This window comes from Bradyrhizobium semiaridum (assembly GCF_020329505.1).
GTDB lineage: Bacteria > Pseudomonadota > Alphaproteobacteria > Rhizobiales > Xanthobacteraceae > Bradyrhizobium > Bradyrhizobium semiaridum.
This window is the reverse complement of the sequence record NZ_JAGKJJ010000002.1, coordinates 222746-279656: the sequence shown is the minus strand read 5'-3', so window position 1 is coordinate 279656 and position 56911 is coordinate 222746. Positions and strand designations below refer to the sequence as shown.

At 65.4% G+C, this 56911-nt stretch carries 51 protein-coding genes and 1 pseudogene (2 of these 52 cut by a window edge); 27 read left to right on the top strand and 25 right to left on the bottom strand.

Annotation, left to right across the window (positions count from 1 at the left end; all coding sequences use genetic code 11):
- Positions 1-596 carry the 3' end of an amidohydrolase family protein gene (locus J6500_RS03710; RefSeq protein WP_225711309.1) on the top strand. The gene continues 697 nt to the left of window position 1, outside the view, so 596 of the gene's 1293 nt are visible here — the last part of the coding sequence; its start codon lies beyond the left edge, outside the window; the stop codon is at positions 594-596.
- A 235-nt stretch (positions 597-831) separates the two neighbouring features.
- Complete coding sequence (locus J6500_RS03705) at positions 832-2046, top strand: mandelate racemase/muconate lactonizing enzyme family protein (RefSeq protein ID WP_225711308.1); 1215 nt, start codon at positions 832-834, stop codon at positions 2044-2046.
- Between the two features lie 206 nt (positions 2047-2252).
- Here J6500_RS03705 and J6500_RS03700 read toward each other — a convergent pair whose 3' ends face one another.
- The 12 genes from J6500_RS03700 to J6500_RS03645 form a co-directional block, all read right to left on the bottom strand.
- Positions 2253-3476: an ABC transporter substrate-binding protein gene (locus J6500_RS03700; RefSeq protein ID WP_225711307.1), complete on the bottom strand. Its 1224-nt coding sequence runs from the start codon at positions 3474-3476 to the stop codon at positions 2253-2255.
- 249 nt (positions 3477-3725) lie between these two features.
- Positions 3726-5765, bottom strand: a complete 2040-nt coding sequence (locus J6500_RS03695) for a hydantoinase/oxoprolinase family protein (protein WP_225711306.1) — start codon at positions 5763-5765, stop codon at positions 3726-3728.
- A 6-nt stretch (positions 5766-5771) separates the two neighbouring features.
- Positions 5772-7433: a hydantoinase B/oxoprolinase family protein gene (locus J6500_RS03690; RefSeq protein WP_225711305.1), complete on the bottom strand. Its 1662-nt coding sequence runs from the start codon at positions 7431-7433 to the stop codon at positions 5772-5774.
- A gap of 29 nt (positions 7434-7462) precedes the next feature.
- Positions 7463-8722: an MFS transporter gene (locus J6500_RS03685; protein ID WP_225711304.1), complete on the bottom strand. Its 1260-nt coding sequence runs from the start codon at positions 8720-8722 to the stop codon at positions 7463-7465.
- Between the two features lie 242 nt (positions 8723-8964).
- On the bottom strand, positions 8965-9810 hold the full coding sequence (locus J6500_RS03680; protein WP_225711303.1) for a CmcJ/NvfI family oxidoreductase: 846 nt from the start codon (positions 9808-9810) through the stop codon (positions 8965-8967).
- Between the two features lie 336 nt (positions 9811-10146).
- Positions 10147-11085 (bottom strand): ABC transporter substrate-binding protein, encoded by a 939-nt coding sequence (locus tag J6500_RS03675; RefSeq protein WP_225711302.1) that lies wholly within the window; start codon positions 11083-11085, stop codon positions 10147-10149.
- Positions 11082-12176 carry an LLM class flavin-dependent oxidoreductase gene (locus J6500_RS03670; protein WP_225711301.1) on the bottom strand — a complete coding sequence of 365 codons (1095 nt, stop codon included), beginning with the start codon at positions 12174-12176 and terminating at the stop codon, positions 11082-11084. The genes J6500_RS03675 and J6500_RS03670 overlap by 4 nt, the downstream gene beginning before the upstream one ends.
- Positions 12177-12209: 33 nt before the next feature.
- Positions 12210-13382: an acyl-CoA dehydrogenase family protein gene (locus J6500_RS03665; RefSeq protein WP_225711300.1), complete on the bottom strand. Its 1173-nt coding sequence runs from the start codon at positions 13380-13382 to the stop codon at positions 12210-12212.
- Positions 13376-14173 carry an ABC transporter ATP-binding protein gene (locus J6500_RS03660; RefSeq protein ID WP_225711299.1) on the bottom strand — a complete coding sequence of 266 codons (798 nt, stop codon included), beginning with the start codon at positions 14171-14173 and terminating at the stop codon, positions 13376-13378. The genes J6500_RS03665 and J6500_RS03660 overlap by 7 nt, the downstream gene beginning before the upstream one ends.
- On the bottom strand, positions 14167-15183 hold the full coding sequence (locus tag J6500_RS03655) for an ABC transporter permease (RefSeq protein ID WP_225711298.1): 1017 nt from the start codon (positions 15181-15183) through the stop codon (positions 14167-14169). The genes J6500_RS03660 and J6500_RS03655 overlap by 7 nt, the downstream gene beginning before the upstream one ends.
- On the bottom strand, positions 15161-16255 hold the full coding sequence (locus J6500_RS03650; RefSeq protein WP_225711297.1) for an ABC transporter substrate-binding protein: 1095 nt from the start codon (positions 16253-16255) through the stop codon (positions 15161-15163). Before J6500_RS03650 ends, J6500_RS03655 begins: the two co-directional genes overlap by 23 nt.
- Before the next feature lie 155 nt (positions 16256-16410).
- Positions 16411-16665, bottom strand: a complete 255-nt coding sequence (locus J6500_RS03645) for a hypothetical protein (RefSeq protein ID WP_225711296.1) — start codon at positions 16663-16665, stop codon at positions 16411-16413.
- A gap of 62 nt (positions 16666-16727) precedes the next feature.
- Here J6500_RS03645 and J6500_RS03640 point away from each other — a divergent pair, with 62 nt between their 5' ends.
- Positions 16728-17714, top strand: coding sequence for an ABC transporter substrate-binding protein (locus J6500_RS03640; RefSeq protein WP_225711295.1), 987 nt, complete (start codon positions 16728-16730; stop codon positions 17712-17714).
- Between the two features lie 485 nt (positions 17715-18199).
- Here J6500_RS03640 and J6500_RS03635 read toward each other — a convergent pair whose 3' ends face one another.
- Entirely contained in the window at positions 18200-19153 is a 954-nt protein-coding gene (locus tag J6500_RS03635; RefSeq protein WP_225711294.1) for a sulfonate ABC transporter substrate-binding protein, read from the bottom strand.
- A 164-nt stretch (positions 19154-19317) separates the two neighbouring features.
- Between J6500_RS03635 and J6500_RS03630 the strand changes: the two genes are divergently transcribed.
- Positions 19318-20097, top strand: coding sequence for an SDR family oxidoreductase (locus tag J6500_RS03630; RefSeq protein ID WP_283842879.1), 780 nt, complete (start codon positions 19318-19320; stop codon positions 20095-20097).
- Between the two features lie 286 nt (positions 20098-20383).
- Here J6500_RS03630 and J6500_RS03625 read toward each other — a convergent pair whose 3' ends face one another.
- Complete coding sequence (locus tag J6500_RS03625; RefSeq protein WP_139481669.1) at positions 20384-20683, bottom strand: HU family DNA-binding protein; 300 nt, start codon at positions 20681-20683, stop codon at positions 20384-20386.
- 453 nt (positions 20684-21136) lie between these two features.
- On the opposite strand from J6500_RS03625, the gene J6500_RS03620 reads away from it, so the two are divergent.
- From J6500_RS03620 to J6500_RS03605, 4 genes are all read left to right on the top strand, one after another.
- Positions 21137-22750, top strand: coding sequence for an ABC transporter substrate-binding protein (locus tag J6500_RS03620; RefSeq protein WP_225711293.1), 1614 nt, complete (start codon positions 21137-21139; stop codon positions 22748-22750).
- Positions 22751-22991: 241 nt separating this feature from the next.
- The gene (locus J6500_RS03615; RefSeq protein ID WP_225711292.1) at positions 22992-23969 is read left to right on the top strand and encodes an ABC transporter permease; all 978 of its coding nucleotides are present in this window, start codon (positions 22992-22994) and stop codon (positions 23967-23969) included.
- Between the two features lie 2 nt (positions 23970-23971).
- On the top strand, positions 23972-24802 hold the full coding sequence (locus J6500_RS03610; protein ID WP_225711291.1) for an ABC transporter permease: 831 nt from the start codon (positions 23972-23974) through the stop codon (positions 24800-24802).
- A complete protein-coding gene (locus tag J6500_RS03605; protein ID WP_225711290.1) occupies positions 24799-26433 on the top strand; it encodes an ABC transporter ATP-binding protein in 1635 nt (544 codons plus the stop codon). The genes J6500_RS03610 and J6500_RS03605 overlap by 4 nt, the downstream gene beginning before the upstream one ends.
- Positions 26434-26707: 274 nt before the next feature.
- On the opposite strand, the gene J6500_RS03600 is transcribed toward J6500_RS03605, so the two are convergent.
- Positions 26708-28069: an NAD(P)/FAD-dependent oxidoreductase gene (locus tag J6500_RS03600; RefSeq protein WP_225711503.1), complete on the bottom strand. Its 1362-nt coding sequence runs from the start codon at positions 28067-28069 to the stop codon at positions 26708-26710.
- Between the two features lie 73 nt (positions 28070-28142).
- Between J6500_RS03600 and J6500_RS03595 the strand changes: the two genes are divergently transcribed.
- From J6500_RS03595 to J6500_RS03580, 4 genes are all read left to right on the top strand, one after another.
- Positions 28143-28997: a VOC family protein gene (locus J6500_RS03595; protein ID WP_225711289.1), complete on the top strand. Its 855-nt coding sequence runs from the start codon at positions 28143-28145 to the stop codon at positions 28995-28997.
- 116 nt (positions 28998-29113) lie between these two features.
- Entirely contained in the window at positions 29114-30436 is a 1323-nt protein-coding gene (locus tag J6500_RS03590; RefSeq protein ID WP_225711288.1) for an ABC transporter substrate-binding protein, read from the top strand.
- A 2-nt stretch (positions 30437-30438) separates the two neighbouring features.
- Positions 30439-31371 (top strand): carbohydrate ABC transporter permease, encoded by a 933-nt coding sequence (locus J6500_RS03585; RefSeq protein WP_376707753.1) that lies wholly within the window; start codon positions 30439-30441, stop codon positions 31369-31371.
- Positions 31368-32192 (top strand): carbohydrate ABC transporter permease, encoded by an 825-nt coding sequence (locus J6500_RS03580; protein ID WP_225711286.1) that lies wholly within the window; start codon positions 31368-31370, stop codon positions 32190-32192. Before J6500_RS03585 ends, J6500_RS03580 begins: the two co-directional genes overlap by 4 nt.
- Positions 32193-32391: 199 nt before the next feature.
- Here the strand turns inward: J6500_RS03580 and J6500_RS03575 are convergent, their stop codons facing one another.
- Positions 32392-33066: a cysteine hydrolase family protein gene (locus tag J6500_RS03575; RefSeq protein ID WP_225711285.1), complete on the bottom strand. Its 675-nt coding sequence runs from the start codon at positions 33064-33066 to the stop codon at positions 32392-32394.
- 191 nt (positions 33067-33257) lie between these two features.
- Here J6500_RS03575 and J6500_RS03570 point away from each other — a divergent pair, with 191 nt between their 5' ends.
- Complete coding sequence (locus J6500_RS03570; RefSeq protein ID WP_225711284.1) at positions 33258-34271, top strand: formamidase; 1014 nt, start codon at positions 33258-33260, stop codon at positions 34269-34271.
- Positions 34272-34286: 15 nt separating this feature from the next.
- Here the strand turns inward: J6500_RS03570 and J6500_RS03565 are convergent, their stop codons facing one another.
- The 3 genes from J6500_RS03565 to J6500_RS03555 form a co-directional block, all read right to left on the bottom strand.
- Complete coding sequence (locus tag J6500_RS03565; protein WP_225711283.1) at positions 34287-35345, bottom strand: YeiH family protein; 1059 nt, start codon at positions 35343-35345, stop codon at positions 34287-34289.
- Between the two features lie 187 nt (positions 35346-35532).
- A complete protein-coding gene (locus tag J6500_RS03560) occupies positions 35533-35754 on the bottom strand; it encodes a hypothetical protein (RefSeq protein ID WP_225711282.1) in 222 nt (73 codons plus the stop codon).
- A gap of 180 nt (positions 35755-35934) precedes the next feature.
- On the bottom strand, positions 35935-37212 hold the full coding sequence (locus tag J6500_RS03555) for an allantoate amidohydrolase (RefSeq protein ID WP_376707752.1): 1278 nt from the start codon (positions 37210-37212) through the stop codon (positions 35935-35937).
- A gap of 348 nt (positions 37213-37560) precedes the next feature.
- On the opposite strand from J6500_RS03555, the gene J6500_RS03550 reads away from it, so the two are divergent.
- The 5 genes from J6500_RS03550 to J6500_RS03530 are packed head-to-tail and all read left to right on the top strand — an operon-like array spanning position 37561 to position 42930.
- Entirely contained in the window at positions 37561-38670 is a 1110-nt protein-coding gene (locus J6500_RS03550; RefSeq protein ID WP_225711281.1) for a BMP family ABC transporter substrate-binding protein, read from the top strand.
- Positions 38667-39773, top strand: a complete 1107-nt coding sequence (locus J6500_RS03545) for an ABC transporter permease (RefSeq protein WP_225711280.1) — start codon at positions 38667-38669, stop codon at positions 39771-39773. The genes J6500_RS03550 and J6500_RS03545 overlap by 4 nt, the downstream gene beginning before the upstream one ends.
- A 1-nt stretch (position 39774) precedes the next feature.
- The gene (locus J6500_RS03540; protein WP_225711279.1) at positions 39775-40701 is read left to right on the top strand and encodes an ABC transporter permease; all 927 of its coding nucleotides are present in this window, start codon (positions 39775-39777) and stop codon (positions 40699-40701) included.
- A 16-nt stretch (positions 40702-40717) separates the two neighbouring features.
- On the top strand, positions 40718-41401 hold the full coding sequence (gene biuH / locus J6500_RS03535) for a biuret amidohydrolase (protein WP_225711278.1): 684 nt from the start codon (positions 40718-40720) through the stop codon (positions 41399-41401).
- Positions 41398-42930 carry an ABC transporter ATP-binding protein gene (locus J6500_RS03530; RefSeq protein WP_225711277.1) on the top strand — a complete coding sequence of 511 codons (1533 nt, stop codon included), beginning with the start codon at positions 41398-41400 and terminating at the stop codon, positions 42928-42930. The genes biuH and J6500_RS03530 overlap by 4 nt, the downstream gene beginning before the upstream one ends.
- A 652-nt stretch (positions 42931-43582) precedes the next feature.
- Here the strand turns inward: J6500_RS03530 and J6500_RS03525 are convergent.
- Positions 43583-44110: a DUF6428 family protein gene (locus J6500_RS03525; protein ID WP_225711276.1), complete on the bottom strand. Its 528-nt coding sequence runs from the start codon at positions 44108-44110 to the stop codon at positions 43583-43585.
- Positions 44111-44159: 49 nt separating this feature from the next.
- On the opposite strand from J6500_RS03525, the gene J6500_RS03520 reads away from it, so the two are divergent.
- From J6500_RS03520 to J6500_RS03505, 4 genes are read left to right on the top strand one after another with little or no spacing between them, the layout of a single operon-like run.
- On the top strand, positions 44160-44519 hold the full coding sequence (locus J6500_RS03520) for an ArsR/SmtB family transcription factor (protein ID WP_225711275.1): 360 nt from the start codon (positions 44160-44162) through the stop codon (positions 44517-44519).
- Positions 44519-45205 carry an aquaporin gene (locus J6500_RS03515; protein ID WP_225711274.1) on the top strand — a complete coding sequence of 229 codons (687 nt, stop codon included), beginning with the start codon at positions 44519-44521 and terminating at the stop codon, positions 45203-45205. Before J6500_RS03520 ends, J6500_RS03515 begins: the two co-directional genes overlap by 1 nt.
- Entirely contained in the window at positions 45202-45627 is a 426-nt protein-coding gene (arsC, locus tag J6500_RS03510) for an arsenate reductase (glutaredoxin) (RefSeq protein WP_225711273.1), read from the top strand. The genes J6500_RS03515 and arsC overlap by 4 nt, the downstream gene beginning before the upstream one ends.
- The gene (locus tag J6500_RS03505) at positions 45624-46787 is read left to right on the top strand and encodes an MFS transporter (RefSeq protein ID WP_225711272.1); all 1164 of its coding nucleotides are present in this window, start codon (positions 45624-45626) and stop codon (positions 46785-46787) included. The genes arsC and J6500_RS03505 overlap by 4 nt, the downstream gene beginning before the upstream one ends.
- A gap of 1346 nt (positions 46788-48133) precedes the next feature.
- Here the strand turns inward: J6500_RS03505 and J6500_RS03500 are convergent.
- The 3 genes from J6500_RS03500 to J6500_RS03490 all read right to left on the bottom strand — a co-directional run bounded on the left by J6500_RS03500 (position 48134) and on the right by J6500_RS03490 (position 51043).
- A complete protein-coding gene (locus J6500_RS03500; protein WP_225711271.1) occupies positions 48134-49291 on the bottom strand; it encodes a mechanosensitive ion channel family protein in 1158 nt (385 codons plus the stop codon).
- A gap of 397 nt (positions 49292-49688) precedes the next feature.
- The gene (gene puuE / locus J6500_RS03495; RefSeq protein WP_225711270.1) at positions 49689-50627 is read right to left on the bottom strand and encodes an allantoinase PuuE; all 939 of its coding nucleotides are present in this window, start codon (positions 50625-50627) and stop codon (positions 49689-49691) included.
- A gap of 2 nt (positions 50628-50629) precedes the next feature.
- Positions 50630-51043: a DUF3830 family protein gene (locus tag J6500_RS03490; protein ID WP_044587353.1), complete on the bottom strand. Its 414-nt coding sequence runs from the start codon at positions 51041-51043 to the stop codon at positions 50630-50632.
- Between the two features lie 208 nt (positions 51044-51251).
- On the opposite strand from J6500_RS03490, the gene J6500_RS03485 reads away from it, so the two are divergent.
- Together J6500_RS03485 and J6500_RS03480 are read left to right on the top strand one after the other, a co-directional pair.
- Positions 51252-51986, top strand: coding sequence for an SDR family NAD(P)-dependent oxidoreductase (locus J6500_RS03485; RefSeq protein ID WP_225711269.1), 735 nt, complete (start codon positions 51252-51254; stop codon positions 51984-51986).
- A gap of 110 nt (positions 51987-52096) precedes the next feature.
- Entirely contained in the window at positions 52097-52297 is a 201-nt protein-coding gene (locus J6500_RS03480) for a hypothetical protein (RefSeq protein WP_225711268.1), read from the top strand.
- A gap of 20 nt (positions 52298-52317) precedes the next feature.
- Here the strand turns inward: J6500_RS03480 and J6500_RS03475 are convergent, their stop codons facing one another.
- The gene (locus J6500_RS03475; RefSeq protein ID WP_225711267.1) at positions 52318-53187 is read right to left on the bottom strand and encodes an aldose 1-epimerase family protein; all 870 of its coding nucleotides are present in this window, start codon (positions 53185-53187) and stop codon (positions 52318-52320) included.
- Between the two features lie 277 nt (positions 53188-53464).
- Between J6500_RS03475 and J6500_RS03470 the strand changes: the two genes are divergently transcribed.
- Complete coding sequence (locus J6500_RS03470; protein ID WP_225711266.1) at positions 53465-54358, top strand: CHAD domain-containing protein; 894 nt, start codon at positions 53465-53467, stop codon at positions 54356-54358.
- A gap of 229 nt (positions 54359-54587) precedes the next feature.
- Positions 54588-55021 (top strand): annotated as a pseudogene (locus J6500_RS03465) (SulP family inorganic anion transporter); the annotation flags it as partial.
- 61 nt (positions 55022-55082) lie between these two features.
- Here the strand turns inward: J6500_RS03465 and J6500_RS03460 are convergent.
- Positions 55083-56093 carry a LacI family DNA-binding transcriptional regulator gene (locus J6500_RS03460; RefSeq protein ID WP_225711265.1) on the bottom strand — a complete coding sequence of 337 codons (1011 nt, stop codon included), beginning with the start codon at positions 56091-56093 and terminating at the stop codon, positions 55083-55085.
- A 109-nt stretch (positions 56094-56202) separates the two neighbouring features.
- On the opposite strand from J6500_RS03460, the gene J6500_RS03455 reads away from it, so the two are divergent.
- Positions 56203-56911: the 5' portion of a phytanoyl-CoA dioxygenase family protein gene (locus J6500_RS03455; RefSeq protein WP_225711264.1), read on the top strand. 164 nt of this gene lie beyond the right edge of the window; the window shows 709 of its 873 coding nt (coding positions 1-709); its start codon is at positions 56203-56205; its stop codon lies off the right edge, out of view.

The window sequence follows — 56911 nt, the reverse complement described above, 5'->3', positions numbered from 1 at the left end:
GCAACTATCATGGCCGCGTCGCGATCGGGCATGCTTCGAAACTGTCCGCGCTGTCGCCGGAGCGGCTGAAGGCGGCCGCCGCGCGGCTCACTGCGGCCGGCGTCGCCGTCACCGTGCTGCCGGCGACCGATCTCTATCTGATGGGGCGCGACGCCACGCATAACGTCCCGCGCGGCCTGGCCGCCGCGCACCGGCTCGTCGCCGACGGTGTGCTCTGCTCGGTCGCGACCAACAATGTGCAGAACCCATTCACGCCGTTCGGCGACGCCTCGCTGCTGCGGATGGCGAACCTCTACGCCAACGCGGCGCACGCCGGGATCGGCGACTTCGATACCTGCCTCGATCTCGTCACCGACCTGCCGGCACGGCTGATGAACCTGCGCGACTACGGCATCGCGGTCGGCAATCCCGCCGATCTCGTCGTGCTCGACACCGACAGTGCCACCGGCGCGATCGCCGAACTTCCCGACGTCCTGCTGGGCTTCAAGCGCGGCCGCAAGACATTCGAACGGCAAAAGCCGGCGCTGTTCCGGCCAAGCACCCCATCCTCCCCGCCACCCACATGCCGTCGTCCTGGCGAAAGCCAGGACCCATAACCACCGAGCTTGATTGAGAGCGAGACGGTGGCCAGCGTCACGCAACAACAGATCGCTGAGTAATGGCTCCTGGCTATCGCCAGGACGACGGCTGAATATTTGGTGCCGCTCGCGAGTCACATTTCCTCAGACTGACGGTCGAGAATGCATTGTCGCCTTGCTCCTACGCGAATTGACGCCTCATCCGATCCGTTGTTGAACTGCCTCAACACCAACAACAACCCGGGCGGAAATCATGAGCAAAGCCACCACCGTCAAGACCGTCGAGACGCTCGCCTGCGATGCCGGCTGGCGGAATTATCATTTCGTCAAGTTGACGACCGAGGACGGGCTGGTCGGCTGGAGCGAATATGACGAAGGCTTCGGCGCGCCCGGTGTGACGGCGGCGATCGAGCGGCTCTCGGCGCGGGTGATCGGCAGGAATGCGTTTCAGCACGAGCGGATCTATGCCGAGCTGTTCGCCGCGACGCGCCCGGCTGCCGGCGGCGTGGTGGCGCTGGCGCTCGGCGCGATCGAGAACGCGCTGCTTGACGTGAAAGCCAAGGCGCTCGGCGTGCCCTGCTACGATCTGCTCGGCGGCAAGATCCGCGACAGGGTCCGGGTCTACTGGTCGCATTGCGCGACCTGGCGCATCAATCACCCCGACTGGTACAAGCCGGCTATTACGGACCTCGACGGCGTCAAGGCGATCGGCCGCGAGGTGCGCGAGAAGAAGTTTTCGGCGCTCAAGACCAACATCTTCCTCTATACCGACGGCAAACCGCAGGGCTGGCGCCCCGGCTTCGGCTCGCCGTTCCAGCCCGAGATCAATGTCGACCGCACTGTGCTGCGCAATCTCTGCATGCATCTGGAAGCGATCCGTGACGGCGCCGGGCCGGATGTCGATCTGCTGCTCGATCTCAACTTCAACGCCAAGACCGAGGGCTATTTGAAGATCCTGCGCGCCATCGAGAAGATGGACATGTTCTGGGTCGAGATCGACACGTTCAACCCGCAGGCGCTCGGCTATATCCGCCGCCAGAGCCCGCACCCGATCTCGTCCTGCGAGACGCTATTGGGCCTGCGCGAATTCCTGCCCTATTTCACCGAGCAGGCGATGGATGTCGCGATCATCGACACGCCGTGGAACGGGGCCTGGCAGTCGATGAAGATCGCGGCCGCCGCCGAGCATTTCGAGGTCAACGTCGCGCCGCATAATTTCTACGGGCACCTCTGCACCATGATGAACGCGCACTTCTGCGCCGCGGTGCCGAACCTGCGCATCATGGAGACCGACATCGACCGCCTGGCCTGGGACCATGAGCTGTTCACCCATGTGCCCGAGTTCGTCGACGGCCATCTCGTGATCCCGGATCGACCCGGTTGGGGCACTGAGCCGAACGAGGAAGGCCTGCGCGCCCATCCGCCGAAGAACAAGGGCGGGCTGCTGAATTACGGGCTGAAGAAGTAGCGGCTTAGGAACCACGCGCGTAGCTTCACATCCTCTCAAGGGTGACGGTGATGAACATTGTGGCGAGCGGCCTCCCCACAACGTCGACCTGGCGAAAGCCAGGATCCATAACCACCGAATTTGCTTGAGAGCGGATCATGGCCCAGCAACGCGCAACGACCAACAGTCGGGGTAATGGGTTCTGGCTTTTCGCCAGGACGACGAAATCAATTATCCTCCCTGACCGTCGCGAACGCGCTCTCGATCACATCGCCGATCGGCTGCCATGCGTTGCCGTCGAACTGCACGAGGCGCATCTGCTTGATCGGGCGGAAATCGTTCGGGCCGGTGTTGATCACGATCCCCGGCAGCGCGATCGGGCTCTGGTAGTTCTTCAGCGACGCCGCCTGCCGCATGATGTTTTCGCGCGAGAAATCGTCGCCGCACTGGCGCAGCACCTGCAGCAGCGTGTCGGCGGCGGCATAGCCGAACACGGCGTAGATGTCGTCCTTGTCGCCGTCGGGGAAGTACCTGTCCATGAAGGCGTCCCACGCCTTGATGTGCGGATCGTCCTTCCACGCGGCGTCCCCGGCGTCCTTCAGGAACGAGGTCGAGATCACGCCGAGCGAATTCTGCAGGCCGGCCGGTTGCAAGGCGCTCGCGATCGAGGCCGACGCGTTGTCAAGGATGAACACCGGATGCCACTCCATCCCGGCGACGACGCGGATCGCACGCGCGGCGATCGCCGGCGCGCCATCGAACACCAGGATCTCGGCGCCGCTTGCCTTGAGGATGCCGAGCTGGTTCTCGATCCTGGTCTCCGTCGCATCGAAGGCGAGATCGGCGACGATCATGCCCGCGGTGTCGCCGAGCCCTTCCTGCAATCCCCGGAACAGGTCGCGGCCGAACTGGTCGTTCTGCCAGAGCACCGCGATCTTGCGATTGGGATAGGCGGCCTGGATGTAGTTGGCGTAGATTCGTCCCTCGGCGCGGAAAGTCGGCTGCCAGCCCATGGTCCAGGGCCAGGCCTTGGGATGCGCCCACTCCTCGTCACCCGATGCGACGAACAGTTGCGGGACGTTCTTCTCGTTGAGATATTTGCGCACCGCCAGATTGCCCGGCGTGCCGAACGAACCGAACATCATCAGCACGTTCTGCTGCTCGACGAGATTGCGGGTCTGCTCCATCGAGGTCTTCGGGTTGGAGCTGTCGTCGACCGAGATGAACTTGATCTTGCGGCCATTGATCCCGCCCTGTTCATTGACCATGTCGAAATAGGCAGCCTCGGCTCGGCCGATGGTCGCGAAGGCCGCGAGCGGCCCGGTGTAGGGCATGACGTTGCCGATGCGGATTTCGGTGTCGGCCGACGCCTGCTCTGCACGCAACGGTGCGGCGACCAGCGCGGCAAGGATGAGAACAATCGAAAACGCGGCTCGTCTTTGCATCAACATCGCCACAAACGCCGGCGCTGCCGGCGCTCCTCCCGAGCGCTTAGACTTTATCGCCCAAGCCAACGCCCAAAAAATGAAATGTTGATGGCGGAGCAGCCGCTCCCTTGCCTCTCCCGCTTGCGGGGAGGCCAGATCGCATCGCAGATGCGATCCGGGTGGGGGCTCTTGCCGCGATATGACTCGTGGAGGGATGCCCCGCCCCGGCCCTCCCCCGCAAGCGGGAGAGGGAGCAGAACCCCCGCGTGGCGATCAGCGCAACGTGATGTCGAGCCAGCCCAGCGGATTGACCGCGACACGATCCCCCGTGTCGACCAGCACCGTCGTGGTCTCGGCCTCGATGATCGCGGGGCCGGTCAGCGCATGGCCGGGCCGGAGATCATCGAGCGCGTAGACCGGCACCTCGCGCCAGCCGCCGAGCCAGGCCTGCCGCTTGCCGCGCGGCGCGCAGGTTGCGGCCGCCGTCACCTTGCCGACATCGCGGCCCTCAGGCGCGACCTTGCCGACCGCGGCGACGCGGGCGTTGACGAACACCACCTCCTGCCCGCGCGAGGCATAGGTGTAGAGCTCCTCGTGGCGGCGGTGGAAACGGTCCTCGATCTGCGCCACCAGGTCGGCCGCGCCGAGATCGAGGTCACCGAACGGCACGTCGATCTCGAACACCTGCTCGCCATAGCGCATCTCGGCCGAGCGCTCGATCGTGATGTCGCCCTTGAACCAGGCGCGCAGCCGGCCGGCCGCCTGCTCTTCCAGCGCGGCGAACAGCGCCCGCACCTCATCGGCCGAAATCTTACCGGTGCCGTAATGGGTGCGACTGACCTCGTAGCGCAGATCGCTGGTCAGCATGCCCCAGGCCGACAGCACGGAGGCGACCGTCGGCACGATGATGCGCCTGATCTCGAGCTCGCGCGCCACCTCGGCGGCGTGTATGCCGGCGGCGCCGCCGAAGCTGAGCAGCGCGAATTTGCGCGGATCGACGCCGCGGCGCAACGTCATCAGGCGAATGCCGTCGGCCATCTTCAGGTTGATCATCTTGTAGATGCCGGCCGCCGCCTCGATGCGCGACAGGCCGAGCGCTTCGGCGATACGATCCACCGCAGCGTCCGACGCCGCGCGATCGAGCGGCCGCGCGCCGCCCATGAAGGCGGCGGCATCGAGATAGCCGAGCACGACATTGGCGTCGGTAACAGTGGCCGCCAGGCCGCCATTGCCGTAGCAGGCCGGCCCCGGCACCGAGCCGGCGCTCTCCGGCCCGACGCGCAGCGTGCGGCCGCCGTCGACGCTGGCAATCGAGCCGCCCCCGGCGGCGATGCTGGCGATGTCGAGGCTGCGCAGCGCGATGCGCTGTCCCGCAAGCATGCCGTCCGCCGAGAGCGAGGCCGCACCGTCGGCAATCAAGGAAATGTCGGTCGAGGTGCCGCCCATGTCGAACGGCACGAGATCGGGAATGCCGAGCATCTCGGCGCAGCGGCGACTGCCGGAGATGCCGCCGGCGGGGCCCGACAGCACGGTGCCCGCGGCGAGCCGCGAGGCCTCCTCCACTGGTGCCATGCCGCCATGCGACAGCACCACGAACAGTGAGCCCTTGAAGCCGGCTTTAGTGAGGCTTCTCTCCAGATTGGTGAGATAGCGCTGCGCTGTAGGCTGAACATAGGCGTTCACGATGGTGGTCGAGACGCGCTCATATTCCTTGATCTGCGGCAGCACATCGCTGGAGCGCGACACGCTGACATCGGGCAGTTCCCTGGCGAGGCGCTCGACCGCGGCAAGCTCATGCGCCGGGTTGAGATAGGCGTGCAGAAAGCAGACCGCGACCGAGCTCGCGCCCGATCGCTTCACCTCGGCGATGACATCGCCGAGCGCAGCGGCATCGAGCGGAATGGCCGCACTGCCATCGGCCTTGAGCCGCTCGCGCACGCCGAGACGCCGCTCGCGCGGCACCAGCGGCTCGGGCGGCGGCGTGCGAAGATCGTAGCGATCCGGCTTCAGGCCCTCGCGCATCTCGACAACGTCGCGGTGGCCCTCGGTGGTGAGCAGCGCGACCTTTGCGCCCTTGCGCTCCAGCAGCGCATTGGTCGCGACGGTGGTGCCATGCACCAGCCGATCTGTCTCCGCGAGCATCGCCGCACGCGTCACACCGAGGCGGCGTGCAAGTTCTTCCAGCCCGGCCATCACGCCGATCGATTGATCGGCCGGCGTGGATGGTGACTTCGCGAACACGGTGCGCCCGGATTGATCGGTCGCAACCAGGTCGGTGTAGGTGCCGCCGACATCTATCCCAATCGTATACATCGATGCCTACACCGCTTTCGAAACCAGACCTTGCGCAACGTCGCGCGCCCGCGCCTCCGCCGTTCGCTTGCCCGGCGGGCCCCAGCCGCCGCCGCCGGAGGAGCGCACCTCGAGGCAGTCGCCGGGACGCAGCTCGATGCCGACTTCCTTGGTCTTCAGCACGCGCGGCTCGCGTCCTTCGGACAGCAGGCGATAGCGGTGCGGCTTGCCGTCCTTGCCGCCGAGCATGCCGCACGGGCCGTGGCGCGCGCCGTCGCCGGCGGTGTTGCCCTTGGCCGGCTTTGCCGTCTCCAGCACCATGTCAAGGGAAACGCCGAGCCCGCCGCGGTGCTGGCCGTCGCCGCCGGAATCCGGGCGGAATTCGTGCTGACGGAAATGCAGGGGGAAGCGTACCTCGGCAACCTCGATGCTGCCGAACTTCAGGCCGCCGACGGTGTGCCACTCGCCGATCGACGAATAGCCGTCGCCGCCGATCGAGGCGCCGCCGCCCGGCCGCGCCTGGAACATGTGCCAGATGAAGTTGCGCCCGTTGCGCGGGTCCTCGCCCTGGATCGCGATCCGGAACCGGCGGCCCCAGCCGCCCATCACGCAGTCCGGGCAGGACGCCGACATCGCCTTGATGATCGCCTCGACGATCTCGTTCGAGGGATGACTGGTGCAGAGCGTCACCGGCCGGCCGGGATCGGCCCAGACGATGGTGCCCTGCTTTGCGATCACCTTCAGCGGCCGCAGCGCGCCGGTGTTCTTCGGGATGTCGGCGTCGATCAGATAGGCAAAGGCCATCGCCACCGCGGCCTGCATGTTGGCATGCGACGAGTTGACGAAGCTGGTCGACTGCGGATCGGAGCCGGTGAGATCGACCTCGATGTCGCTGCCCTTTTTCGTGACTTTGGCCGCGATCTTGATGTCGGTGCGGCCGTGGCCGTCATCGTCGAGCAGCGCCTCGCCATAGAACACGCCGTCCTTCCAGGTCGATACCACGGCGCGGGTCTGCTGCTCGGTGGCATCGAGGATCGCCTCGATCGCGGCTTCGACGATGTCGGCGCCGAACTCGCTGAACAGCTTTGACACGCGGCGCTCGCCGAGATGCGCGGCGCCCAGCATCGCCGCGAGGTCGCCACGGAATTCGCGGGGATTGCGGATGTTCAAAGCCAGCAGGTCGAGTAGGTCCTCGCGCGGCTTGCCGGCCTCGTAGAGTTTTATGGGCGGAATGCGGATGCCTTCCTGATAGATCTCGGTCGCGCCCGGATTGTAGGCGCCGTGGGTGGCGCCGCCGATGTCGCTCTGATGCGCGCGCACGATGGTCCAGAGCAGCCGCTTGCCGCCATCGAACACCGGCACGAAGGCTGTCACGTCGGGCAGATGGCTGCCGCCGCCCTGATAGGGATCGTTGAGCAGGATGACGTCGCCGGGCGCGACGTCCTTGAAGCGCTCCTCGACCGCGAGCGTCGCCCAAGGCAGCGCGCCGACATGCACCGGGATGTGGTCGGCCTGCGCGATCAGCCGGCCGCGCGTGTCGCAGATCGCCAGCGAGAAATCGCGGCTGGAATTGAGGATCTGCGAATAGGAGGTGCGCAGCATGGCTTCACCCATCTCCCTCACGATCGAGGACAGGCGGTGCTGGACGACGGAGCGGGTGATCGGATCGATCTTGGCAGGCGTGGACACGTGATTTCCGAGGCGGTGGAACGAGACCGCTATCTTATCGCCGTCGCCGTCGAGGTATAGGCCCAAAACAGCATGACCCCGATCACCAGCGCGCCAGCCATGTAGAGCAGCACTGCGGGCAGACCGAACAATGCGGCGACGCCGGCGGTGACCGACTGCATCAGCGCGGCGCCGAGGAAGAAAGCGAGGTTGACCGCCGACAGCGCCTTGCCGGTGTTCTGGGCGTCGACCAACTGCCGCGTCATGCCGAAGATCAGCGGCTGCGCCGAGGTCGCAAGCCCGATCAGGACCAGCAGCACGAGGTCATATCGCGAGGGCATCACGTCGACGCCGAACAGGTTGGAGACCGGAAAATGCGGCGCGCCCGCCGCCAGCAGTGCGAGCAGCAGCGCGGCGATGGCGTGACAGACCGCCACCATGGTGCGGCGGTGGCCGAACTTGCGATCGAACGCACCGATGCAGATCGGGCCGACGATCATCGCCAGCGTGAACAGGCCGAGCACATTGCCGGCCTCGATCCGGCTCAGCGCCTTGACGTCCATCAGCCACGGCCCGCCCCACAGGCCGCGCAGTGCCAGCGAGGCGCCGAGCGAGACCAGCGACAGCGCGATCAGGCCGCGCAAACTGCGCGACAGGCCGAGCCGCAGCACCTCGGCCATCTGGTGCAGGGGCGAGGAATCGTCGGCATGCGCAGCCGGCTGCCGCGGCACCAGCGCGAACACCGCGATGAGCACCGCGACGCCGAAGCCGGCCGAGACCCAGAAGCCGGCACGCCAGCCGAACTGATCGACCACGAAGGCGAGCGGGCTCGCCGAGAGCAGCATGCCGATATTGCCGATCGACAGGATGAGGCCGGACCACAAGCCGAATTTCGCCGCCGACATCTGCTTGGCCGCCAGCGTCATCGGGCACATCAGCATGCCCGAGGTGGCGATGCCGAGCATCAGCTGCCCGAGCACGAAGCTGGCGGGGCCGGTGGCAATCGCCGAGACCAGCGTTCCGACCACGGTTCCGGCGAGCAGGCTCAGCGCCACCGGCCGCACACCGAAACGATCCATCGCGGCACCAACCGGCACCTGCGAGGCGGCAAAGGCAAAATGATAGACCGAGGTGAGGCTCGCCAGCGCCTGCGGCGAGGTGCCGAAATCGGACGCCATCAGATCGAGGCTGATCGCGGGAATGGTTCGCAGCAGCGTCGACAGCATGTGGCCGCAGGCCAATGCCAGAAGAGCAAGAACCAGGGCGCGGAAACCGATCCCCGCCTCTTCCGTCGTCACCACGCCGTCCATGAATCGCCTTCTCCCCCCGAACGTCTTGTTCTCAGAGCGTCTTGGGGACGGCGTAACACTATTGGGCCGACAGTGCCAACCGCTTAGCTCCCTCTCCCCGCTCTTGCGGGGGAGAGGGCTGGGGTGAGGGGCTGTCTCAGCAAAAATGGTCACAGTCGGACGCGCGGAAGCTCCCTCACCCGCCGCTTTGCGGCGACCGAAGAGCGAGCTTCGCTCGTCTCGACCCGCGGGACGAGGTGACGCTACTGCTTATGAAACACCAGCGTACGCAGCTCGATGCTCTCGCGCGGCGGGGCATCGGCCGGCGTGGTCGGATCGACGAACGCGGTGTGCGGCCCGAAGCGCGTGCGGCCGTCGGTCGCCGAGTCGTAGCACTTCAAGAGGATCGCCTCGTCCGGCGTCATCTCGGGGATGTAGAACCAGCGATGATTCGGATTGTACTTCACCGAATAGGTCTCGCCGCTGCGGTTCGGATAGATCAGGTCGGAGGCGACCAGATCCTCCGGCGCAATGGTCGTGCCGTCGGCCATCGCCAGCGGTGAATCGCGCAGGGGTCCGCGGATCGGCCGCCACAGATTGATCACCTGGACGCGGCCCTTCACCAGTTCCTCGGCCTCATCGGGCAGATGCTCGAACACGCGGTTGCGGCCGGAGACGTCGGTCTGGTCGACATGGACGCGGGTCGCCGGCTGCCGGGGGCCGGCGCCTCTGATGTCGGCGGCGCCATCGACGCGCTTGCGCACGGTGTGATCGAAGATCAGGACACGGTCGGCATTCAGCGTCGCCTTCAGGAAGGCTTCGACCGCGGGGTAATAGACCTTGCGGACTTCATTGTCGTCGTAGAAGTCCTTGACGAAGGTCGGATGCTTGACGAGGGCAAAGCCTTCGCGATCGAGCGAAAAACTGTCGGCGATCAGGCGGCCATCGAAGATCGGAACGTTATGCGGCTCTGGCAGTGCGGTGGATTTGGGTTCGCCGGGCGGCGGATCGAACGCGTAGGTGCGGGGCTTGCCTGGTGTCGGCGCGAGGTAGTTGAGTTCGGCGGTAACAAACGGCAACGACTCGATGCGAGTTTCTTGAAGGCCCATGGTGATCTCCCGGACTCGATTGTTCGTCTGTTTGATCTTGGCAGCGGGCGAAGGGGCGGCAAGGCCGCGGCGAAAATAGCAACGTTGCGGTTTTGGCGGGTGCGGAACGGAGAAAATCCTTGCCGGGCTGCACTCACAGGCCGAACGGATGTTTTGGGAGATCACGGCTTCGTTAGCGCTCACCGTCGTCCTGGCGAAAGCTAGGACCCATCACCACCGAACCTGATGACGAGCAGGATGCGGCCGCAGCGTCGCCCAACAGCGCGCGATTGGGGTAATGGGTCCTGGCTTTCGCCAGGACGATGCTGATGTTTGGTGCCGCCTGGGCCTTCGCGTTTAAAGCCCCGCGCCCTTCTCCACGGCCGCGCCGAACGACCGGTCGACAATATCCGCCGCGTTCACCTTCTGCCGGATCAGCCCCCAGCGGTCGTAGAGGTCGATGGTCTTCTGCTCGTCGGCGACCACGCTGTCGTCGATCGGCGCGATACGGATCCTTGCGCGCGTCAGCCAGTTCAGCGGCACCGCCGGCGGGATGTTCATCAGTCTGCCCCAGGTCGCCGCATAGCTGTCGACATTGTTCTGCGACCAGGCGCGCGCGGCAGCGAGTCGGCGCACGAAGTCTTCGAGCTCGGCGCGCTTGCTCTTGATCGCGTCCGGCGTCGCCACCTGGAAGCCGAGGCCGGGCGTGAGGCCGTCGGCCGTGACGACGAGGCGCGACTTGAACAGCACCTCCTCCTGGCTGACATAGGGCTCCCAGGTCGACCAGGCATCGACCGAGCCCTGCGTGTAGGCGACCTTGGCATCCGACGGCGCCAGGAACACGATCTGCACGTCGCCGGCCTGCCAGCCGCGCGCCTCCAGCGCCGCCAGAATCAGCTGATGCCCGATCGAGCCGCGGCCGGTCGCGATCTTCTTGCCGCGCAGATCGTCAAAGCTCCTGATCGCGGAAGTCTCCGGCACGAGGATCGCAAGGCCTTGCCGCGACTGCCGCACGGCCGCGATCGCCTTCACCGGCACGTTGGCGGCGGCCGCGAAGGTGAACGGCGCATCGCCGACGAGGCCGGTGTCGATCGCGCCCGCCCCCAAGGCTTCCAGCAGCGGCGCCGCCGCGGCGAACTCCTTCCATTCGATCTTGTAGGGAACGTCCTTGAGCACGCCGGCCGCTTCCATCACCGCCTGCGAATTGCCCTTCTGGTCGCCGACGCGCAGCGCCTGCGCGGCAGCGCCATTGATACCGGCGAGCGCCAGCGCCGCCGCGACGATGAGACGGATCATTCGGCGGCAATCCCGCGCTGCTCGTCGCGCGCCGCGATCAGCCGGCGCGTCAGCGGGATCAGCTCGCGGCCATAGTCGATCGCATCGACCAGCGGATCGAAGCCGCGGATCAGGAAATGGTTGATGCCGAGATCATAGTAATCGCCGAACACCTCGGCGAGCTGCTCGGGCGTGCCGACCAGCGCGGTGGTGTTGCTGTTGGCGCCGGTCAGCTTGGCGACCTCGGTCCACAGCCGCTTGTCGATCCGCGTGCCCTGGTCGGCGAGCGCGAGCAGCCGCTTGGCGCCGTCGGTGGCGTGGTTGGGCCGGCGATAGCCGGTCTGATCCTGCAACGCGGTGGCGCGCTCGAGGATATGTTCCGCCTTCTTCCACGCCTTCTCCTCGGTGTCGGCGAGGATCGGCCGCACCGACAGGCTGAAGCGCGGTGACGGCCGGCCGTGTTTTGCGGCAGCGGCGCGCACCCGCGCGGTGACGTCGCGCACCTGGGCGTAGGATTCGCCCCACAGCGCGAAGGTGTCGGCGTGCTTGCCGGCGACCTCGACCGCGGCGTCCGAGCCGCCGCCGACGAAGGTGTAGATGCCGCCCTTCTGCAGCGGCTTCACCTGCGAAAAGCCATTCTCGACGTTGTAGTACTTGCCGCTGTAGTTGAACGGCTTTTCGCTGGTCCATTCTAGCCGCACGATGTCGAGGAATTCGTCGGTGCGGGCGTAGCGCTCGTCCTTGTCGTCGAGCGTGTTGCCGTCCTGGCGCAGCTCGATGGCATTGCCGCCGGTGATGACGTGCAGCGAGACGCGGCCGCCATAGAACTGGTCGAGCGTCGCCAGCTGGCGCGCCAGCAGCGTCGGCGCGGTGAAGCCCGGGCGCTGCGCGATCATCACCTTCAGCGTCTTGGTGATGGTGAGCACGTGCTGCGCGACCTGCAATGCATCCGGCGTGGTCGAATGGAACGCGAGCAGCGCGCGGTCGAAGCCGGCGAGTTCGTGCGCCTTGGCGACCGTCTCGATATAGGGCGGATCGAGCACCGGGCCGGAGCGGACGATGGTCTCCGAGGCGTTGTTGTTGGTGATGAAGCCGATGAACTCGACCGACATGGCAGGAAACTCCGTTCGTTGTTGGCTGTTATTTCAGACGCCCAGCGCCAGGCGTCCGGCGGAGATACGAGTGGCATCGTCTTGCGGGGTATGGACGCGGCCGCACAGCACGTCGCGATAATGCCGCTCCAGCGGATTGGTTCGCGACAGGCCGTGGTTGCTGGTCAGCGACAAGGCGTCCTCCACCGCTTTGACGGCATTGTTGGTCACCGTCAGTTTGATGATGTTAGACTCGATCGCGGAGAGCTGGAAGCCGTCATCGAAATCCGATGCAAAGCTCTCGATCAGGCGTGCGTTGACGGCCAGGCAGGCCTCGATGCCGCCAACCACCTCCTGCATGCGCGGCAGCGTCGCCAGCGGCGCGCCGAGATTGGCGGGCACCCGTTCCTGCAGGAATGTGACCAGCCAGTCCCGCGCGGCGCGGGCGATGCCGTCATAGATCGCGGCGACGAAGATCGCATGCACGGTGGCTTGCGTGAAATCCGGAACCTTCCAGTCGTCGGGCCTGCGGACATCGATCTCGTAGTCGAGCGGGAACACCACGTCGTCGAACACCACGGTATGGCTGCCGCTGGCGCGCAGGCCAAGGTGATCCCAGCTCTCGACAATGGATGTTCCGGGCAAGCCTGCCGGAACCAGAAACAATCCGGCACGCGTCTCCGCCTCGTCGGTCTTGGCCCACACGGCGTACCATTTCAGGATCGGCGCGCCGGTCGAATAGATCTTCTTGCCGGAGAGCCGCCAGCCGGTCTCGGTGCGCCGCACCGTGGTCGCCGGCAGGCCGCCGCGCGCCGGCGAGCCGAGCTCGGGCTCGACGCGCAGCGCATTGATCAGCGCCACGCCCTCGACCGTCTCCTTGGCGAGCTTGCGCGCCAGGTGGCCGGGCCAGCGCGTGCTGCGCGCCATCACGAGATGCTGGATGTAGTGCATCGACAGCACCAGCGCGGTCGATGGATCGGCCTTGCCGATGATGCCGAGCACGCGTGCGGTCTCGCGGGCACCCGCCCCGATGCCGCCGAGCGCGGTCGGCACCGTCAAGGCCAGCAATCCTTCGCGCGCCAGATCGGCGAAATTCTCGAACGGGAAGCTGGCGTTGCGATCGTGCGCTTGTGCCCGCGCGGCAAAGACATCGGCGAGCTGCAACGCGCGCACGATATGCTCCGGCTCACCCGCCTGCGGCAATTCCCTGGCTAGCGTCGTCACCATGTCGCCTCCAGTCCGAGCAGGCCGAGGATCTGCTTGCGCAGGTCGGCGAGATAGGGATCGCCGCGATGCCGCGGATAGGGCCGCGCCACGGCGATGTCGGCCTTGATCCGTGCCGGCCGGTCGGAGAGCACGATGACACGGTTGGCAAGCACCAGCGCCTCCTCGACATCGTGGGTGACCAGCAGCGTCGTAAATCCCTTGCGCTGCCATAGTGCGACGAGCTCGGACTGCATCGCGATCCGCGTCAGAGAGTCGAGCTTGCCGAGCGGCTCGTCGAGCACGAGGATCTTGGGATCGTTGACCAGAGCGCGAGCCAGCGCGACGCGCTGCGCCATGCCGCCGGACAACTGGTGCGGATAGGCGTTACGGAACGAGGACAGGCCGACCAGCTCGATGACGTCGTCGACCCGGTGTCGCTGCGCCTTCAGGATGCCCTGCGCCTCCAGCCCGAGCGCGACGTTGTCCCAGACCGAGCGCCACGGAAACAGCGTCGGATCCTGGAACACGACGACGCGCGACGGATGCGGGCCGGCGATGCGCACCTCGTCCTCGCGCAGCGTGCCGGTGCGCGGCTTCTCCAGCCCGGCCACCAGCCGCAGCAGGGTCGACTTGCCGCAGCCGGACGGGCCGAGCAGCGCGACGAACTCGCCGGGCGCGATCGTCAGGCTGACATTGTCGAGCACCGGCAGAACGGCACCATCGATGTCGAAGGCGTGGCTGACGCCCTCAATATCGAGCTCGGCGCCAACGGCGGGATAGGTGATCGCTTCGGCAGCGGATGACACTACCATTTGACGACGCCTTTCTGCCAGACCAGCAGCCGGTCGCGGGTGCGGAACAGCAGCGTGATGGCACCGGAGCAGAGCAGCGACATCACGATCAGCGCCGCATACATGTTGGCATAGGCCGCCCAGCCCTGCGCCCATTGCAGGTACCAGCCGAGCCCGGCCTTGACGCCGATCATCTCGGCGACGACGAGCACCGCAAAGGAAGAGCCGAGCCCCATGAACAGGCCGACGAACACATGCGGCAGCGCCGCGGGAATCGCGACCTTGAGCACCAGGAACGACGGTTTGGCGCCGAGCGTGCGGGCGACGTCGTAATAGGCATTGCTGACGCTTGCGACGCCCGACCAGGTCAGCACCGTCACCGGAAAGCCGGTGGCGAGCGCGATCAGGAAGGTCGAGGCGCTCCAGCTCGACGGGAAGGTGAAGAAGGCGATCGGCAGCCAGGCGGTCGCGGGCAGCGGGCCGATGAAGCGCAGCACCGGATGCACCCAGTAGCCGACCTTCTGCGACCAGCCGATCGAGACGCCGGTGAGGAAGCCTATGGTCGCGCCGATGATGTAGCCGCCGAGCTGCAATTTGATCGAGGCGAACACGCTGTCGAGCAGTTTTGGCAGGTCGTCGGTATAGACCTCGAGGATCGCCTGCGGCGGCGGGAAGAACGGCAGCGGCAGCCAGGCGAACTTTGCGGTGGCGAGCTCCCACAGCGTCACGAAGGCGCCGAACGCCAACAGCCATGGCGCGCGCTTGCGCAGCGCCCCGCCGGCGCCGCCGAGGTAGTCGGCGCTGAACGTGCCGAACAATATGAAGGCGGCGATGACAATGGCGCCGATGCCGAGTGATCCGGTCCGCGACCAGTCGCCGACATCCGGCCAGTACAGGCACGACAGCCCGAATGCGAGCCAGGCCAGGCTCGCCGCGAGGCCGACGCCGTAACTGCCGGAGAGGTTCGAGAGCGTCACCGCGGCGCGCGGCGCGGCCGCGGCGCTCGCGTCAGACACTGAATACGTCGACATAAATCCGCTCCGCGAACTTGGCCGTGTCGGTGCTCGGCTTGAACACCTGGACCGATTTTAGATCGTCGGCGTACGCCTTCAGCTCGCGCTTCAGCACCTCGCCGACCGGATGATGGTGATGGGTGTGGTAGCGGGCCATCGCTTCGAGATCGGCGAGGCTGGCCGCCTTCGGCGCGTAAGGCTGGAACGACTTTGCCGCCTTGTCCGGGTTCTGCGAGGTGAACATCGCGGCATCGAGCAGCGCCTGCGTGATCGCGCGCGCGACCTGCGGCTCTTCACGCACCAAACTGCCGCGCAGGCCGACGATGCAGCAGCTCTTGTCGCGGTACTCGCCGTCGAGATTGGAGGCGACCTCCTTGTATTGCGGATCCTTCAGCCAGAGATAGGCCAGCGGATCCGACGACAGGAAGGCCTGCACCTCGCCCTTCTCGACCGCGACGTTGAGCAGATTTCCCGGATAGGCGCGCCAGTCGACGTCCTTGACCGGATCGATGCCGAGTTTTGACAACTGGATCGAGAAGAAGTTCTTGTCGGGACCTGCGAGATCGCCGATCGCGACGGTCTTGCCCTTGAGGTCGGCAAGCCTGTCGATGCCCGAATTGGCGCGGGTCAGCACCCGCATGCAGCCGCCATGGGTGCCGGCGGCGATCTTGACGTCGAAGCCCTGCTCCAGCGGCTTCAGCCAGCGCAGCGCCATGCCGAGGCCGGCGTCGCTCTTGCCGGTGGCGATCGCCTCCAAGAGCTGGTCGGTCGAGCCGGAATAGTTGACCAGCTCGACGTCGAGATTCTGCTTCTTGAAGAAGCCGTAGTCGATCGCGACCGGCAGCGGCGCGAGGCAGACCGCGCCGGCATTCCACGACAATTTCAGCTTGCGCGGCGCTCCCGTCAGCGGGGGCGTGTCGGATGCGGTCTTGCAAATCGGGAATTCCGAGAAGTCGATCGCCGGCGCCACGGCGCGCGGCGTGAAGGCCTGGGCGCCATACGCCCCGATCGGCGCCACCAACGCCGCAGCTGCGCCCGCGCGCAGCAGGCTGCGGCGATCCATCACCGTCTTCTTGTTATCCGTCGACATCTTCACTCCTGCATGTCGGCAAGGCTTCGCCTTGCGCGCAAACCGTATTCGTCTGCACGCTGCTCGTTCGAAGCGCTTGTTATAAAAAAGCGGATTTCTCCGGGGCCATTGCATTCAAGGCAACGCGCAAATGATGCGGTGCGATGGCTTCATCGTCAATGAAATGGAATTTCGAATGTGGCGCACGCGACAGCGATTATCTCCACGATCGCATCGCGTGACGATGAAACGATTTTCAACGTTCTTGCGACGCGGGCGCGCCGCGCAGCGCTCTCGCCTGCATCAAATTTGAGCGTTTTGCGATCGTGTGCATGAGCTCTTCTACAAACGCGATGGCGGACGAGATCATCCTTGTCGCGCGGCGCCAGAATACAGTTTTCCGTTTCGTTGACGGCGAACGGCCTGCTCATAGACTCGATCGGACGCTGACGTGCGTTCCGCCGGTCAGCGAATGAAGCAGAAAGAAAATGCGATGCGCAAACTCAACCGCCGGAGCTCCTCCCATTCCCTCACCCGCCGCGCGGCGGCAGCACTGATCGCAGCCGCGGTCACGCTGTCGACATCGGCCGCGGCTTTCGCGGCCGACACGATCGTGCTGCGCGTCGGTGACCAGAAGGGCGGCAACCGCTCGCTGCTCGAGATTTCCGGGCTCGCAAAGGACTTGCCTTACAAGATCGAGTGGTCGGAATTTCCGGCCGCCGCGCCGATCCTGGAAGCGATCAACGCCGGCGCGCTCGATGTCGGCTACACCGGCGACCTCTCCTTCCTCACGGTCTATGCCGCCGGCGCGCCGATCAAGGCGATCGGCGGCACGCGGTCCGACGCGCGGACGCAGGCGATCCTGGTGCGCGGCGATTCCCCGATCAAGTCGGCGGCCGACTTGAAGGGCAAGCGGCTCGCCGGCACCCGCGGCGGCTGGGGCCAATTCCTGATCAACGCCACGTTGGAGAAGGCCGGGAGCAAGATCGAGGAGGCGACGTTCGCGCCGCTTGGCCCTGTGGACGCCAAGATCGCATTGCTGGCCGGCTCGATCGATGCCTGGGCGGTGTGGGAGCCCTACGTCTCCTATGCGACGCTGAAAGACAAGGCGCGCGTCGTCGCCGATGGCGAGGGGCTGACGCCGACCATCACCTTCATCGTCGCCTCCGACAACGCGATCGCGACCAAGCGCGCGGCGGTGCAGGACCTGGTGCAGCGGCTGAACAAGGCGCGGCTGTGGTCGCTCGATCATCTCGCCGAATACGCCAGGAACACCGCCGAGCTGACAAAACTGCCGGAGGACGTGCTGCTCGCAGCCTACACTGCGCAGAAGACCAGCCCGATCGCGATCGACGAGGCCGTGGTGAAGGAGGTACAGGCCGCCTCCGACCGCGCCACGTGCTACGGCATCCTCGGCAAGACGCTGGATGTCAGCAAGGCGGTCGATCGCAGCTTCACCGCAAGCGCCAGCCTGAACTAGGGGCGGTGCCGCTTGACCTCCCCTTGAGGCAGGGCGATCGCATGTGAGCGCGTAAGCTTATCGGCTGGTTCACTTCGCCTCTCCCGCTTGCGAGGGAGGCCGACGCGCATCGTGAGATGCGTGGCGGGTGGGGGTGTATCCGCGGTGAGTTCTCTATGCGGAGACACCCCCACCCCGCCCTCCCCCGCAAGCGGGAGAGGGAGCCAGCGAGTGGTGCTCAACCTCACTGTCCGACATGGAGACACCGATGCCCGGCCCCGTTCATCTCGCCCTCATCGTCGCGGCGCATCTGGCCTGCATGACGCTGCTGGTGATGCTGTCGCTCTAAACTAAAGCACGATGTGCGAAGCGGTTTTCCCTCGCGACAAACGCGGGACGCGTTTGCGCGGAGATCATGCTCAAACAAAGAGCTGAAGCGCGATGACGATTCGATCAAATCTCATCGCGCTGTAGCGCGGGCCGGGACCTTAGCCACCGCGCGGCGCTTACTCCGTCTTCCATTCGGCGTCGAACACGTTGATCGGCTTCGGGATCAATTTGAGACGGGTGAAAACGTCGGCGATCTTCTGCTGCTCGGCGAGCACGGCAGTATCGACCCGGCGGGCGCCGAGCTCCGCGCGGTTGACCGAGCGCTCGATGATCTCGGCGGGAAGCCCGATCTTCGGGCTGAGTTCGGCGGCATATTGCTTTCGGTTGTCCCTGATCCAGACGTCGATCTCGTCGATCGCCGCCAGCACCGTCGTGAGCACCTTCGGATTCTCCTCGGCGATGGCGCGCGAGGCGATGTAGAACGACACGTTGGCGGCAAGTCCGGTCGCATCCGCGACGCTGCGCGCGCCGAGACCGATCTCCGCCGCCGCGTAATAGGGATCCCAGATCACCCAGGCGTCGACCGCGCCGCGTTCGAACGCCGCCCGCGCATCCGCCGGCGCAAGATAGACCGGCTGGATGTCCTGATAGGTCAGCCCGTTGGCTTCCAGCGCACGCACCAGGAGATAATTGACGTTCGATCCCTTGTTGAGGGCAACGCGCTTCCTGCGCAGGTCGGCGATCGTCTTGATCGGGCTGTCCTTGGGAACGATGATCGCCTCGTTGCGCGGCGAGGCCGGCTCGTATCCGGCATAGACGATGTTCGCGCCGGCCGCCTGCGCGAAGATCGGCGGCGCCTCGCCGACGGGGCCGAAATCGGCGGCGCCGATGTTGAGGGATTCGAGCAATTGCGGACCGGCCTGGAATTCGTTCCAGCTCACGGTCCAGCCGAGCGGTGCCAGCTTCTGCTCGAGGATGCCGCGCTCCTTGAGAAAGATCAGGTTGCCGCCGCCCTTCTGGAATGCGACGCGAAACACCTTGTCTTTGGCCTGCGCGGACGGCAGCGCCGCCCAGCCCACGAGTAAGCCGGCGATCGCCAGCGCTAGAGTTCGACCCAGCAATTTTCGCATGCGCGCCTTCCCGTTCTGAGGACCGTGTTGGAGCGGAGAGCGTGTTAGGTTTTGCCGATCGCAGCAATTTCAAAGATCGACGGTTTCCGGCGCAAGCCTTTCACGCAACGACGGCGCCGAAGAATTTCTTTGACGCCGCGAGCGACGACAACAGGGAGAGAAGCATGCAACTATCGATGAAGGACCGCGTCGCGGTGGTGACCGGCGGCAGCAAGGGCATCGGCATCGCCGTGGCGCGGCGGTTTGCCGAGTCCGGCGCCAGGGTCGCGATCCTCGCCCGCGGCGCGGCCGACCTTGCCGCCGCGCGCGAAGCGCTCGCCAGGGACGGTCTCGCGGTGCGCGACTATGTCTGCGACGTCTCGAAGGCCGACGACATCAAGGCTGCGCATGACAGGATCGTCGCCGATCTCGGCCAGATCGACGTGCTCGTCAACAACGCCGGCACCGCGCGCACCGTGGCGTTCGAGAACATCAGCGATGAGGCGTGGCAGGAGGACTTCGACCTGAAGGTGTTCGCGGCGATTCGCTTCAGCCGGCTGGTCTGGGGCGGCATGAAGCAGCGCAAATGGGGCCGCATCATCAATGTGCTCAACACCTTTGCCAAGGCGCCGGCGGGCAACTCGGCGCCGACCTCGGTGTCGCGCGCGGCCGGCATGGCGCTGACAAAAGTGATGGCCAATGAGGGCGGCGAACACAATATCCTGGTCAATGCGCTGCTGGTCGGCCTGATCATGAGCGACCAATGGGTCAAGCGTCACGCCGCCACGGCACCGAACATGGATTTCGAGGAGTTCGCGAAGGGTCTCGCCAAGGGCACGCCGCTCGGCCGCATCGGCACGGCGGAGGAGTTCGCCAACCTCGCCTGCTTCCTCGCCTCCGAGCAGGGCTCCTACATCACCGGCACCGCGATCAATGTCGATGGCGGCAGGTCGCCGGTGGTCTAGAACGTATTGAGGTCCGACTGAGCTGAAGCCACACGACGAAATCCACCTCTCCCTTGGGAGAGGTCGATTTGCGCAGCAAATCGGGTGAGGGGTGACGGGCTATCGAGAGAGCAAGGGCCCTCACCCGGACTGCGCCGGACGATGCTGCGCATCGTCGGGCGCAATCCGACCTCTCCCCGATGGGGAGAGGTAAAGCAAGGCCGTCGCACTTGAGAGCGCTGGCAACCTTCGGCCGGAAGCGACGGCTCAAAAGCAAAAGGCCTCCGTCACCGGAGGCCTTCTATTCTTAGACCGCGTCCTTGGCGGCCTTGACCGGCCGGGCGCGGACGATCTTGCGGGCCGGCTTGGCCTTGAACATCATCTCTTCGCCCGTGAAGGGGTTGGTGCCCTTGCGCGCCTTGGTCGCAGGCTTCTTGACCACGACGAACTTGGCGAAGCCGGGAACGAGGAACACCCCGCTCTTCTTCAGCTCCTTGTGGCCGACATCGACCAGTGAGTCCAAGACGTTCTTGACGTCGCGCTTGGAGAGTTCGGTGGTGGTCGCGATCTTCTCGATCACTTGCGACTTCGACAATTGGGTAGCCATGGTTGCTCCATTGATTCTGGAGTTCGCACGATATGGCGGAAAACGCCGAAAAAAACAGGGTTTTCTGCAATCCCCACAGCAATATCGCTGTGGACAGCCCCCGAATCAGCGATTTTTACCGGGTTTTCGCAAGTCAAGGCACTTCCGACCCCTGAAATTACAGGGTTTGCGCGCCTTCGCGGCGCGCGAAGGGAGCGCCCTGGAGCGAATCAAAATACCTCACGCACGCCATCCGTGTGCGAAGCCGCAGGCGTGTGGGGAGTTGCGCAGCGGCACGACGCCACTTCAGGTTTCGAAAATGATCGTCCAAAACGCCGCGCCATTAGAAAATGACTTGGGTTCCCATTCCAAGGTAACATCGGCCAAGGCCCGCCGCGCCAGCCGGCGGGCCTTTATATGAGATATGAGCGTCGTTGCCCGCAAGCCTTCGTCCAGTAAGCCTTGGAGACCCGTATGGATTTCACCCGCCTCGAGATCAACCGCCGCATGGCCCTGCTGACCTCGGCCACGATCGCGGCCAACGTCATCAATCCAATGCGGGCCTTCGCGCAGGAGACCCCGCGCAAGGGCGGCGTGTTCAACGTCCATTACGGCGCCGAGCAGCGCCAGCTCAACCCGAGCATCCAGGCCTCGACCGGGGTCTACATCATCGGCGGCAAGATCCAGGAGAACCTGGTCGACCTCGATGCCAACGGGCAGCCGGTCGGCGTGCTCGCCGAGAGCTGGGAGGCGACGCCGGACGGCAAGACCGTCACCTTCAAGCTACGCAAGGGCGTCACCTGGCACGACGGCAAGCCGTTCACGTCGGACGACGTCGCCTTCACCGCGATGAACATGTGGAAGAAGATCCTCAACTACGGATCCACGCTGCAGCTGTTCCTCACCGCGGTCGACACCCCCGATCCGCAGACCGCGATCTTCCGCTACGAGCGGCCGATGCCGCTGAGCCTGCTGCTGCGCGCGCTGCCAGACCTTGGCTACGTCTCGGCAAAGCATCTCTATGAGAGTGGCGACATCAGGCAGAACCCGACCAACCTCGCCCCTGTCGGCACCGGGCCGTTCAAGTTCGTCAAATATGAGCGCGGCCAGTACATCATCGCCGACCGCAACCCGGACTACTGGCGGCCGAACGCGCCGTATCTGGACCGCATCGTCTGGAAGGTGATCACCGACCGCGCCGCCGCCGCGGCCCAGATGGAGGCCGGCGAGCTGCACTACAGCCCGTTCTCCGGCCTGACGATCTCGGACATGGCGCGGCTTGGCAAGGACAAGCGCTTCATCGTCTCGACAAAGGGCAATGAGGGCAACGCCCGCACCAACACCATCGAGTTCAACTTCCGCCGCAAGGAGCTGTCGGACATCCGCGTCCGCCGCGCCATCGCGCACGCGATCAACGTGCCGTTCTTCATCGAGAACTTCCTCGGCGATTTCGCCAAGCTCGGCACCGGCCCGATCCCCTCGACCTCGACCGATTTCTATCCCGGGCCGAACACGCCGCAATATCCCTACGACAAGGCCAAGGCGATCGCGCTGCTCGACGAGGCCGGCTTCAAGGCCACCGGCGGCAACCGCTTCACGCTGAAGCTGCTGCCGGCACCGTGGGGCGAGGACATCTCGCTGTGGTCGACCTTCATCCAGCAGTCGCTGGGCGAAGTCGGCATCCAGGTCGACATCGTGCGCAACGACGGCGGCGGTTTCCTCAAGCAGGTCTATGACGATCACGCCTTCGATCTCGCCACCGGCTGGCACCAGTACCGCAACGACCCCGCGGTCTCGACCACAGTGTGGTACCGCTCCGGCCAGCCCAAGGGCGCGCCGTGGACCAACCAGTGGGGCTGGGAGGACAAGACCGTCGACGGCACCATCGACAGCGCGCTGACCGAACTCGATCCGGCCAAGCGCAAGGCGCTCTACGCCCAGTTCGTCAAGGAGGTGAACACGGAGCTGCCGGTCTGGATGCCGATCGAGCAGATCTTCGTCACCGTCATCACGGCGAAAGCGCGCAACCATTCCAACACCCCGCGCTGGGGCTCGACGAGCTGGCACGATCTGTGGCTGACGGCGTGAGGGGTGGAGTCGGCGCGGTCCACTTCTCCCTCTCCCCGTTCTTTACGGGGAGAGGGTTGGGATGAGGGGCTCTCTCCGCCATGGTGCTCCATCGATGGACCTGTACCCCCTCACCCGGATCGCATCTTGCGATGCGATCCGACCTCTCCCCGCAAGCGGGGCGAGGTGACCAAGCGGCTGGCGCCCGTGCTTCTTGACGCGCCCCCGTGTCCACCTCGCCTGAAATCGCTATAGATAGTCCATGCGCATCCTGAGCCTTGCGGGGCGGCGGCTGGCCGCCTCGATCCCGACCCTGTTCCTGATCCTGATCGGCGTGTTCCTGCTGCTGCAGCTCGCGCCGGGCGACACCGTCGATGCGCTGATGGCGCAGATGGGCGGCGGCGATGCCGCGACCGCCAGGCAGCTGCGCGAGTTCTACGGGCTCGACCTCTCGGTTCCGGCGCAGCTCGCCAATTATTTGTGGCGGCTGGTGCGGCTCGACCTCGGCTTCTCCTCGATCTACGGCAAGCCGGTGGCGACCGTGATCCTGGAGCGGCTGCCGCCGACCATCCTCCTGATGACGGCCTCGTTGTCGTTCGCGTTCTTCTTCGGCCTCGTGTTCGGCGTGACCGCCGCGCGTGGCGTCAACCGCTGGCCGGACACGCTGATCTCGACGCTGGGCCTGATCTTCTACGCCACACCCTCGTTCTGGTTCGGCCTGATGGCGATCGTGGTGTTCTCTGTCTATCTGCAATGGCTGCCGCCAGGCGGTTTCGAGGACATCGGCACGGTGCAGACCGGAATCTGGCGCGTGCTCGATATCGCCGCGCATCTGGTGCTGCCGACGCTGACGCTCGGCCTGATCTTCCTCGCGATCTACCTGCGCATCATGCGCGCCTCGATGCTGGAGGTGCTGAACCTCGACTTCGTCCGCACCGCCCGCGCCAAGGGGCTCGACGAGACCCACGTCATCACCCGCCACGTGCTGCGCAATGCGCTGCTGCCGATGGTGACGCTGATTGGCTTGCAGGCCGGCACCATGCTCGGCGGCTCGGTCGTGGTCGAGAGCGTGTTCTCGCTGCCCGGCCTCGGCCGCCTCGCCTACGAATCGGTGGTACAGCGCGACCTCAATACCCTGCTCGGCATCGTGTTCGTCTCGGCCCTGCTCGTGATATCAGTGAACTTCGTTGTCGACCTGCTCTACGCGCGGCTCGATCCGCGGATCGCGGCGGAGGGCTGACGATGGACGCGGTGAAACGCTACTTCCGCAGCCCAGCCGCGGTGATCGGCCTGATCCTGCTGCTGCTCGTCATCGCGATGGCGGTCAGCGCGGGCTTCCTCTACCCGCGCGATCCGCTGGCGCTGGCGGGCCGGCCGCTGATCTGGCCGTTCTCCAATCCGCGCTTTCTGCTCGGCACCGACAATTCCGGCCGCGACATCGCCGCGCAGATCTTCTACGGCGCGCGGATTTCGCTATTGATCGGCGGTGTCGCCACCGCGATCGCGATCCTGATCGGCATTCTGGTCGGCGCCTTCGCCGGCTATTACGGCGGCTGGGTCGACAATGTCCTGATGCGGATCACCGAGGCGTTCCAGACTCTGCCGAACTTCGTGCTGCTCTTGGTGCTGGTCGCGGTGTTCGGCTCGACCCTGACCACGGTGACCATCGCAGTCGGCGTGGTGTCGTGGCCGGCGCCGGCGCGGCTGACCCGCGCCGAGTTCCTGTCGCTGCGCAACCGCGAATTCGTCCAGGCCGGCAAGACGCTCGGCATGAAGGACGTCCAGCTGATCCTCGGTGAGATCCTGCCCAACGCACTGCCGCCTGTGATCGTCTATGCCAGCGTGGTGATGGCGGTCGCGATCCTGCTGGAAAGCGCACTCGCTTTCCTGCGTCTGTCCGACCCCAACGTCGCCTCCTGGGGCAACCTGATCGGGCTCGGCCGCGATGTGCTCCGCGTGCAGTGGTACGTCTCGGCGATCCCCGGCATTGCGATTCTCGTCACCGTGCTCGCGGTGTCGCTGGTCGGCCAGGGGCTGAACGATGCACTCAATCCGAGGCTGAAGGGCCGATGAGTGAGACCGTCCTTTCGCTCGACGGGCTGACGGTACGCCTGCCCGGAGGCGCCGACCGGCCGCATGCGCTCTCCGATGTCTCGCTGTCGATCGCGTCGAATGAGATCCTCTGCGTGGTCGGCGAATCCGGCTCCGGCAAATCGATGATGGCCAACGCCATCATGCGGCTGTTGCCGAACGAGGTGAGTATCGAGCGGGGCCGGACGATGTTCGACGGCCGCGACCTCTGCGCCGCCGAACCGGCGGAGATGCGTGACGTGCGCGGCGCCGGCATCGCGATGATCTTCCAGGAGCCGATGACGGCGCTCAATCCGCTGCGCACCATCGGCGACCAGATCGGCGAGATGTTTTCGATCCACACCAAACTTTCGAAGACCGAGATCGCGGCGCGCGTGCAGGCGCTGCTCGAGGACGTCCGGATTCCCGATCCCAGCGCGGCGGCAAAAGCCTATCCGCATGAGCTCTCCGGCGGCCAGCGCCAACGCGCCATGATCGCGATGGCGCTGGCGCTCGACCCGAAGCTCCTGATCGCGGACGAGCCGACCACCGCGCTCGACGTCACGACGCAGGCGCAGATATTGAAACTGATCCGCGATCTGCAGCAGCGCAAGAAGACGGCGGTGCTGTTCATCACCCATGATTTCGGCGTGGTCGCCGAGATCGCCGACCGCGTGGTGGTGATGCAGCACGGCGCGATCGCCGAACAGGGCGCCGCCGACAAGGTGCTGAACGATCCGCAGCATGCTTACACGAAGCAGCTGATCGCGGCCGTCCCGCCGCTGAAGGCGCCGCTGCCGCGCCTGCTCTCGGGCAAGCACATCCTGACCATCGACGGCGTCTCGAAAACCTACCGCACCGGCGGCTTCCTCGGCCGCGGCGCCCGGGTTACGGAGGCCGTGAAGAACGTCTCGCTGCATCTGCCGCGCGGCGCGACGCTCGGCATCGTCGGCGAGTCCGGCTCGGGCAAATCGACCTTGGCGCGCTGCATCGTGCGGCTGATCGATCCCGACACCGGCTCGATCCTGCTCAACGGCAAGGACTGGGCCAAGCTTTCGCGCGACGATGTCAGGCGCGAGACCCGCCACATCCAGATGGTGTTCCAGGATCCGTTCGCCTCACTCAACCCGCGCCGCAAGGCGGCGGAGCTGGTGGCGCAGGGGCCGATCGTGCACGGCACCGATCGCGCGGAGGCGATCGCGGAAGCGCGAAAGCTGTTCGAGCTGGTCGGCCTCGACCCCTCCGCCGGCGACCGCTTCCCGCACGAATTCTCCGGCGGCCAGCGCCAGCGCATCGGGCTCGCGCGTGCGCTGGCGCTGAAGCCCGACGTGCTGGTCGCCGACGAGCCGGTCTCGGCGCTCGACGTCTCGGTGCAGGCGCAGGTGCTAAAACTGCTGGCGGGGCTGCGGCAGCAGCTCGGCCTCTCCATCATCTTCATCACCCACGACCTGCGCGTCGCCGCGCAGATCTGCGATCTCGTCGCCGTGATGAAGGATGGCGCGGTAGTCGAACAAGGCCTCACGGCCGAGGTGTTCGGCAATCCGCAACATCCCTACACACAGGCGCTGCTGGCCGCGATCCCCGGCGGCGATTTCACCTGCAAGCGCGACGCGGCGGCATTGGCGGGCGAGTAGTCGCAGCTCTCAGAATCTTGCCTCGTCATCGAGACATATCGAGAGAGCACGCCGTGTGGGTACCCCTCTCCCTAACCCTCCCCCGCAAGGGGGGAGGGAACCCGTCCGCCGGTGGCTCCATTACGGGTGCAGTGCTCCAACTCTTATTGCGCGATGTGTTGTCGCCGTGAGGTGAGCACGCTGGCCGGGCTCCCTCCCCCCTTGCGGGGGAGGGTGGGGAGAGGGGTGGCCCGGGGCGAGATGATCGACGAGAGCGCCGCTCTCACAATCTCGCTTACCGGCGCGAAGCCAGCACGCGCTCCGCCCAGCGCAGCAGTTCGAAATTGTCGCCGCCGGACAGCTCCTGCGCGTCGCGGCGCCGGTACAGCACCAGCATCCAGGGCGCGAGCTTGCGCAGCAATCCGTGCGCGATGTACTGCACCGGCTCGGTGAACGGCAGCGCCAGCTCACTTTCCGGGACGCCCTGCACCGCCTTGGCGAGCTCACGGCCGAGCGGCATGGTCAGCGCGACGGCGCGGCCGTTGCAGCCGGTCCAGCCATAGGCGTTCGGCCCCAGCAGGTGGATGCGCGGCAGGAAATCCGCGGTCATGCCGACATAACCGTTCCAGACGTAATCGAACTTGATGTCGCCGATCTGCGGCCACAGACGTTGCAGCCGCGCCGTCACGCTCGCCTTGATCCGCGCGACCTTGTTGCCGGGACCGAGCACGGCACCGCCGGTGACGAGGCGATTGCGGGCGTCGTAGCGCGCGAAATACAGCTCGCCATGGGTGTCCGACATCGCCTGCCGCCCGGGGATGATGGTCTTGCGGACATTGTCCGACAGCGGCTGCGTCGCCATCTGCCACGACAGCACCGGCATCACCTCGGTCGCGATCTCCGGCACCAGCGATTTCGCGAACTCGCCGCTATAGGCATTGCTCGCGACCACCAGCGCGCGGCCGGAGATTTCGCCCTTCGCGGTCTTCACCACCCATTTGTCGCCGCGGCGCTCGAAACTGAGCGCCGGCGAACGGGCATAGATGCGCGCGCCGAGGCCGATCACGGTGTGCGCGAGGCCGCGCGCCAGCGCCAGCGGATTGATGTGGCCGCCGGTCTTGTTCCAGAAGCCGCCGTACCAGGCGTTCGAGCCGAGCATGTCGCTGACCTGCTCGCGCGACAGCAGCTCCACCGGCGCGCCAAATTTCGACCATTGCTGCACCCGCCGCTCCGCGATCCTGATGCGGCCCGGCGAATGCACCGGCTGCACCCAGCCCGCCTGCTCCTGCTCGGCGTCGATGTTGTAGCGCCTGACGATATCGAACAGCGCCGACGCGCTGTCGCGCAGCATCGCGACAAAGCGTTCGCCGGCCGCGCCGTGCCTGGCGATGATGTCATCGGGATCGGGCCGCGACAGCGTCGGGATCACCTGCCCGTTGTTGCGCCCCGACGCGCCCCAGCCGGGCTCGGCGGCCTCGACGATCGCGACATCGACATTGGCCTCGCGCAGATGCAGCGCGGTGGACAGCCCGGTAAAACCGCCGCCGATGATCACGACATCGGCCTGCTGCGCGCCGGTCAGCTCGGGGCAGTCGGGGCCTTTGGGCGTCACCGCGGCCCAGAGCGACTCCGGCCAGCGCACGGCATTGCTGTCCATCATGTTCCTTTCTTGCGGGCGCCCTGTGGTTTTGCTTAGCTTTACTCCCTTATTCCAGCCGGGAAGACAAGAAGTGGCACTCAACAACGTCATCGGAATCGACCACGCCGTGGTCATGGTGAAGGACCTCGACAAGGCCGCCGAGAACTACAAGCGGCTCGGCTTCACGGTGTCGCCGCGCGGCACCCACAGCGCGCATATGGGTTCGGGCAACTACACCATCATGTTCGATCCCGACTATATGGAATTGCTCGGCGTACTGACGCCGACAGAACATAATGCTCCGGCGCGCGCGTTTCTGGAGAAGCGCGGCGAAGGCATCGAGCGGATCGCATTCACCGCGGTGGATTCGGCCGCCGGCGCCGAAGAGATCCGCGCCCGCGGCTACACGCCGATCGGGCCGACCGATTTCGAGCGTCCGGTGACGATGCCCAACGGCACGATCTCCGCGGCAAAATTTCGCACCTTCCAGTGGCCGACCGCAGAGGCGCCCGGCGGCGTCCGCATCTTCGCCTGTCAGCACAAGACCCGCGAGACGGTGTGGATTCCCGAGCTGATGACGCACGCCAATGGGGCCAAGCGCCTCAAGCAGGTGCTGATCGTCTCGCCCGATCCGGCAACCGACGCCGCGCATCTGTCGAAGATGATCGACATCGCCGTGCGGAACGAGGCCGACGGTGCAGTCGCGGTCCCGTCGGGCGGCGACCGCGCCGACTTCGTCTTCCTGAGCAAGGACCAGCTCGGCAAGCGCTATGGCGGCGTCTCGCTGGATGGCCTGCCCGACCGCGGCGGCGCCGGCCTCGTGATCGCGGCCGATCTCGCCAAGACTGAGCAGGCGCTGGGCGCGAGCGGCGTGAAGAGCGGCAGCAGCATCTGCGTGCCGCCGGCGGCCGGCAACGGCACCCTGCTCGCCTTCGTCGCGGCATAGCTGCCATACCCTGCGCGGCGCGGCGTTATGCAGCGCGCCGCGCAGGTGGGGGCTAGGCAGACGGAGTTCAAACGCTAGTATCCCTCCCAAACAAAAACCGTCCCAGGGAGGGAATCATGTCGCATCACCTGATCTCGCGCCGCCAGATGCTGGCCGGCACGGCGGCCGCCGGCGCGGTGGCATTGAGCGGATTTCCGGCCCGCGCCGAGGTCAACTGGAAGAAATATTCCGGCACCACGCTCGAGGTGATCCTGGCCAAGGGGCCGCGCGGCGACAATCTGCAGAAGTACATCAAGGAATTCACCGAGCTGACCGGCATCAAGGTCGAATCGGAGCAGATCCCCGAGCAGCAGCAGCGGCAGAAATGCGTGATCGAGCTGTCGTCGGGCAAGCCGAGCTTCGACGTCGTGCACCTCAGCTACCATGTGCAGAAGCGGCAGTTCGAGAAGGCCGGCTGGCTCGCCGACATGTCGGGCTACCTGAAGGACCCGAGCATGACGCTGCCGGACCTCGTCGAGAGCGACTTCTCGGCGGCCGGCTTGCAATACGCGCGCAACGACAAGGGCCAGATGCTGTCGCTGCCGTGGTCGGTCGATTATTTCATCCTCTACTACAACAAGGAGCTGTTCCAGAAGAAGGGCGTCGAGGTGCCGAAGACGCTCGACGAGATGGCGGTCGCCGCCGAGAAGCTGACCGATCCGAAGGACGGCATCTACGGCTTCGTCGGCCGCGGCCTGCGCAACGCCAACATGGCGATGTGGACCAACTTCTATCTCAACTACGGCGGTGAATTCCTCGACGCCAAGGGCAACATCCTCACCGACGGCCCCGAGGCGGTCGAGGCGACCAAGCTGTACCAGCGCCTGCTGACCAAATGTGCGCCGCCCGGCGTCGCCGGCTTCAACTGGATGGAATCGATGGCCTCCTTCACGCAAGGACGCTCCGCGATGTGGATCGATGCCGACGGCTGGGCGCCGCCGCTGGAAGACCCGAGCGCCTCGCGCGTGGTCGGCAAGGTCGGCTACACGCTGGTGCCGGCCGGACCCAAGGGCAAGTTCTCCTCGACCTATGGCGACGGCATCGGCATCGCTGCCGCCAGCAAGAACAAGGAAGCCGCCTATTTGCTCTGCCAATGGGTGGTCTCGAAGGGCCAGGGCGGCCGGCTGCTGCAGGCCGGCGGCGGCGTGCCGTTCCGCAATTCGGTGGTCGACGATGCCGAGATCAGGAAGGGCGTCAAGACCCAGGAATGGCTGCAGTCGGTGGTCGATTCCGCAAAGATCTCCAAGCTCGGCCTGCCCGTCATCATCCCGGTCGCCGAATTCCGCGACATCGTCGGCGCGGCGCTGACTGCGACGCTCTCCGGCGCCGATCCCGCCACCGAGCTGAAGAAGGCGCACGAACAATTCCGCCCGATCCTGGAGCGTAGCGAAAAAGCGTGAGCGTGGTAGCACAAGATTCTCCGGCCGCGGTGCAGAACGCCGCGCCGGAGCGTGAATGGCGTCCGCCGTCCTACTGGCCGTTCGTGATCCCGGCGCTCGTCGTGGTGCTGGCGGTGATCATCTTTCCATGGGTGTTCACGATCTGGATGAGCTTCAACGAATGGAAGGTAGGCTCCCCCATCACCTTCGTCGGCCTCGCCAATTATTTGCGGCTGCCGACCGATCCGCGCTTCGTCGAAGCGGTCGGGCACACCTTGTCCTACACCGCGCTGTCGGTGCTGCTGCCGCTGGTCTTCGGCACGTTGGCCGCCGTGGTGTTTCACCAGAAGTTCGCCGCGCGCGGCTTCCTGCGCGGCATCTTCATCATGCCGATGATGGCTACTCCCGTGGCGATCGCGCTGGTGTGGACCATGATGTTCCATCCGCAGCTCGGCGTGCTGAACTATCTGCTGTCGCTGGTCGGCCTGCCGCCGCAGCTCTGGGTATTCAATCCGAATACGGTGATCCCCTCGCTGGTGCTGGTCGAGACCTGGCAGTGGACGCCGCTGGTGATGCTGATCGTGCTTGGCGGCTTAGCTGCGATCCCGACCGAGCCCTATGAGAGCGCGCAGATCGACGGCGCCAATTTCTGGCAGGTGTTCCGCTTCATCACGCTGCCGCTGATCATGCCGTTCCTGTTCATCGCCGGCATGATCCGGATGATCGACGTGGTGAAGAGTTTCGACATCATCTTCGCGATTACCCAGGGCGGGCCGGGCTCGGCGTCGGAGACCATCAACGTCTATCTCTACAGCGTCGCCTTCGTCTATTACGACCTCGGCTACGGCTCGGCGATCGCGGTGGTGTTCTTCCTTTTGATCGTCGCGCTGGCCGCGCTGCTGCTCTATATGCGCAAGCGGATGCTGTGGACATCGGATCTCGGAGGCGGCGCATGAACCCGCGCCAGATTCTCGGCCAGATCGGGCTGTGGCTGTCGGTGCTGGTCATCGTCTCGCCGGCGATCCTGTTCTTCCTCTGGATGGCCTCGCTGTCGCTGAAATTCGAGATCGACAACGCCGCCTATCCGCCGGTGTTCTTCCCGGAGAACATCGCCTGGAAGAACTATGCCGATGTGCTCGCCTCCAACCGCTTCCTGACCTACTTCACCAACAGCCTGATCGTCACCGGCGCCGCCACCGGCCTCGCCATGCTGGTCGGCGTGCCCGCCGGCTACGGCATCGCGCGGATGGCCGCGCATAAATCCGCGGTGGTGATCCTGATCGCGCGGATCACGCCCGGCCTGTCCTATTTGATCCCGCTGTTCCTGCTGTTTCAGTGGCTCGGCCTGCTCGGCACGCTGGTGCCGCAGATCATCATCCATCTCGTGGTCACGGTGCCGATCGTGATCTGGATCATGATCGGCTATTTCGAGACCACGCCGCTGGAGCTGGAGGAAGCTGCCCTGATCGACGGCGCCACGCGCTGGCAGGTGTTCCGCCACGTCGCGCTGCCGATCGCCAAGCCCGGCCTCGCCGTCGCCTTCATTCTCGCGGTGATCTTCTCCTGGAACAATTTTGTCTTCGGCATCGTGCTGGCCGGACGCGAGACCCGCACGTTGCCGGTTGCGGTCTACAACATGATCTCGTTCGACCAGCTGAGCTGGGGCCCGCTCGCCGCCGCCGCGCTGATCGTGACCGCGCCGGTGCTGCTGCTCACGGTGCTGGCGCAGCGGCAGATCGTGGCGGGGCTGACCGCGGGCGCGGTGAAGGGCGGTTAGGGCGACCAAGTTGGGGCGAAGTGATCTCGCGGCGAACTCGCTGCACCTCTCCCGCTTGCGGGGGAGGTCGCATCGAAGATGCGATGCGGGTGGGGGCTCTCTCCGCACAACGAACGGCATCGTTCGCCATGAGACCCCCACCCCAGCCCTCCCCCGCAAGCGGGAGAGGGAGCGCACCAGCTCCGCGGCTGCAAATGTTCTAGTCCCCGAGCGCCTGCAGCACCGCGGCCGAGTCGGTGACCCAGCCGAAAATGCCGCCCTGGGCCTTGATCATCTTCAGGCCCATCTCGTGGAATTCCGGGAAGTAGGAGGCGCAGCCGTCTGATATCACGACGCAGCGGTAGCCGCGGTCGTTGGCCTCGCGCACCGTGGTGTTGACGCAGACCTCGGTGGTGACGCCGCACACCAGGAGGTTCTCGATGCCATATTTCTGCAGGATGTCGCCGAATTCGGTGGCGTAGAACGCGCCCTTGCCGGGCTTGTCTATCACGATCTCGCTGTCCAATGGATAGAGCGCGGGGATGATGTCGTGCCCTGCCTCGCCGCGGATCAGGATCCGTCCCATCGGCCCGGGGTCGCCGATCCGCAGCGACGGCGCGCCGCGCTCGATCTTGGCCGGTGGCGCGTCGGAAAGATCAGGCAGATGGCCCTCGCGGGTATGGATCACCAGCATCTCGCGATCGCGCGCCGCCGCGAGCACGGCGGCGATCGGCTGCACCGCGCGGGCGAGCTGGCTCACGTCATTGCCGAGCGTTTCACCAAAACCGCCGGGCTCGAGGAAATCGCGCTGCATGTCGATGATGACAAGCGCGGTCCGGCTCCAGTCGAGCGTGATCGGCTCCGGCTCCGCCGCCATCGTGCTGCTTGACTTCATCGTGACGCCCTCATCCCACCGCTCCGATCCATGGCAAGCAAGGGACATGCCATCGAATCCGATGGCGAGCGTTGCACTTGCCGGTGATTTGCACTGATTTCAGCTGTGCTGGCATGATGATTGCTAAACCGATGGAGCGGCATGGACCGTGTGAGGCAAAGCGCAACGCGTCGGATATCGGGAGGACGAGCATGAACGGACTTGGTGGACTCAACAAGTCACCCAACGGGGTGGTGATCGGATTGGTGCAGTTGCAGCTCCCCGTGGTTGCGACCAAGGCCGATCTGGCACGACAGACCGAGCGTATCGTGTGGATGGTCGGCAAGGCGCGGCGCAATCTCGGCACCATGGACCTCGTCGTGCTCCCGGAATACTCCCTGCACGGCCTGTCGATGGACACCAATCCGGAGATCATGTGCCACCTCGATGGGCCCGAGGTCGCGGCCTTCAAGAAGGCCTGCATCGACAACAAGATCTGGGGCTGCTTCTCCATCATGGAGTTCAACCCGCATGGCAACCCCTACAATTCCGGCCTGATCATCGACGATCACGGCGAGATCAAGCTGTACTATCGGAAATTCCATCCCTGGATTCCGGTGGAGCCGTGGGAGCCGGGCGATATCGGCATCCCCGTGATCGAGGGACCGAAGGGCGCGAAGATCGCGCTGATCATTTGCCACGACGGCATGTTCCCCGAAATGGCGCGCGAATGCGCCTACAAGGGCGCGGAGATCATGATCCGCACCGCAGGCTACACCGCGCCGATCCGCGAGAGCTGGCGCTTCACCAACCAGGCCAACGCCTTCCAGAACCTGATGGTGACGGCTAATGTCTGCATGTGCGGTTCGGACGGTTCGTTCGATTCGATGGGCGAAGGCATGATCGTCAATTTCGACGGCAGCATCATCGCCCACGGCACCACGGGACGCGCCGACGAGATCATCACCGCCGAGGTGCGGCCAGACCTCGTACGCGAGGCGCGCATCAACTGGGGCGTCGAGAACAACATCTATCAGCTTTGGCACCGCGGCTATGTCGCGGTGAAAGGCGGCGCGATGGACTGTCCCTATACGTTCATGCAGGACATGGTGTCCGGCCGCTTCCGCCTGCCCTGGGAAGATCAGGTCAAGATCACGGACGGCACGTCCTGCGGATTTCCGGCGCCGACACGGATGTTCGGAAAGACCGCGAAGGCGGCCGAGTAGCAGGCGAGACCGCCGTCACTTGAAGAAATGCACCAGGCCGATGCTCAGCCCGAGCAGCAGCATCAGCGACAGCGTGACGGCGGCCGTCACCCGGCCGCCGACGGTCGAGAGCACGCGGACGTCGACGCCGAGCCCGAGCGCGGCCATCGAGAGCACGGTGAGGATCGCCGCAGTCTTGGTCACCGGCGCGATCACGACGTCGGGGACGAGTTGCAGCGAGCGCAGCGCGGCCAGCACCAGGAATCCGATGATGAACCAGGGCACCAGCTTGAACGGACTGATGGGAACCGTCTTGGCGTTGCCCGCCTTGCGCTTGCGCCTTGCGACGAACAGCGACAGGCCGACCACGATCGGCCCCAGCATCAGGACGCGCACCAGCTTCACCAGCGTGCCGATCTGGGTCGAGACGATGCCGGCCGGAACGGTCGCGGCCAGCACCTGCGGCACGGCATAGACCGTGAGGCCGGCCAGGATGCCGTATTGCGTCGCCGACAGCTTTAGCAGCGGAATCAGGAGCGGCAGGCCGAGCACCATCAGCACGCCGAGAATAGCGGTGAACGAGATCGAGGAGGCGATGTCGTCGCCGTCGGCCTCGATGACGGGCGCCACCGCTGCGATCGCCGAATTGCCGCAGATCGAATTGCCGCAGGCGATCAGGATCGCAAGCTTGGTCTTCAGCCCGAGCATCCGGCTGAGGCCGTAGCTGACCATCAGCATGATCGCGACGGTCGCCGCGATGGCGCCGATCAGGAGATAACCCGACGCCACGATCGCCGCGAAACTGATGGAGGCGCCGAGCAGCATCACGGCGACCTCGAGCAGCTGCTTGGCGCTGAAGGCAATGCCGGAGCGCCATCGCTCGGACGGCTGCCAGGCGGTGCGCACCGCCATCCCAAGCAGGATCGCGACCACCAGGGCCTCGATATAGGGATGGTCAAAAACGTGCTCTTCGGCGGCCTGGATGCCGAGCGAGATGATCGTGATCACCCCGCAGAGCAGGATACCGGGAATGAGCAGGAGCACACGCTTCAGCGCACTTTGCTGCTTCCCCTGACTTTTCGATGGGTCCGGCACGAAATCCTCTTCTACGGAGAAGATTTTATGCGCCAGATTGCGGCCTTTGACCAATCCATTTTCGGATTGGGCGGATGCATAGAAGTTCTATCCCCGGGATTGACGGCGCCGGGCAGCACGCGCCCGCCCGCGAACGCCGAATCTCAGGGTATTTTGCAGTTAGGGAAAGAAGACGCGCAAATGCGCCTCAGAGTGCTGCGATCAGGCCCTGCGCCCAAGCGAGCGCGCTGTCGAAGCTGAACACGCCGGGCTCGAAATAGGCGGCGCGTGCCAGCACGATGCCTGCCACCAGCACCCAGAAAACACTGGTGCCGGCCGTCTTCAGCCATTTCGACGCACGCGTGCCGGCGATCGATTGATCGATCGCGGGGACCGGCTCGCCGAAGGGATCGAATGCAGATTGGCTCATGGACGTGACCGTTGCTGACGCCCCTAAATGTCGCGACATTCGGTGCGGAAGCAAGGGTAGCGCCATGCCTTTTGCAGCAGCTCCTTGGAAGGACGTTTTCCGGCGCAAAAGGTGGAGAGCATTTTCTTCTTGGGGCACCCGAAATGCTCCCATCGGCCACTGTCGCCAAGCGCGCCGGCTTCACGCCTCGCGCTGCGGCCGAAAATTCTCGATGAAGCGCAGCAGCACGCGCGCGCCGGTATCGGCATCGGCCAGCTCGACATGCTCGGCCGGATTGTGGCTGATCCCACCGCGGCAGCGCACGAAGATCATGGCGATGTCGGCGACGTCGACCATCGCCATGCCGTCATGCCCTGCCCCGCTGGGCAGCTCGAAGGTGGCAAATCCCTCGGCGGCGACGGCGTCCGCGAGTTGCGCTTGCAGCCACGGCGCGCAAGGCACGCTGCGGTTCTCATGCGTGACATCGATCTGCAATGCAAGTTCACGGCGCTTTGCGATCGCCTCGACCTGCCGCACGATGTCGGCCACCGCGCGCTTGCGATGAGTGTCGCTCTGCGAGCGGATGTCCATCGTGAACGACACTTTTCCAGGGATCACATTGGCGGCGCCCGGCAGCGCGGTGATGACGCCGACCGTCCCGACCAGGCCTGCATCGTCGCTCCGGCAAAACTCCTCGATCGCGACGATGCATTCGGCCGCGCCCGCCAGCGCGTCACGGCGCAGCGGCATCGGCACGGTGCCGGCATGGCCGGCGGTGCCGACAAGATTGGCGACGAGCCGCGTCGCGCCGGCGATCGCGGTGACGACACCGACCGGCAATCCCTTGTCCTCCAGCACCGGCCCCTGCTCGATGTGCAGCTCGACATAACCGAGCAGCTCGCGGCGGGCACGCGCGGCCTTGCCGATCTGATCGGGATCGAGCCCGAATTGCACCATGGCCTCGCGCATCGAGATGCCGGCGCGGTCGCACACCTCGAGGACGCGCTCATCGAACGTGCCGGCCACCGCGCGGCTGCCGAGCAGGGTCGAGGCGAAGCGCACGCCCTCCTCGTCGGCAAAGCCCACGATCTCGATCGCGAACGGCAGCCGCTTGCCGCGCCGGTTGAGGTCGGCGACGCAGGCGATCGCGGTGATGACGCCGAGCGGGCCGTCCCATTTGCCGGCGTCGCGCACGGTGTCGTAATGCGAGCCGAGCATCAGGCACGGCAGGCCCGGGCGGTCGCCGTCGTAGCGGCCGCAGACATTGCCGATGGCGTCGAGATGCGCGCTCATGCCGGCGTCGCGCATCCAAGTCAGGATCAGGTCGGCGGCCTTGCGGTGCTCCGGGGTGAGGAAGATCCGCGCCAGATGCTCCGGCGTCTCCGAGATCGCCGCGAGCTGGTCGATCCGCGCCGCGATCTCGTCGCCAAGGGTCTCGCCAAGGATCTCGCCAAGGGATGTCGGCCTCATCTCGCTCATGCTCTTTCAGTCCCGCCGCCGTGCCCCGGCTCGCACCCCTCACTCGTAGCAGGCCCGATCCGATTGACCAGCCGGCAAATGGCGGCTGTACGGCGGCTTACGGCTGGAGCCGTTGCTTAACGTAATTGCATACAACGGCGATCAATCGCCTAAAATATAAGCAAAACACTCCGGCGCGCACTGCGGGCATTCCTGGACCGTCACCCGATACCAATCAATTTCAAGCGGTTAGCCGTCCCTGACCGCCCGATGTGCTCTGGCACGAAGCTTGCGACACCTCTGATGGGCTCCGCCGTTCAGGCGGCTGCGACAAGGACGGGCGGCAGACCGCCGGAGGGGAGCAGGCACATGGATTTTGGGAGGATTTCACGTCGGCATTTGTTGCAGGGAAGCGCGGCGCTGGCCGTCGGCAGCGCACTCGGCGTCCGCGGCGCGGCCGCCGCCGAGACCACGATCGGCTTCATCTATGTCGGCTCGCGCGACGACTACGGCTACAACCAGGCCCACGCGCAGGGCGCCGCGGCGGTGAAGAAGCTGCCCGGCGTCAAGGTGGTCGAGGAAGAGAAGGTGCCGGAGACCGATGCGGTCGAGAAGACCATCGAGTCGATGATCAACCTCGACGGCGCCACGCTGCTGTTCCCGACCTCGTTCGGCTACTACAACCCGCACGTGCTCAAGATGGCGAGCAAGTTTCCCAAGATGAGCTTCGAACATTGCGGCGGCTTGTGGTCCGACAAGGATCCGAAGAACGCCGGCAGCTATTTCGGCTATATCGACGAGGCGCAGTTCATCTCCGGCATCGTCGCCGGCTATTCGACCAAGAGCGGCAAGCTCGGCTTCGTCGCCGCCAAGCCGATCCCGCAGGTCTTGCGCAACATCAACGCCTTCACGCTCGGCGCCCGCCTCGCCAACCCGAAGGCGACCACGCAGGTGATCTTCACCGGCGACTGGTCGATGCCGGTCAAGGAAGCCGAGGCCACCAACAGCCTGATCGACCAGGGCATCGACGTGCTGACCTGCCATGTCGACGGTCCGAAGACGATGGTCGAGAACGCCGCGCGCCGCGGCGCGTTCGTCTGCGGCTATCACGTCAACCAATCGCCGCTGGCGCCGAAAGCCTATCTCACCGGCGCCGAATGGAATTGGGAGGCGCTGTATCCAAAATTCGTCAAGATGATCACGTCGGGTCAGCCGATCCCGAACTTCTACCGCGGCGGCCTGAAGGAGGAGATCGTCAAGGTCTCGCCCTATGGCGAGGTGGTGTCGGCGGAAGCGCGCAAGCACGCCGACGACGTCAAGGCCAAATTCATGGCCGGCGACTTCACCATCTTCAAGGGCCCGATCGCCGACAACAAGGGCAACACCGTGATCGCTGCCGGCACCGACCGCGGCCAGCAGGATCCCGAGCTCGAGAAGATGAATTATCTCGTCGAGGGCGTGATCGGAGCCACCGCGTGACGGCGGAAGTGGAATCCGTGGACGCGGCCGGAGTTGCTCCGGCCGCCGATCCCGGATTTCTCCAGCGCTACGGCACCAGCATCGAATACATCCTGATCCCGTGCGCGGCGCTGATCGGCGCGCTCGCGGTGTTCGGCGGCTTCGTCGCGCTGTACGGCAAGAACCCGCTCGATCTGTACTTCTACATGTATTACGGCGCGTTCGGCACCGCCTTCTCCTGGCAGAACACGCTGACCCGCGCCGCGCCGCTGATCCTGACCGCGCTGTGCACGGCGCTGCCGGCGCAGCTCGGCATGGTGATCATCGGCGGCGAAGGCGCGCTCCTGATCGGCGCGCTGTCGGCGACATCGGCGGCGCTGGCGCTGCAGGGCGCCGCGCCGATCGTGGTGCAGATCGCGATGGTGATCGCCGGCATGATCGGCGGCGGGCTCTGGATCACGCTTTCAGGCGGCTTGCGGCAGTATCGCGGGGTCAACGAGACGATCTCGAGCCTGCTGCTGGTCTATATCGCGCTCGCGATCCTCAACCATCTGGTCGAGGGTCCGCTGCGCGATCCGGCCAGCCTGAACAAGCCGTCGACACGCGAGATCGGCGCCGCCAACATGATCGGCACCATTCCCGGCACCGATGTGCATTGGGGCCTCGCGTTCGGCCTCGTCGCCGCGGTTGCCGCCTACATCCTGATCTATCACACCACCTTCGGTTTCGCCGCGCGCGTCGCCGGCGGCAATATCCGCGCCGCCAGGATCGTCGGCCTCGGTGTCGGCAAGTTGATCCTGACCGTCTGCTTCCTCGCCGGCGCTTGCGCCGGGCTCGCCGGCATGGTCGAGGTCGCCGCCGTGCAGGGCCGCACCAATGCCAACCTTGCCGCGGGCTACGGCTTCACCGGCATCCTGGTCGCGTTCCTGGCGCGGCAGAATCCGGTCGCGATCATTCCGGTAGCGATCCTGCTCGGCGGCATCAGCGCCTCCGGCGGCCTGCTGCAGCGCCGGCTCGGCCTGCCCGACGCCTCGGTGCTGGTGCTGCAAGGCATCATCTTCGTGTTCGTGCTGGCGAGCGACGCGCTCTATGGGCGCATCGGTTTCCTCAAGGGAAAATCCTGACATGGCCGACGCATCGATCGGGCTCTGGACCGTTCCCCTCGCCGTGCTCGGCGGCGCCATCCGCGTCTCGACGCCGTTCTTGTTCGTCAGCCTCGGCGAATGCATCACCGAGCGCTCGGGCCGCATCAATCTCGGCCTCGAGGGTACGCTGGTGATGGGCGCGATGAGCGCCTACGGCATCTCCTATCTGTCCGGCTCGCCGTGGCTCGGCGTGCTCGCAGCCGGCATCACCGGCGCCTTGTTCGGCGCGCTGCATGCCGGCATCTGCTCGCTGCCGCGGGTCAACGACATCGCAGTCGGCATCGCGCTGATGCTGCTCGGCACCGGCCTCGCCTTCTTCCTCGGCAAACCGCTGATCGAGCCGACCGCGGCGCGGCTGCCGGCGATCGATTTCGGCTGGTGGAGCGACGTGCCGCAGGTGCGCGCGGCGCTACGCATCAATGTATTGTTCCTGATCGGCGTCGCGATCGCGCCGCTGCTCTATTGGGCCTTCAAGACCACGCGCTGGGGCCTGTTGATCCGCACCGCCGGCGAAAGCGCCGACGCGGCGCGCGCGATGGGCCATTCGGTGCTGCTAATCCGCCTGCGCGCCACCATGGTCGGCGGCTTTCTCGCAGGCATCGGCGGCTCGTTCCTGTCGCTGTTCTATCCCGGCAGCTGGAACGAGGGCCTTTCCTCGGGCCAGGGCATCACCGCCGTGGCGCTGGTGATCTTCGCGCGCTGGGACCCAATGCTTTGCCTGTGGGCCTCACTCGCCTTCGGCGGCGCCGCCGCGCTCGGCCCCGCGCTGCAATCGGTCGGCGTCACCTCCGGCTATCACCTCTTCAACGCCTCGCCCTACATTTTGACGCTGGCGATCATGATCATCACCTGCTCGCCGAAGCGCACGCTGACCGGCGCGCCGGCCGAATTGTCCATCACCCGATAGGCTTTGCGAGAGTCCCATGCCCGAGCGCTTCATCAAGTCCGAGCCCTACGCCTGGCCCTACAATGGCGACCTGCGCCCGCAGAACACCGCGCTCATCATCATCGACATGCAGACCGATTTCTGCGGCGTCGGCGGCTATGTCGACAAGATGGGCTACGATCTGTCGCTGACCCGCGCCCCGATCGAGCCGATCAAGAAGCTGCTGGCGGTGATGCGCGCGCAGGGCTTTCACATCATCCATACCCGCGAGGGCCATCGGCCTGACCTCGCCGATCTTCCCGCCAACAAGCGTTGGCGCTCGCGGCAGATCGGCGCCGGTATCGGCGATCCCGGCCCCTGCGGCCGCATCCTGGTGCGCGGCGAGCCCGGCTGGGAGATCATTCCCGATCTCGCGCCGCTGCCGGGCGAGCCCATCATCGACAAGCCCGGCAAGGGCTCGTTCTGCGCCACCGACCTCGAACTGATGCTGCGGCTGCGCGGCATCGAGAACATCGTGCTGACCGGCATCACCACCGACGTCTGCGTCCACACCACGATGCGCGAGGCCAACGACCGCGGCTTCGAATGCGTGCTGGTCGAGGATTGCTGCGGCGCGACCGACAAGAGCAATCACGACCACGCGCTGAAGATGATCAAGATGCAGGGCGGCGTGTTCGGCACGGTGGCAAAATCCGCCGACCTGATCGGGGCGCTGTCGTGATCATCGGCGAGCCGGCGGCTCCGTCAGGCGCGTTCGGCGTCGACGCCATCGCGATGACGATGCGGTTCGGCGATTTCACGGCGCTCGACAATGTCGAGCTCAAGGTGCGGCCCGGCTCGTTCCACGCGCTGCTCGGCGAGAACGGCGCCGGCAAGAGCACGCTCGTCAAATGCATCATGGGCTATTACCACGCCACCGAGGGCGACATCCTGGTCGGCGGCCGCGAGCAGGCGATCGCCAATCCGAAGGACGCCCACGCGCTCGGCCTCGGCATGGTCTATCAGCACTTCACGCTGGTCCCCGCGATGACCGTCGCCGAAAACCTGGTGCTGGCGCGCGACGACGTGCCGGCCGTGGTCGACTGGCGCAAGGAGAAGAAGGAGCTCGAAGCCTTCCTGTCGCGGATGCCGTTCAAGGTGCCGCTCGATGCCAAGGTCGCCGACGTCTCGGCCGGCGAACGGCAGAAATGCGAGATCCTCAAGCAGCTCTATCTAAAGCGCCGCTTCCTGATCCTGGACGAGCCGACCTCGGTGCTGACGCCGGGCGAAGCCGACGAGGTGCTCGGCATGCTGCGCGCCATGGTGATCGCGGGCGAATTGACCATCTTGATGATCACGCACAAGTTCCGCGAGGTGATGGCCTTCGCCGACGAGGTGACGATCCTGCGCCGCGGCAAGCTCGCCGGCACCGGCAAGGTCTCGGAGCTCACGCCCGACGAGATGGCCCGCACCATGATCGGCGCCGAGCAATTGACCGTACAGCCGCCGCGCACCGGCGAGACCGGCGCGCCGCGGCTCGAGCTCGACAGGCTGACCGCGCGCGACGACGCCGGCGCGATCGCGGTGCACGGCGTGTCGCTGACCGTGAAGAGCGGCGAGATCGTCGGCATCGCCGGCGTCTCCGGTAACGGCCAGCGCCAGCTCGTCGAGGTGCTGGCCGGGCAGCGCGAGGCCGAGAGCGGCGTGATCCGCGTCCAGGGAGAGGTCTATGCCGCGAGCCGCGAAGAGATGCGCCGCCACAAGATGTCGCTGCTGCCGGAGGAGCCGCTGAAGAACGCCTGCGTCGGCGGCATGAGCGTCGCCGACAATATCGCGTTCCGCGAATTCGACCGCGCCCCGTTCGCGCGTGGCGGCTGGTGGCTGAACCGCTCGGCCTTCCGCAACGACGCGATGCGCAAGATCAACCGCTACAAGATCAAGACCCGCACGCCGGAGACGCCTATCGCCGCGCTGTCGGGCGGCAATGTGCAGCGCGCCGTGCTGGCGCGCGAGCTCTCCGGCGACGTCGAGGTCCTGATCGCCGCCAATCCCTGCTTCGGCCTCGACTTCGCCGCGGTGGCGCAGATCCACGCCGAGATCATGGCCGCACGCAACCGCGGCGCCGCGGTGTTGCTGGTCAGCGAGGACCTTGACGAGCTCCTGGAATTGTCGGATCGCCTGGTGGTGATGTTCCACGGCGAATTCGTGCACGATATCAGCGCCAGCGAGGCCGACCTCACCGAGATCGGCCGGCACATGGCCGGGCATTGAGGACGCGACGCGTCCATTCATAAGCCGCGCGATGCGGCGAAGGCTGTCTCGGTTGTTGCTTTATGACTGATCGAGGCCATGCGGCCGCGCTATTGTCGCACGGGACATCAGCAATCTTTCAACCAAGCCGACAGCGAATTAGCTTGCCTTGCTTCGAGTCCTTTTGCACTCTCAGGCAAGGAGGCCGATGCATGAAAAAAATAACAGTTGCGTGCGCTCTCGGAGCGGCCCTGGTGCTGTGCAACCTCGGGACTTCCGGTGCTGAAGCCCGGACGCGGAGGGCACATGTCGTTCATGAACCAAGGCGCGTGATTATCCAGACCCCAGTGATAACACCGACTCCCTGGGACTATAATGTTGTTCCACGATATCGCTATCGCCCTGAAGACGACCGGGTCGATCCATATGGTCCGCCTTTGGAGTCGTCATGGGTGCGCTACGAGGCATGGCGGTGGCCATACTGGTGGTGAACAGCGATCGCGCCAAGCGGATCGCATTCCGCGGGAAGCGGTGATCGCTTCCGGATGCGGAGGTGAAGCCGGAGCGGCCTATCGGTCAACAGCCGCCACGGCGACCGAACCGGGAAACGTCCGGTTCATCGCGAAGGGCCAGTACCCAACGACAGGGCCGCCGTCATTGCGCCGGGGCTACATCAACCACAACAAGGTTGCTTGGCCTTCGGCGCGCAGCAGGCCTGCTGTTCCTGCAGCCATCGGTCACGCGGCTTGCAGCTCGACGGACGCGCCGACAGATAAACGCGGATCGCGCTGTCATCCACCGCCAGGCGCTCCGCACGATAGATTTGCATTGGCCTCACGCCGTCGCTCACCTCGAAGGTCAGCCTGGCTTGCGGATCGAAGCCGACGGCCTCATCAACCTTGCGGATGATTGCAAGGAACTTGCCAGCCGGCATATGGCCCCGATTTTCCTCCTCGATGTCCCAGAGCTGGATGAAGGTCTCGCTCCAGCTCTCAGGGTTTGCGCCGCAGTCGAGCCCTCTGAACGAACCGGTTTTCACTTCGGTGACGTGGTAGCTCGGGCGGACGTCACGCCCCTCGTAATTGAAGATCAGCGGCTTCTCCTGGTGCGCCTCAAGGCCGGAAAGCAGTACATCAGACGACAGTTCCTCCACCGGCAACAGGGCGCCGACGACCGATCGGCTCTTGGCAAGCGAGTTCATGGCTGCTATCCTCGTTTCAATGATTGTTGAATTGTAGGATTATCGAAAGATGGAGGAGCGTCAAGCCCGGACCGCGTTCGCCGCGCTGTCGCAGGAAACGCGGCTACGGATCGTGCGGTTGCTGGTCCAGGCCGGTCCCGATGGAATGGCGGCCGGGGCGATTGCCGAGGCGGTCGCGGTGTCGCCGTCCAACGTCTCCTTCCATCTGAAGGACCTCGAGCATGCGGGCATGATTGTGCCGCGTCGCGAGGCGCGCTCGATCATCTACTCAGCGGACTTCACCGGCCTGCGTGATCTCATTGCGTTCCTGATGAAGGATTGCTGCGCGGGCCACCCGGAAATCTGCGCCCCGGCCCTCGCCGATGCGCAGTGCGGGCCCTCTGCGGCCAGGAAGAAGGCGCGGGCCTGATGCGCGGCTTCGACCTATCAAGACGCCTTGCGGCCGAGGGTTTTGGCACGCTGCTGCTGGTCGCGACGGTCGTCGGCTCCGGCATCATGGCCGAGACCTTGACAAGGGACGTGGCGCTGGCGCTGCTCGGCAACACCCTCCCCACCGGCGCCATCCTGGTGGTACTGATCACGATTCTCGGGCCGATCTCAGGCGCGCATTTCAATCCCGCGGTCACACTCGTGTTCACGCTCAAGGGCGAGTTCCGCCCGCCACACGCCGCGCAATACATCGCAGCGCAGGTGCTCGGGGGAATCCTCGGCGCGATCGTTGCGCATGCCATGTTCGGCCTGCCGCTCCTGGAGTTCTCCGCAAAGGCCAGGACCGGGTTTCCGCAGTGGTTTGCGGAATTCGTTGCCGCGTTCGGCCTGGTCGCGACGATCATCGGCGGCCTCCGGTTTCGCGAGACCGCAATTCCATGGCTGGTCGGGCTCTACATCACGGCGGCGTACTGGTTCACCGCGTCCACGTCTTTCGCCAATCCGGCCGTCGCGATCGCGCGATCGCTGACCAACACATTCTCCGGCATCCGCGTGCAGGATCTACCGGGCTTCATCGTCGCCGAAATTGTCGGAGCCATGGTCGCGCTCGCGTTCATGACGTGGCTGCTGCGCGGCGCCGAAACCACCAGGGAAGCAATCCGATGACGATCACGATCTATCACAATCCCGACTGCGGCACATCGCGCAACACCTTGGCGATGATCCGCCAGAGTGGCGAGGAGCCCGAGATCATCGAATACCTCAAGACGCCTCCTTCGCGCGAGACGCTGATCGCGCTGATCGCGGCGATGGGCGTGACGCCGCGGGCCTTGCTTCGCGAGAAGGGCACGCCGTATGCCGCGCTCGATCTTGCCAATCCGAAATGGAGCGACGACGAACTGATCGATTTCATGATGGCGCATCCGATCCTGATCAACCGGCCGATCGTGGTTTCCCCAAAGGGTGTGAAGTTGTGCCGTCCGTCCGAGGCGGTGCTTGATCTCCTCGCGGTGGCCGACATCGGCGAATTCGTCAAGGAAGACGGAGAAGTGGTTTCGCCCAAGGCTGCGGGACCGCGCGCTGGATGAGCCGCCGTGCGGACAACGTTCTGATCGTCGCGCTCGGTACCACGCAGACGTTGGCATGGGCGTCGAGCTATTATCTGCCCGCCATTCTCGCGGACCCGATCGCGCGAGACCTCGGCATCTCGACCAACTGGCTTTTCGCCGCGTTCTCGATGGCGCTGGTGATCTCCGGACTGCTCGGCCCCCGCGTTGGCCGTCAGATCGACCGCATGGGCGGGCGCGAAGTGCTCTGTGCATCCAACCTCGTTCTGGCCGCCGGCCTGGTCCTCCTTGGGCTGGCGCAGGGCGGTGCGCTGATGACTGCAAGCTGGCTGTTGCTCGGCGTTGGCATGGGCCTCGGTCTGTATGATGCGGCCTTTGCCGCACTCGGGCGCATCTACGGCACCGCGGCCCGCCGCTCCATCACCGGCATTACTTTGATCGCGGGGTTTGCCAGCACGATCGGCTGGCCGCTCAGCGCGTGGGGACTGGCAACCATCGGTTGGCGCTGGACCTGCTTCGGCTGGGCGGCTGCGCACATCCTGATTTGCCTTCCGCTCAACGGTTTCCTGATTCCCGAACTGAACGGGGAGCATCGGGTCGCGGCCGACACGGCAAAGCCGCGTATTCCGATCGACCGCGCGATGGTATTGCTTGCCTTTGCTTTCGCGGCGGCCTGGAGCGTCACGTCGGCGATGGCGGTCCACCTGCCGCGCATCCTTGAGGCGTTGGGCACGACACATGCGCAGGCAATTGCAGCTGGCGCGCTGATCGGCCCGGCGCAGGTGGCGGCGCGCATTGTCGAAGCGAGCCTGCTGACGCGTTTCCATCCACTCTGGTCGGCGCGCCTGGCCTGCATCACGCACCCTTTGGGCGCCTGCGTGATCGGCCTTTTCGGCGGTGGCTTCGCGGGCGTATTCGCGTTGTTGCACGGCGCTGGAAACGGCATCCTGACGATTGCGCGCGGCACATTGCCGCTGGCGATATTCGGGCCGAAGGATTACGGCTATCGCCTGGGACTGCTCGGCGCGCCATCACGCCTGTCGCAGGCGCTCGCGCCTCTGCTATTCGGCTTTTTGATTTCACCGTTGGGCGGCTATACGCTGGCAGTCACATCAGGTCTGAGTTTGGCCGCGCTGCTGGCGCTGATCGCACTCAGGGCGGAGAAGGATACGTCTACGTAGCTTGAGTTCGGTCTGGGCCAGAAGCATTGCTGGCCGCGAACTGGCGTTCAACTTGCTTCGTTCAGCCACGGCTACGCCTGAATTGAGAATTTTGAATGAAGCAGGCTCGACTTCTGCAACGGGTCAAAAGCGGACGGTCGGCAGACGTCGCTGCAACGTCAGCAAAGGGCCAAAAGCCGACATTTGCTGCACACACGCACACATTTAAATGGTTGTTTGCTACTGACCTGTTCCGAATTGGTAGCTTATCTGCCGTGCGTCCAAGCGTTGGAAGAAATCCGACCCCACATGCAGAGCTGGCGGTATGGGGGCTCACATGAAGCTAGTATCGGTCATATTTCTCATCGGCTGGGGCGGAACGGCTTTAATCTCTGCGACCGCTGGAGAGTTGCGGTGTCCGACCCGACTGCAAATTCCACAAGCATCGTTTAGCGTCGATAGTCGAGAGTGGACTTTTCAGCCAAATATGGGACTTCATCATGTGACGGTGATGCACGGCGACGGGGTAAGAGGTTCCAGCTCCGTGACTTGCGGACGAGGAATTGGTGACTATTCGACCTCAACTCGCGCAAATTGTCGGTTCGTGAAAGACCAGAATTCAAAGATTGAAGCGCTGCGTTTCTCTCATGGTCTACTTGAAAAATGCGAAATTCCAAATATCCCTCCACCCGGCATTACGAATTCTCCGGGTACATCAGGCTGGATACACGATACCAACGATAGCTACTGCGTCGTCGTGTGTGACGACCGAGTTGGGAAGCGTTGAGCAACATCGCGAAATGCGCTGATCGTCAGCTTCGGGTCAAGAGCTGACCACGGCAATCCGCTTGATGTATACCGGCCCCTTTCCAAAGCGGACATTGCAGCGGTCTGGGCAACGGTCAGCTATCGGCCAACAGCAGAAGTCGTCGTCTTAGATCGGGTAGCGCCATTTCAGGGCGCGCCGCACGAAGAAGGCCGCGACAAGCACGACGGCCCAGACCGCTAGATACGCAACGAGGACCCAACGATCGGGAGGCAAGTAGGCTGGGCCGAACATAAGGATGAGAATTGCCAGGAGAATTACTATTCGCGCGTAAGAAAGCGGAGAGCGGTATATCCCCGTTGGCCTAAGTTCCAGCGATCGTTCGTGGCTGCGTTTGGCACGAAGGAGGAAGTACACAAACGAGCCGACAAATAGGAGAAGTGCGAGCCAATTCATGCAGCTGGATTAGCACCGAAGGCACTAAGCATTTCTGATTGGGACATGAAGAATTAGATATGATCGACCCGATCGGGTCAAACGACGACTTGGCCGCCAAACGACCTCCGTTTGTTCCGCTTGCGTCAATCAGGTTATGGCTGCGTCAAAGTCCGCGGCCTGTCTCAGTTGGGTGACGGCGCGACCGCGCGGTCGGCGCGCGGCGCAGGAAGTTTCGGCCGAAGCCGTCGTCCTCGGCCGGCGCCAGCAGCGCGCGGTCGCGCGGCAGCGCCTCGGGCATCTCGTCGCGGATGAACGCCAGCAGCTTCTCGCGGATCTCGCAGCGCAAGTCCCAGGACTGCGGCGCGTTGCGGGCGCTGACCAGCGCGCGCAGCTCGATGGTGCGCGGATGGGTGTCGATGACCTGCAGATTGACCACCGCGCCATCCCACAGCTTGGATTCGCGCGCCGCCTGCTCGAGGCGCTTTCGGATGCGCGGCACGTCGGCGCTGTAATCGACATGCAGGATGATCGTGCCGATCAGCGATTGCGCGTCGCGCGTCCAGTTCTGGAACGGACGTTCGATGAAATGGGACAGCGGCACCACCATGCGCCGCCAGTCCCACAGACGGATCACTACATAGGTCGAGGCGATGTCCTCGACCCAGCCCCATTCGTTCTCGATCAGAACGGCGTCCTCGATGCGGATCGGCTGGGTGACCGCGATCTGCACGCCGGCGATCAGATTGCTGAGCAGCGGCCGTGCGGCAAGACCGAGAATGAGGCCGGCGGCGCCCGCGGAGGCAAACAGGCTGACGCCATATTGTCTAACCGAGTCGAACGTCATCAGCGCGGTCGACACCGCGATGATGACGACAAGGGTATCCGTGACCCGCTTGAAGACGCGAACCTGGGTGACGTGCTTGCGTGCCAGGAAATTCTCGGCGACATCGTGGCGGAATCGGTCGAGATATCGCGTCGACACCATGTCGACGGCGCGGATCAGGATCCAGCCGATCAGCGCGATTACGGCGACGCCGAAGAAATGACTGAGCGCTTGCCGCAGCAGGTCGCTGAGCGGCGCCAGCGGCAGCACCAGCGCGACGGCTGCGAGGCACAGCGCCAGCCGCGTCGGCCCCGAGGTCCGGTCGAGCAGCATCGTCGCGACCGGGTTCTTCAGGCCCAGAATGCGGCGCGTCACGCGCTGTGCGATCGAATGAATGAGCAGCGCGACGAGCACCGCGCCGACGATCAGGCCGAGGCCGATCACCCAATCCGGCACCCAGCCAAAGGCGTGTTCCAACTCGATCAGGAACTCTTGCATCGATCCGCCCTGCTCCAGCATTGCTGGCCGCTAACGCAGGGTATCCGCACATCGTTTCATCGCCTGTGCAAAGCAGCAATCCAGCCGACGCAACCCGGGCTGAGGGCAGCTCGGCTCGCCGCATGGAACTGGGCACAGAGCCGCGCAGGCCAGCGCGACGAGTGCTTCAGGACGAGAGACTTCAGATTGTGTGGAGTACACGGCAGTCGCAAGCGCGTGACCTCGACCTGGCCGCTCGCAATTTCGGAATATTGGAAGAATATCGCTGAGTTGCCCGACGTGTCAAGTCGAATGTGGAGCGTCGAATGTAGAGCGCCGGCAGCCGCCGCCTCCTTTGCATGGGGTTGTTTTTCGAGATTCTGCGTGTGCACCCCCGCGACCGCGCGGCGACCGCAAGTCAGCCGATCTCGAATGCCTGTTCGGCGAGATGCTTGAGATTGGCGTGCCAATGCTCGGCGATCGCGAGCCGGGTCGGCACCCAGACATGCTCGTGCTTGCCGATGTAGTCGAGGAAGCGCATCAAGGCGGCGGCGCGGCCGGGACGGCCGACCACACGGCAATGCAGGCCGACCGACATCATCGCAGGCCGCGTCGCGCCCTCGGCATAGAGCACGTCGAAACTGTCCTTGAGGTAGGTGTAGAACTCGTCGCCGCCGCCAAAGCCCTGCGGGTTGATGAAGCGCATGTCGTTGGCATCGAGCGTGTAGGGGATGACGAGATGCGGCTCCGTTCCCGGCGCCTTGATCCAGTACGGCAGATCGTCGGCGTAGGAATCGCAGAGATAGCGCAGGCCGCCGGCTTCCATCAGCAGCCGCAGCGTGTTGATCGAGGAACGGCCAGTGTACCAGCCGAGCGGCCGCGCGCCGGTCGCTTCGGTGTGCACGGCGATGGCGCGCGCGATCTCCTCGCGCTCCTCGGTAACGGACATGTCCTTGTGCTCGACCCAGCGCAGGCTGTGGCTGGCGATATCCCAGCCAGCCTCCTGCATCGCCGCGACGACGTCCGGGTTTCGCTTCAGCGCCATCGCGACGCCGAACACGGTGACCGGCATCCTGCGCTCGGTGAACATCCGCCACAGCCGCCAGAAGCCGGCGCGCGAGCCATATTCGAACATCGATTCAATATTGGCGTGGCGCTGTCCGGCCCAGGGCTGCGCGCCGAGCACGTCGGATAGAAACGCTTCCGACGCGCGATCACCGTGCAGGATGTTGTTCTCGGCGCCCTCCTCGAAATTGACCACGAACTGCACGGCGACGCGCGCCGCCTCGGGCCATTTCGGATCGGGCGGGTTGCGGCCGTAGCCGCGGAGATCGCGCGGATAGCGTTGCTCGCTCACATCTAGACTTCCTCGAAGCGGATCTTCTGCGCGCCCTTCCACAGCACGGTCTTGCCGAATGCGGTCAGGTTCTCCAGGCCCGAGGTCAGCGTGATGAAATGATTGCCGGCGAGCTGGCCCATCTTGCTGGCGAAATGCACGCCGCCATAGGCGAGCAGGATCTCGGTCTCGCTGATGCCGCCGGGATAGAGGATGATCTGGCCGGGTGCCGGATAGCTGGTGTGGTTCTCGTAGGAGACGCCGAAATCGAGATCGCCGAGCGGCATCCAGACGCCTTCGCCGCTCCAGCGCACATGGATCGCCTGGCTCTCGAACGGCATCGCCTTGCGGAACGCGGCGACCGTCTTCGGCGCGAGCTGCTCCTCGAAACGGGCATCAAAGGTGAACTCGCCGGCGCGGACAATCAGTTTGCTCATCGATCTCTCGTGGGGGTGCATTGCAGAAATGACGCCCCAGCATTGCCGAGCGGGCGTGCCCGACGCAAGGCCAATTCCGGCGATTCCTGCCCGAATTGCCGCCCTTGCGGCGTCCGTCAACGCAGATTTGAGCAGGCCTTGGGCGGACTCACATTGCGCCCCCCGTGCGCTTTTGCGAGCTTGCGCGCCAATCGAGAGGATGCTGGCGATGACAACGAACAGCCTACACGGCCATGTGGCGCTGGTGACCGGAGGCTCGCGCGGCATCGGCGCGGCCATCGTCAAGATGCTGGCCGAGGCCGGCGCCGCGGTTGCGATCAATTATCGCGAGCGCGCACCGGATGCGGAGGCATTGGCGAAGCGCATCACCGCGGCCGGCGGCCGGGCCGTGCCGATTGCCGCAGATGTGTCCGAGGCCGCCGCCGTCGCCGGCATGGTCGAGCGGGCGCGATCCGCGCTCGGCCCGGTCGATATCCTCGTCAACAATGCCGGCATCGCCATCGTCAAGGGCGTCGACGATCTCACCGAGGAGGATTTCGACCGCACCATCACGGTCAACCTCAAATCGGCGTTCCTGTGCACGCAGGCGGTGCTGCCGATGATGCGCGCCAAGCAATGGGGCCGCATCGTCAATATCTCCTCCGGCGCCGTCCGCGGCGCGGGCTCGATCGGCCCGCACTACAACGCATCCAAGGCCGGCATGGAGGGGCTGACCCGCGGCTATGCCGCGCGCCTCGTCAAGGAGGGCATCACGGTGAATGCGGTGGCGCCATCGCTGATCGAGACCGACATGATGAAAGGGCAGACCGGGCTGGTCAGCCGGATTCCGATCGGACGCTTCGGCACCGCCGAGGAAGTCGCGCAGGCCGTGATGCTGTTGGTCAATAACCCCTACATGACCGGGCAGACCATCGCGATGAGCGGCGGGATGGCGTTCAACTGACCCGGTCGACACGTCGCTGTTCCATCGGCCGCTGTCATCAAACCATGGCGGGAACTGTGCTTGCGTTGCGATCGTTATCTTACAGGCGAAAACCAGATCTGGAGCTTGCCGTGATCGATCCGAAAGCGCTTCTCGAACGCGCCGCGCAACTGGCCGATCAGGCCAAGGGCGAAGAGGATGCGAGCATCCGCGAACGGCTGCTGCGCATGGCCGAGCACTACCGCGATCTCGCGGCGCACGAGGCTTGGGCGAACGAAAATCCGCCATCGGTCGCCGCGCTCACCAGCGCGCTCGGCTCCCGCCCGCATTGAAGCCGACGGCCGGATGGCGATCAGCTCACGCGAATGCGATAGCTCAGCGACTGACGTCCGCCCGGCGCGATGTGCATCACACCGGGCTTGTCGGCGAATTCGCCGTCGAACTCGGCAGGGCTGGCAAATCCACGCCACGGCTCGATGCAGAGGAACGGCGCGCCGCCCGGCTTCGACCAGACGCCGAGTTCGCGAAAGCCGTTCCACGAGAGCTCGATCGCCGGCCCCTGCGCAGCGGCGAAACGGACCGATGAGCTTGCGACCTGATCGAGGATCATGGCGTCGTCATCGAACAGCCGCTCCGACAGTGCAAGGGTCCGGCCCTTGACTGGCGTTGGCTCCGATTGCGGCCGCATCAACCCATCTTTCAGCCGCCGGATCGGCGCGGACTCGTCCTTCGCGAAGCTCAGCGTGTAGGCATCCTTGGGCAATCCCTGAACCAACGGCCAGTTGAAGGCGGGATGACCGCCGAGCGACGCCGGCAGCACCTCGTCCCCGGTATTGACGATGTCAAAGGCGACCTCGAGCGCGGCGTCGTCGACGCTGTAGGTCACCTCGAGGCTGAACGCGAATGGATAGCGCGCGCGGGTCTCGGCGTCGTCGGCGAGCACCAGTCTGCACGAGCGCGCCCCCCGCTCCAGCCACTCAAACCGCCGGTCGCGCGCGAATCCGTGCTGCGTCATCGGATAGGCCTTGCCGTTGTGGCGCAGCGTGTCGCCCTTGAGCCGGCCGACGATCGGGAACAGGATCGGCGCGTGCCGCGGCCATTGCGGGCCGGCCTGCCACAACAGCTCGGCGCCGTCGGCATTGCTGAGCGACGACAGCTCCGCCCCTCGCGCCAGGATGGTCGCGGCGATCGCCTCGCCGCGCAGCGTGTAACTGTCAGTCATATCCTCGCCTCACCAGAATGCGCTCCGCCGGCAGCAGATGTTGGATCGCAGCAGCCGCGTCAACCCCGGCCATGCCGTCCGCGAATCTCCGCCGGCCCGTCCTTGCCGCAGGATTCATGCCGATATCGCCTTGCAATTGCGGCATTTTGGCCGCGCAGCCGGATCGTCGTGCTGCCGCGGAACAGAAAAGCCTTGATCGGGACCGATCAAACGGGAAATCTTTCGGGCAGCGAAGCCGCGTGCCGCGTTGCGGCCCGGTTTGGGGTGCGAGATAGACATGACGCCATCGGCAGATTCGGCCAAGATCATCCGCCTGAAGCGGCCGCGCCATCTCAGCCAGGCCATGCGTTGCGAGACCGCGTTTCGGCTGATCCTGTCCGAGTGCCTCGAGGACGTTGCGATCCATCACGACGCCGTACTGGCCGGCGATGCAACCGCGCTGCATCAGACCCGCGTCGCACTGACGCGGCTGAAGGCCGCGGTCGCGTTCTACGGACCGATGGTCGCGGACAGCGAATGGACGCGGCTGAAAGCCGAGCTGAAATGGCTGAGCGGCCATCTCGGCGCGACGCGCGATCTCGACGTCGCGATCGAGAACAGCCTCGGCCAGCCCGAGGAGCGCATGTTCAGGACCGCGCGCGCCGAGGCGTTCGAGCGCCTCAAGGAGGCGCTGCAGAGCGATCGCTACCTGCACTGGTTCGAGGGCATGTGGGACTGGGTCGGCAGCGGCCCGTGGACCGCAAGGCAGGATCGCCGCGCCGCGCAGCGGCGTGCGGTGCCGGTGTCGGTGTTTCACGCCCGCCGGCTGGCGCGATGGCACCAGAAGCTCTGCCGGAAGAGTCGCGGCTTGCAGGGCATGGGCAAGAACAAGCGCCACCGCGTGCGGCTCGCCAGCAAGCGGCTGCGCTATGCCATCGAATTCTCCGAAGGAAGCCTTGCCGCTGACGATTACGCGTCGTGGCGCAACGTGCTGAAGCATCTGCGCAAGGGGCAGCAAATCCTCGGCGAGCTGAACGACGACGAGGTGCGGCGCGGGCTGGTCGAAAGCGCCGATGCGCTCGAGCAGCGCGCCCGCAAGCGCAGGGCCAGGCGCCGCAGGGTGCACGAGCGCAAGCGCAAGAGCCGGCTGCTGCGGCACGCCGCGTCCGTCTACCGGAAGATTGCCGGATGAGGCTGATCGCAGATACGGGACGCGCATTGATCCGATCGGCATTTGCGGGGACGTATTTCGCTTACACTGTTTCTGCAATATTCGCTTCGACATCCCCTCCACGCGGTGGTCTGCATGCCTGACGGATCGTCCACGGGCGCATCTCTATCGTCCCAAGCTCGTCACCACGCTGACCGAAGGGTACGGGCTGAAAGCATTTCGGCATGATGTGATGGCCGGGCTGACGGTCGCGGTGGTGGCGCTGCTGCTCGGCGGCGTCGAGAGCCTGCTCTCGGCCAAGGTCGCCGACAGCATGACCGGCCGCAGCACCGCTCCAACATGGAGCTGGTCGGGCAGGGCATTGCCAACATCGCCTCCGCTTTGTTCGGCGGCATCAGCGTCACCGGCACGATCGCGCGCACCGCGACGAATATCCGCGCCGGCGCACGCAGTCAGCTCTCCGGCATGCTGCATGCAGTCTTCCTGCTGCTGTTCATGATCGTGGCCGCGCCGCTCGCCGGCTACATCCCGCTCTCGGCACTGGCTGGCGTGCTGGTGGTGGTGTGCTGGTACATGGCCGAAAAGGAGGAGTTCGTGCACCTGGTCACGGACTGGCGCGCCGCCGCGGTGCTGATCCCGACCTTCGCCCTGACCGTGTTCGAGGACCTGACATTTGGCATCATCTCGGATGCCTGATTGCCGCGGCGCTTGGCGGCGTCGAGCGCTGGCAACGGGGCGCAAGGAGCTAGCCGCTGTCGCGCAGCACCAGCTCGAAGCCGAGATCGACGCGGCGCTCGCCACTGCGCTCCAGCGTCAGCGCCGCCGCCGTGCGGCCGATGGCATCGCCATGCACGCTGATCGTACTCAGGGCCGGCGAGATCAGCCGGCCCATTTCGAGGTCGCCGAGGCCGATCACGGCGACGGGCTGTGCTGACGCGGGTCCCTCGCGCAGCAGCCCGGCGTTGCGCAGCCCCGCCATGAAGCCGATCGCGTGCGCATCATTGGCGGCGAACACCGCTTCGACGTCAGGCAGCCGCGCATGCGCGACCACGCTGCCCGTGGCATTGCGCTCGAGGATCAGCCGACGCGGCTCGGCAAGTCCGCTTGCCAGGATCACCTCGCGGAAGCCGAGCCAGCGCCGCGTCGCGCGCGGATCATCGCCGCCGATGAAGGCAAGCTGCCTGCGTCCCTGCGCGACGAGATGCTTCGCAACGGCCATACCGGCCTTGTAGTTGTCGAAGCCCGCGACCGCATCGATCGGCGTCGCCGGCAGATCCCAGGTCTCGACGATCGGGATGCGCGCGTTGCGCAGCAGGCGTGCCCCCTCCTCCGTCGCCGGCGAGCCGACCATGACGATCGCTTCCGGCCGCCGCGACAGCAGCGCCGCCAGCATGCGGTCCTCGCGCGCCGCGTCGTAACGTGACTGCGCCAGGATCACGGAGAAGCCGAGCGGCTCGAGCTTGTCGGAGAGTCCCTGCACGGTATCGGCGAAGATCGAATTGGCGATCGTCGGCACCAGCACGCCGACCGAATTGGTCCGGGCGCTCGCCAGCGCGCCCGCGACGAGGTTCGGCACGTAGCCGAGCTCGCGCATCGCCTGCTCGACCCGCGCCCGGGTTTCGGGAGCGACCAGATCGGGCGTCCGCACCACGCGGCTCACCGTGATCGAGGAGACGCCGGCGCGTTTGGCCACTGCCGAGAGCGTGGGCGCGGCATCGGCCGGGCCGGTTTCGGGGACGGTCAGATCGCTGCTCATGGGTCCGAGGGTGCACGATTCCAGGTTGCCAAGCCATGATGTTAGCGCTAACATACCGACATGTTAGCGCTAACATTGCATCAATGACTGAAATGAAGGGAGAAACGGCATGATTTCGGACGAGCAGGCGCAGGCCTACAAGCGCGACGGGGTGATCGTGGTCCCGGAGGTCCTCAACCAGGAGACACTCGGCCGGGTACGCACGGTGCTCGCCGAGCTGGTCGCCGGCGCCGCCGCGGTGACCGAGCATACCGACGTCTACGATCTCGAGCCTGGCCATACGCCGGACAACCCGCGCGTCCGCCGCATCAAGGCACCGCACAAGGTGCACCCGATCTTCGACGAGATCGTCCGCAGCCCCGCCGTGATCTCGATCCTGACCAAGCTGATCGGCCCGGGCCTGCGCCTGCACGGCTCCAAGCTCAACATGAAGTCGGCGCAGTACGGCTCACCGGTCGAATGGCATCAGGACTGGGCGTTCTATCCGCATACCAATGACGACATCCTCGCGATCGGCGTGCTGCTCGACGATTGTGATCTCGAGAACGGCCCGATGCTGGTAACGCCTAGGACGCACACCGGCGACAGGATGTGGGACCATCACGGCGACGACGGCCACTTCGCCGGACTGATCGATCCCGATCTGATCCAGGACGAGATCAAGCGTGCGGTGCCCTGCATGGGCAAGGCCGGCAGCATGTCGTTCCACCACGTCCGCGCGCTGCACGGCTCGGCGACCAACACCTCGAACCGGCCGCGCAATCTCTTGCTCTACGAAGTCGCGGCCAGCGATGCCTGGCCGCTGATGGGCGTCAAGG

What these genes read in the sequence shown, in the direction of transcription:
- J6500_RS03705 (WP_225711308.1), top strand. Translation starts at nt 832, where the DNA reads ATGAGCAAAGCCACCACCGTCAAGACCGTCGAGACGCTCGCCTGCGAT.
- J6500_RS03700 (WP_225711307.1), bottom strand. Translation starts at nt 3,476, where the DNA reads ATGTTGATGCAAAGACGAGCCGCGTTTTCGATTGTTCTCATCCTTGCC.
- J6500_RS03695 (WP_225711306.1), bottom strand. Translation starts at nt 5,765, where the DNA reads ATGTATACGATTGGGATAGATGTCGGCGGCACCTACACCGACCTGGTT.
- J6500_RS03685 (WP_225711304.1), bottom strand. Translation starts at nt 8,722, where the DNA reads ATGGACGGCGTGGTGACGACGGAAGAGGCGGGGATCGGTTTCCGCGCC.
- J6500_RS03680 (WP_225711303.1), bottom strand. Translation starts at nt 9,810, where the DNA reads ATGGGCCTTCAAGAAACTCGCATCGAGTCGTTGCCGTTTGTTACCGCC.
- J6500_RS03675 (WP_225711302.1), bottom strand. Translation starts at nt 11,085, where the DNA reads ATGATCCGTCTCATCGTCGCGGCGGCGCTGGCGCTCGCCGGTATCAAT.
- J6500_RS03670 (WP_225711301.1), bottom strand. Translation starts at nt 12,176, where the DNA reads ATGTCGGTCGAGTTCATCGGCTTCATCACCAACAACAACGCCTCGGAG.
- J6500_RS03665 (WP_225711300.1), bottom strand. Translation starts at nt 13,382, where the DNA reads ATGGTGACGACGCTAGCCAGGGAATTGCCGCAGGCGGGTGAGCCGGAG.
- J6500_RS03660 (WP_225711299.1), bottom strand. Translation starts at nt 14,173, where the DNA reads ATGGTAGTGTCATCCGCTGCCGAAGCGATCACCTATCCCGCCGTTGGC.
- J6500_RS03655 (WP_225711298.1), bottom strand. Translation starts at nt 15,183, where the DNA reads ATGTCGACGTATTCAGTGTCTGACGCGAGCGCCGCGGCCGCGCCGCGC.
- J6500_RS03650 (WP_225711297.1), bottom strand. Translation starts at nt 16,255, where the DNA reads ATGTCGACGGATAACAAGAAGACGGTGATGGATCGCCGCAGCCTGCTG.
- J6500_RS03645 (WP_225711296.1), bottom strand. Translation starts at nt 16,665, where the DNA reads ATGAGCAGGCCGTTCGCCGTCAACGAAACGGAAAACTGTATTCTGGCG.
- J6500_RS03640 (WP_225711295.1), top strand. Translation starts at nt 16,728, where the DNA reads ATGCGCAAACTCAACCGCCGGAGCTCCTCCCATTCCCTCACCCGCCGC.
- J6500_RS03635 (WP_225711294.1), bottom strand. Translation starts at nt 19,153, where the DNA reads ATGCGAAAATTGCTGGGTCGAACTCTAGCGCTGGCGATCGCCGGCTTA.
- J6500_RS03630 (WP_283842879.1), top strand. Translation starts at nt 19,318, where the DNA reads ATGCAACTATCGATGAAGGACCGCGTCGCGGTGGTGACCGGCGGCAGC.
- J6500_RS03625 (WP_139481669.1), bottom strand. Translation starts at nt 20,683, where the DNA reads ATGGCTACCCAATTGTCGAAGTCGCAAGTGATCGAGAAGATCGCGACC.
- J6500_RS03620 (WP_225711293.1), top strand. Translation starts at nt 21,137, where the DNA reads ATGGATTTCACCCGCCTCGAGATCAACCGCCGCATGGCCCTGCTGACC.
- J6500_RS03615 (WP_225711292.1), top strand. Translation starts at nt 22,992, where the DNA reads ATGCGCATCCTGAGCCTTGCGGGGCGGCGGCTGGCCGCCTCGATCCCG.
- J6500_RS03610 (WP_225711291.1), top strand. Translation starts at nt 23,972, where the DNA reads ATGGACGCGGTGAAACGCTACTTCCGCAGCCCAGCCGCGGTGATCGGC.
- J6500_RS03605 (WP_225711290.1), top strand. Translation starts at nt 24,799, where the DNA reads ATGAGTGAGACCGTCCTTTCGCTCGACGGGCTGACGGTACGCCTGCCC.
- J6500_RS03600 (WP_225711503.1), bottom strand. Translation starts at nt 28,069, where the DNA reads ATGGACAGCAATGCCGTGCGCTGGCCGGAGTCGCTCTGGGCCGCGGTG.
- J6500_RS03590 (WP_225711288.1), top strand. Translation starts at nt 29,114, where the DNA reads ATGTCGCATCACCTGATCTCGCGCCGCCAGATGCTGGCCGGCACGGCG.
- J6500_RS03580 (WP_225711286.1), top strand. Translation starts at nt 31,368, where the DNA reads ATGAACCCGCGCCAGATTCTCGGCCAGATCGGGCTGTGGCTGTCGGTG.
- J6500_RS03575 (WP_225711285.1), bottom strand. Translation starts at nt 33,066, where the DNA reads ATGAAGTCAAGCAGCACGATGGCGGCGGAGCCGGAGCCGATCACGCTC.
- J6500_RS03570 (WP_225711284.1), top strand. Translation starts at nt 33,258, where the DNA reads ATGAACGGACTTGGTGGACTCAACAAGTCACCCAACGGGGTGGTGATC.
- J6500_RS03560 (WP_225711282.1), bottom strand. Translation starts at nt 35,754, where the DNA reads ATGAGCCAATCTGCATTCGATCCCTTCGGCGAGCCGGTCCCCGCGATC.
- J6500_RS03555 (WP_376707752.1), bottom strand. Translation starts at nt 37,212, where the DNA reads ATGAGCGAGATGAGGCCGACATCCCTTGGCGAGATCCTTGGCGAGACC.
- J6500_RS03550 (WP_225711281.1), top strand. Translation starts at nt 37,561, where the DNA reads ATGGATTTTGGGAGGATTTCACGTCGGCATTTGTTGCAGGGAAGCGCG.
- J6500_RS03540 (WP_225711279.1), top strand. Translation starts at nt 39,775, where the DNA reads ATGGCCGACGCATCGATCGGGCTCTGGACCGTTCCCCTCGCCGTGCTC.
- biuH (WP_225711278.1), top strand. Translation starts at nt 40,718, where the DNA reads ATGCCCGAGCGCTTCATCAAGTCCGAGCCCTACGCCTGGCCCTACAAT.
- J6500_RS03525 (WP_225711276.1), bottom strand. Translation starts at nt 44,110, where the DNA reads ATGAACTCGCTTGCCAAGAGCCGATCGGTCGTCGGCGCCCTGTTGCCG.
- J6500_RS03520 (WP_225711275.1), top strand. Translation starts at nt 44,160, where the DNA reads ATGGAGGAGCGTCAAGCCCGGACCGCGTTCGCCGCGCTGTCGCAGGAA.
- J6500_RS03515 (WP_225711274.1), top strand. Translation starts at nt 44,519, where the DNA reads ATGCGCGGCTTCGACCTATCAAGACGCCTTGCGGCCGAGGGTTTTGGC.
- arsC (WP_225711273.1), top strand. Translation starts at nt 45,202, where the DNA reads ATGACGATCACGATCTATCACAATCCCGACTGCGGCACATCGCGCAAC.
- J6500_RS03505 (WP_225711272.1), top strand. Translation starts at nt 45,624, where the DNA reads ATGAGCCGCCGTGCGGACAACGTTCTGATCGTCGCGCTCGGTACCACG.
- J6500_RS03500 (WP_225711271.1), bottom strand. Translation starts at nt 49,291, where the DNA reads ATGCAAGAGTTCCTGATCGAGTTGGAACACGCCTTTGGCTGGGTGCCG.
- J6500_RS03490 (WP_044587353.1), bottom strand. Translation starts at nt 51,043, where the DNA reads ATGAGCAAACTGATTGTCCGCGCCGGCGAGTTCACCTTTGATGCCCGT.
- J6500_RS03485 (WP_225711269.1), top strand. Translation starts at nt 51,252, where the DNA reads ATGACAACGAACAGCCTACACGGCCATGTGGCGCTGGTGACCGGAGGC.
- J6500_RS03475 (WP_225711267.1), bottom strand. Translation starts at nt 53,187, where the DNA reads ATGACTGACAGTTACACGCTGCGCGGCGAGGCGATCGCCGCGACCATC.
- J6500_RS03470 (WP_225711266.1), top strand. Translation starts at nt 53,465, where the DNA reads ATGACGCCATCGGCAGATTCGGCCAAGATCATCCGCCTGAAGCGGCCG.
- J6500_RS03460 (WP_225711265.1), bottom strand. Translation starts at nt 56,093, where the DNA reads ATGAGCAGCGATCTGACCGTCCCCGAAACCGGCCCGGCCGATGCCGCG.